Annotated in this window: 80 protein-coding genes, 1 tRNA gene and 1 pseudogene (2 of these 82 cut by a window edge); 6 read left to right on the top strand and 76 right to left on the bottom strand. The window is 39.2% G+C overall.

Translation table 11 applies throughout. The annotated features are described in order from the left end of the window. The 3 genes in view from dnaK to grpE are tightly spaced (at most 25 nt apart) and all read right to left on the bottom strand, a layout consistent with a single transcriptional unit that may run on beyond the window. Positions 1-621, bottom strand: partial view of a molecular chaperone DnaK gene (dnaK, locus tag AB1467_04200; GenBank protein ID MEW6295468.1) — the start only. It extends 1,260 nt beyond the left edge of the window; the window shows 621 of its 1,881 coding nt (coding positions 1-621); it begins with the start codon at positions 619-621; its stop codon lies off the left edge, out of view. A 25-nt stretch (positions 622-646) separates the two neighbouring features. Further along, complete coding sequence (locus AB1467_04195) at positions 647-1,009, bottom strand: hypothetical protein (protein MEW6295467.1); 363 nt, start codon at positions 1,007-1,009, stop codon at positions 647-649. Further along, complete coding sequence (gene grpE, locus AB1467_04190; GenBank protein ID MEW6295466.1) at positions 972-1,580, bottom strand: nucleotide exchange factor GrpE; 609 nt, start codon at positions 1,578-1,580, stop codon at positions 972-974. The genes AB1467_04195 and grpE overlap by 38 nt, the downstream gene beginning before the upstream one ends. Before the next feature lie 85 nt (positions 1,581-1,665). On the opposite strand from grpE, the gene AB1467_04185 reads away from it, so the two are divergent. The 4 genes from AB1467_04185 (at position 1,666) to AB1467_04170 (ending at position 3,326) form a co-directional block, all read left to right on the top strand. Beyond that, positions 1,666-2,124: a hypothetical protein gene (locus tag AB1467_04185; GenBank protein MEW6295465.1), complete on the top strand. Its 459-nt coding sequence runs from the start codon at positions 1,666-1,668 to the stop codon at positions 2,122-2,124. Positions 2,125-2,209: 85 nt separating this feature from the next. Further along, positions 2,210-2,383 carry a hypothetical protein gene (locus tag AB1467_04180; GenBank protein MEW6295464.1) on the top strand — a complete coding sequence of 58 codons (174 nt, stop codon included), beginning with the start codon at positions 2,210-2,212 and terminating at the stop codon, positions 2,381-2,383. Between the two features lie 42 nt (positions 2,384-2,425). Then, positions 2,426-3,028 (top strand): M50 family metallopeptidase, encoded by a 603-nt coding sequence (locus tag AB1467_04175; protein MEW6295463.1) that lies wholly within the window; start codon positions 2,426-2,428, stop codon positions 3,026-3,028. A 25-nt stretch (positions 3,029-3,053) separates the two neighbouring features. Continuing rightward, positions 3,054-3,326: a hypothetical protein gene (locus AB1467_04170; protein ID MEW6295462.1), complete on the top strand. Its 273-nt coding sequence runs from the start codon at positions 3,054-3,056 to the stop codon at positions 3,324-3,326. Between the two features lie 5 nt (positions 3,327-3,331). Here the strand turns inward: AB1467_04170 and AB1467_04165 are convergent, their stop codons facing one another. From AB1467_04165 to rpl7ae, 19 genes and pseudogenes are all read right to left on the bottom strand, one after another. Beyond that, positions 3,332-3,547 (bottom strand): zinc-ribbon domain-containing protein, encoded by a 216-nt coding sequence (locus AB1467_04165; protein MEW6295461.1) that lies wholly within the window; start codon positions 3,545-3,547, stop codon positions 3,332-3,334. 155 nt (positions 3,548-3,702) lie between these two features. After that, positions 3,703-3,855: a hypothetical protein gene (locus AB1467_04160; GenBank protein MEW6295460.1), complete on the bottom strand. Its 153-nt coding sequence runs from the start codon at positions 3,853-3,855 to the stop codon at positions 3,703-3,705. A gap of 144 nt (positions 3,856-3,999) precedes the next feature. Then, a complete protein-coding gene (locus AB1467_04155) occupies positions 4,000-4,977 on the bottom strand; it encodes a bifunctional N(6)-L-threonylcarbamoyladenine synthase/serine/threonine protein kinase (GenBank protein MEW6295459.1) in 978 nt (325 codons plus the stop codon). A 19-nt stretch (positions 4,978-4,996) separates the two neighbouring features. Next, entirely contained in the window at positions 4,997-6,067 is a 1,071-nt protein-coding gene (purM, locus tag AB1467_04150; protein ID MEW6295458.1) for a phosphoribosylformylglycinamidine cyclo-ligase, read from the bottom strand. Continuing rightward, positions 6,064-6,669 (bottom strand): L-threonylcarbamoyladenylate synthase, encoded by a 606-nt coding sequence (locus AB1467_04145; protein MEW6295457.1) that lies wholly within the window; start codon positions 6,667-6,669, stop codon positions 6,064-6,066. Before AB1467_04145 ends, purM begins: the two co-directional genes overlap by 4 nt. Before the next feature lie 11 nt (positions 6,670-6,680). Further along, positions 6,681-7,169 (bottom strand): CPBP family intramembrane glutamic endopeptidase, encoded by a 489-nt coding sequence (locus tag AB1467_04140; GenBank protein MEW6295456.1) that lies wholly within the window; start codon positions 7,167-7,169, stop codon positions 6,681-6,683. Between the two features lie 26 nt (positions 7,170-7,195). Further along, entirely contained in the window at positions 7,196-7,396 is a 201-nt protein-coding gene (locus AB1467_04135) for a 30S ribosomal protein S27ae (protein MEW6295455.1), read from the bottom strand. A 17-nt stretch (positions 7,397-7,413) separates the two neighbouring features. Further along, positions 7,414-7,779 carry a 30S ribosomal protein S24e gene (rps24e, locus tag AB1467_04130; GenBank protein ID MEW6295454.1) on the bottom strand — a complete coding sequence of 122 codons (366 nt, stop codon included), beginning with the start codon at positions 7,777-7,779 and terminating at the stop codon, positions 7,414-7,416. A gap of 20 nt (positions 7,780-7,799) precedes the next feature. Continuing rightward, positions 7,800-7,994 (bottom strand): transcription elongation factor subunit Spt4, encoded by a 195-nt coding sequence (spt4, locus tag AB1467_04125; GenBank protein ID MEW6295453.1) that lies wholly within the window; start codon positions 7,992-7,994, stop codon positions 7,800-7,802. Positions 7,995-8,018: 24 nt separating this feature from the next. Then, a complete protein-coding gene (locus AB1467_04120) occupies positions 8,019-8,642 on the bottom strand; it encodes a DNA-directed RNA polymerase (protein MEW6295452.1) in 624 nt (207 codons plus the stop codon). A gap of 24 nt (positions 8,643-8,666) precedes the next feature. After that, positions 8,667-9,059, bottom strand: coding sequence for a PIN domain-containing protein (locus AB1467_04115; GenBank protein MEW6295451.1), 393 nt, complete (start codon positions 9,057-9,059; stop codon positions 8,667-8,669). Next, on the bottom strand, positions 9,043-10,257 hold the full coding sequence (locus AB1467_04110) for a translation initiation factor IF-2 subunit gamma (GenBank protein MEW6295450.1): 1,215 nt from the start codon (positions 10,255-10,257) through the stop codon (positions 9,043-9,045). Before AB1467_04110 ends, AB1467_04115 begins: the two co-directional genes overlap by 17 nt. 6 nt (positions 10,258-10,263) lie before the next feature. Further along, positions 10,264-10,752, bottom strand: a complete 489-nt coding sequence (locus AB1467_04105) for a 30S ribosomal protein S6e (protein ID MEW6295449.1) — start codon at positions 10,750-10,752, stop codon at positions 10,264-10,266. Between the two features lie 34 nt (positions 10,753-10,786). Next, positions 10,787-12,526, bottom strand: a complete 1,740-nt coding sequence (infB, locus tag AB1467_04100) for a translation initiation factor IF-2 (protein ID MEW6295448.1) — start codon at positions 12,524-12,526, stop codon at positions 10,787-10,789. Positions 12,527-12,554: 28 nt separating this feature from the next. Further along, complete coding sequence (gene dut / locus AB1467_04095; protein ID MEW6295447.1) at positions 12,555-12,980, bottom strand: dUTP diphosphatase; 426 nt, start codon at positions 12,978-12,980, stop codon at positions 12,555-12,557. A 13-nt stretch (positions 12,981-12,993) separates the two neighbouring features. Then, complete coding sequence (locus AB1467_04090; protein MEW6295446.1) at positions 12,994-13,554, bottom strand: nucleoside-diphosphate kinase; 561 nt, start codon at positions 13,552-13,554, stop codon at positions 12,994-12,996. 68 nt (positions 13,555-13,622) lie between these two features. Continuing rightward, a pseudogene (locus tag AB1467_04085) lies at positions 13,623-13,796 on the bottom strand (50S ribosomal protein L24e). Between the two features lie 21 nt (positions 13,797-13,817). Then, on the bottom strand, positions 13,818-14,027 hold the full coding sequence (locus AB1467_04080) for a 30S ribosomal protein S28e (protein MEW6295445.1): 210 nt from the start codon (positions 14,025-14,027) through the stop codon (positions 13,818-13,820). Positions 14,028-14,044: 17 nt separating this feature from the next. Further along, positions 14,045-14,410, bottom strand: a complete 366-nt coding sequence (gene rpl7ae / locus AB1467_04075) for a 50S ribosomal protein L7Ae (GenBank protein ID MEW6295444.1) — start codon at positions 14,408-14,410, stop codon at positions 14,045-14,047. 138 nt (positions 14,411-14,548) lie between these two features. Between rpl7ae and AB1467_04070 the strand changes: the two genes are divergently transcribed. Further along, complete coding sequence (locus AB1467_04070; protein MEW6295443.1) at positions 14,549-15,232, top strand: hypothetical protein; 684 nt, start codon at positions 14,549-14,551, stop codon at positions 15,230-15,232. A 63-nt stretch (positions 15,233-15,295) separates the two neighbouring features. Here the strand turns inward: AB1467_04070 and AB1467_04065 are convergent, their stop codons facing one another. The 43 genes from AB1467_04065 to AB1467_03855 all read right to left on the bottom strand — a co-directional run bounded on the left by AB1467_04065 (position 15,296) and on the right by AB1467_03855 (position 41,230). Next, positions 15,296-15,667 (bottom strand): hypothetical protein, encoded by a 372-nt coding sequence (locus tag AB1467_04065; GenBank protein MEW6295442.1) that lies wholly within the window; start codon positions 15,665-15,667, stop codon positions 15,296-15,298. Between the two features lie 15 nt (positions 15,668-15,682). Then, positions 15,683-17,383, bottom strand: coding sequence for a glutamate--tRNA ligase (locus tag AB1467_04060; protein MEW6295441.1), 1,701 nt, complete (start codon positions 17,381-17,383; stop codon positions 15,683-15,685). A 92-nt stretch (positions 17,384-17,475) separates the two neighbouring features. Next, positions 17,476-18,273, bottom strand: a complete 798-nt coding sequence (locus tag AB1467_04055; protein MEW6295440.1) for an MEMO1 family protein — start codon at positions 18,271-18,273, stop codon at positions 17,476-17,478. Next, on the bottom strand, positions 18,270-19,073 hold the full coding sequence (gene rpsB / locus AB1467_04050) for a 30S ribosomal protein S2 (GenBank protein MEW6295439.1): 804 nt from the start codon (positions 19,071-19,073) through the stop codon (positions 18,270-18,272). The genes AB1467_04055 and rpsB overlap by 4 nt, the downstream gene beginning before the upstream one ends. Positions 19,074-19,091: 18 nt before the next feature. Beyond that, the gene (locus AB1467_04045; protein ID MEW6295438.1) at positions 19,092-19,286 is read right to left on the bottom strand and encodes a DNA-directed RNA polymerase subunit N; all 195 of its coding nucleotides are present in this window, start codon (positions 19,284-19,286) and stop codon (positions 19,092-19,094) included. 6 nt (positions 19,287-19,292) lie between these two features. Then, positions 19,293-19,775 carry a 30S ribosomal protein S9 gene (locus AB1467_04040; protein MEW6295437.1) on the bottom strand — a complete coding sequence of 161 codons (483 nt, stop codon included), beginning with the start codon at positions 19,773-19,775 and terminating at the stop codon, positions 19,293-19,295. Positions 19,776-19,780: 5 nt separating this feature from the next. Further along, a complete protein-coding gene (locus AB1467_04035; GenBank protein MEW6295436.1) occupies positions 19,781-20,209 on the bottom strand; it encodes a 50S ribosomal protein L13 in 429 nt (142 codons plus the stop codon). A 16-nt stretch (positions 20,210-20,225) separates the two neighbouring features. Beyond that, positions 20,226-20,591, bottom strand: a complete 366-nt coding sequence (locus tag AB1467_04030; GenBank protein MEW6295435.1) for a 50S ribosomal protein L18e — start codon at positions 20,589-20,591, stop codon at positions 20,226-20,228. Between the two features lie 86 nt (positions 20,592-20,677). Beyond that, positions 20,678-20,804 (bottom strand) — tRNA-Leu (locus AB1467_04025). Between the two features lie 3 nt (positions 20,805-20,807). Further along, positions 20,808-21,563, bottom strand: a complete 756-nt coding sequence (locus tag AB1467_04020; GenBank protein ID MEW6295434.1) for a DNA-directed RNA polymerase subunit D — start codon at positions 21,561-21,563, stop codon at positions 20,808-20,810. Between the two features lie 19 nt (positions 21,564-21,582). After that, positions 21,583-21,966, bottom strand: coding sequence for a 30S ribosomal protein S11 (gene rpsK, locus AB1467_04015; GenBank protein MEW6295433.1), 384 nt, complete (start codon positions 21,964-21,966; stop codon positions 21,583-21,585). After that, positions 21,963-22,640, bottom strand: a complete 678-nt coding sequence (locus AB1467_04010) for a 30S ribosomal protein S4 (GenBank protein ID MEW6295432.1) — start codon at positions 22,638-22,640, stop codon at positions 21,963-21,965. Before AB1467_04010 ends, rpsK begins: the two co-directional genes overlap by 4 nt. A gap of 6 nt (positions 22,641-22,646) precedes the next feature. Continuing rightward, positions 22,647-23,165 carry a 30S ribosomal protein S13 gene (gene rpsM, locus AB1467_04005; GenBank protein MEW6295431.1) on the bottom strand — a complete coding sequence of 173 codons (519 nt, stop codon included), beginning with the start codon at positions 23,163-23,165 and terminating at the stop codon, positions 22,647-22,649. A 26-nt stretch (positions 23,166-23,191) separates the two neighbouring features. Next, positions 23,192-23,422, bottom strand: coding sequence for a 50S ribosomal protein L14e (locus AB1467_04000; GenBank protein ID MEW6295430.1), 231 nt, complete (start codon positions 23,420-23,422; stop codon positions 23,192-23,194). A 6-nt stretch (positions 23,423-23,428) separates the two neighbouring features. Further along, a complete protein-coding gene (locus AB1467_03995; protein ID MEW6295429.1) occupies positions 23,429-23,938 on the bottom strand; it encodes a hypothetical protein in 510 nt (169 codons plus the stop codon). Between the two features lie 3 nt (positions 23,939-23,941). Beyond that, the gene (locus AB1467_03990) at positions 23,942-24,277 is read right to left on the bottom strand and encodes a 50S ribosomal protein L34e (GenBank protein ID MEW6295428.1); all 336 of its coding nucleotides are present in this window, start codon (positions 24,275-24,277) and stop codon (positions 23,942-23,944) included. Positions 24,278-24,288: 11 nt separating this feature from the next. Continuing rightward, positions 24,289-24,792, bottom strand: a complete 504-nt coding sequence (locus tag AB1467_03985; GenBank protein MEW6295427.1) for an EMC3/TMCO1 family protein — start codon at positions 24,790-24,792, stop codon at positions 24,289-24,291. 71 nt (positions 24,793-24,863) lie between these two features. Next, positions 24,864-26,297, bottom strand: coding sequence for a preprotein translocase subunit SecY (gene secY, locus AB1467_03980; GenBank protein ID MEW6295426.1), 1,434 nt, complete (start codon positions 26,295-26,297; stop codon positions 24,864-24,866). Beyond that, positions 26,294-26,707: an uL15m family ribosomal protein gene (locus tag AB1467_03975; GenBank protein ID MEW6295425.1), complete on the bottom strand. Its 414-nt coding sequence runs from the start codon at positions 26,705-26,707 to the stop codon at positions 26,294-26,296. Before AB1467_03975 ends, secY begins: the two co-directional genes overlap by 4 nt. Before the next feature lies 1 nt (position 26,708). Then, positions 26,709-27,170: a 50S ribosomal protein L30 gene (locus AB1467_03970; GenBank protein ID MEW6295424.1), complete on the bottom strand. Its 462-nt coding sequence runs from the start codon at positions 27,168-27,170 to the stop codon at positions 26,709-26,711. Between the two features lie 2 nt (positions 27,171-27,172). Beyond that, a complete protein-coding gene (locus AB1467_03965) occupies positions 27,173-27,907 on the bottom strand; it encodes a 30S ribosomal protein S5 (GenBank protein ID MEW6295423.1) in 735 nt (244 codons plus the stop codon). Further along, complete coding sequence (locus AB1467_03960) at positions 27,904-28,488, bottom strand: 50S ribosomal protein L18 (GenBank protein ID MEW6295422.1); 585 nt, start codon at positions 28,486-28,488, stop codon at positions 27,904-27,906. Before AB1467_03960 ends, AB1467_03965 begins: the two co-directional genes overlap by 4 nt. A 1-nt stretch (position 28,489) precedes the next feature. Beyond that, positions 28,490-28,936, bottom strand: a complete 447-nt coding sequence (locus AB1467_03955; GenBank protein MEW6295421.1) for a 50S ribosomal protein L19e — start codon at positions 28,934-28,936, stop codon at positions 28,490-28,492. Positions 28,937-28,950: 14 nt separating this feature from the next. Further along, positions 28,951-29,475: an eL32 family ribosomal protein gene (locus AB1467_03950; GenBank protein ID MEW6295420.1), complete on the bottom strand. Its 525-nt coding sequence runs from the start codon at positions 29,473-29,475 to the stop codon at positions 28,951-28,953. A gap of 8 nt (positions 29,476-29,483) precedes the next feature. Beyond that, positions 29,484-30,020: a 50S ribosomal protein L6 gene (locus AB1467_03945; GenBank protein ID MEW6295419.1), complete on the bottom strand. Its 537-nt coding sequence runs from the start codon at positions 30,018-30,020 to the stop codon at positions 29,484-29,486. A 10-nt stretch (positions 30,021-30,030) separates the two neighbouring features. Continuing rightward, entirely contained in the window at positions 30,031-30,423 is a 393-nt protein-coding gene (locus AB1467_03940) for a 30S ribosomal protein S8 (protein MEW6295418.1), read from the bottom strand. Positions 30,424-30,462: 39 nt separating this feature from the next. Then, positions 30,463-30,597, bottom strand: coding sequence for a 30S ribosomal protein S14 (locus tag AB1467_03935; protein MEW6295417.1), 135 nt, complete (start codon positions 30,595-30,597; stop codon positions 30,463-30,465). After that, complete coding sequence (locus AB1467_03930; GenBank protein ID MEW6295416.1) at positions 30,590-31,114, bottom strand: 50S ribosomal protein L5; 525 nt, start codon at positions 31,112-31,114, stop codon at positions 30,590-30,592. The genes AB1467_03935 and AB1467_03930 overlap by 8 nt, the downstream gene beginning before the upstream one ends. 13 nt (positions 31,115-31,127) lie before the next feature. Then, positions 31,128-31,838, bottom strand: a complete 711-nt coding sequence (locus tag AB1467_03925) for a 30S ribosomal protein S4e (protein ID MEW6295415.1) — start codon at positions 31,836-31,838, stop codon at positions 31,128-31,130. Further along, a complete protein-coding gene (gene rplX, locus AB1467_03920) occupies positions 31,838-32,212 on the bottom strand; it encodes a 50S ribosomal protein L24 (protein ID MEW6295414.1) in 375 nt (124 codons plus the stop codon). The genes AB1467_03925 and rplX overlap by 1 nt, the downstream gene beginning before the upstream one ends. A gap of 16 nt (positions 32,213-32,228) precedes the next feature. Beyond that, positions 32,229-32,627, bottom strand: a complete 399-nt coding sequence (locus AB1467_03915; protein ID MEW6295413.1) for a 50S ribosomal protein L14 — start codon at positions 32,625-32,627, stop codon at positions 32,229-32,231. Next, a complete protein-coding gene (locus AB1467_03910) occupies positions 32,628-32,933 on the bottom strand; it encodes a 30S ribosomal protein S17 (GenBank protein MEW6295412.1) in 306 nt (101 codons plus the stop codon). 5 nt (positions 32,934-32,938) lie between these two features. Next, on the bottom strand, positions 32,939-33,226 hold the full coding sequence (locus AB1467_03905; GenBank protein MEW6295411.1) for a ribonuclease P protein subunit: 288 nt from the start codon (positions 33,224-33,226) through the stop codon (positions 32,939-32,941). After that, positions 33,219-33,521 carry a stress response translation initiation inhibitor YciH gene (yciH, locus tag AB1467_03900; protein MEW6295410.1) on the bottom strand — a complete coding sequence of 101 codons (303 nt, stop codon included), beginning with the start codon at positions 33,519-33,521 and terminating at the stop codon, positions 33,219-33,221. The genes AB1467_03905 and yciH overlap by 8 nt, the downstream gene beginning before the upstream one ends. Further along, positions 33,518-33,763, bottom strand: a complete 246-nt coding sequence (gene rpmC / locus AB1467_03895) for a 50S ribosomal protein L29 (protein ID MEW6295409.1) — start codon at positions 33,761-33,763, stop codon at positions 33,518-33,520. The genes yciH and rpmC overlap by 4 nt, the downstream gene beginning before the upstream one ends. A gap of 10 nt (positions 33,764-33,773) precedes the next feature. Next, entirely contained in the window at positions 33,774-34,595 is an 822-nt protein-coding gene (locus tag AB1467_03890; protein MEW6295408.1) for a 30S ribosomal protein S3, read from the bottom strand. A gap of 59 nt (positions 34,596-34,654) precedes the next feature. Continuing rightward, complete coding sequence (locus tag AB1467_03885) at positions 34,655-35,125, bottom strand: 50S ribosomal protein L22 (protein ID MEW6295407.1); 471 nt, start codon at positions 35,123-35,125, stop codon at positions 34,655-34,657. 12 nt (positions 35,126-35,137) lie between these two features. Then, entirely contained in the window at positions 35,138-35,539 is a 402-nt protein-coding gene (locus AB1467_03880; protein ID MEW6295406.1) for a 30S ribosomal protein S19, read from the bottom strand. 24 nt (positions 35,540-35,563) lie between these two features. Continuing rightward, positions 35,564-36,289, bottom strand: a complete 726-nt coding sequence (locus AB1467_03875; GenBank protein ID MEW6295405.1) for a 50S ribosomal protein L2 — start codon at positions 36,287-36,289, stop codon at positions 35,564-35,566. A gap of 17 nt (positions 36,290-36,306) precedes the next feature. Beyond that, positions 36,307-36,579: a 50S ribosomal protein L23 gene (locus AB1467_03870; protein MEW6295404.1), complete on the bottom strand. Its 273-nt coding sequence runs from the start codon at positions 36,577-36,579 to the stop codon at positions 36,307-36,309. Continuing rightward, positions 36,576-37,397 (bottom strand): 50S ribosomal protein L4, encoded by an 822-nt coding sequence (gene rpl4p / locus AB1467_03865; protein MEW6295403.1) that lies wholly within the window; start codon positions 37,395-37,397, stop codon positions 36,576-36,578. The genes AB1467_03870 and rpl4p overlap by 4 nt, the downstream gene beginning before the upstream one ends. Next, on the bottom strand, positions 37,394-38,392 hold the full coding sequence (rpl3p, locus tag AB1467_03860; protein MEW6295402.1) for a 50S ribosomal protein L3: 999 nt from the start codon (positions 38,390-38,392) through the stop codon (positions 37,394-37,396). Before rpl3p ends, rpl4p begins: the two co-directional genes overlap by 4 nt. A 210-nt stretch (positions 38,393-38,602) precedes the next feature. After that, entirely contained in the window at positions 38,603-41,230 is a 2,628-nt protein-coding gene (locus tag AB1467_03855; protein MEW6295401.1) for a hypothetical protein, read from the bottom strand. 131 nt (positions 41,231-41,361) lie between these two features. Here AB1467_03855 and AB1467_03850 point away from each other — a divergent pair, with 131 nt between their 5' ends. After that, the gene (locus AB1467_03850; protein MEW6295400.1) at positions 41,362-42,717 is read left to right on the top strand and encodes a hypothetical protein; all 1,356 of its coding nucleotides are present in this window, start codon (positions 41,362-41,364) and stop codon (positions 42,715-42,717) included. Between the two features lie 2 nt (positions 42,718-42,719). Here AB1467_03850 and AB1467_03845 read toward each other — a convergent pair whose 3' ends face one another. From AB1467_03845 to AB1467_03795, 11 genes are all read right to left on the bottom strand, one after another. Further along, positions 42,720-44,555 (bottom strand): RtcB family protein, encoded by a 1,836-nt coding sequence (locus AB1467_03845; protein MEW6295399.1) that lies wholly within the window; start codon positions 44,553-44,555, stop codon positions 42,720-42,722. A gap of 50 nt (positions 44,556-44,605) precedes the next feature. After that, positions 44,606-45,031 carry an archease gene (locus AB1467_03840; protein ID MEW6295398.1) on the bottom strand — a complete coding sequence of 142 codons (426 nt, stop codon included), beginning with the start codon at positions 45,029-45,031 and terminating at the stop codon, positions 44,606-44,608. A gap of 66 nt (positions 45,032-45,097) precedes the next feature. Beyond that, the gene (locus tag AB1467_03835; GenBank protein MEW6295397.1) at positions 45,098-45,667 is read right to left on the bottom strand and encodes a hypothetical protein; all 570 of its coding nucleotides are present in this window, start codon (positions 45,665-45,667) and stop codon (positions 45,098-45,100) included. 6 nt (positions 45,668-45,673) lie between these two features. After that, positions 45,674-45,907 (bottom strand): hypothetical protein, encoded by a 234-nt coding sequence (locus AB1467_03830; protein MEW6295396.1) that lies wholly within the window; start codon positions 45,905-45,907, stop codon positions 45,674-45,676. A gap of 35 nt (positions 45,908-45,942) precedes the next feature. After that, positions 45,943-46,251, bottom strand: a complete 309-nt coding sequence (gene rpsJ, locus AB1467_03825; GenBank protein MEW6295395.1) for a 30S ribosomal protein S10 — start codon at positions 46,249-46,251, stop codon at positions 45,943-45,945. Positions 46,252-46,333: 82 nt separating this feature from the next. Next, on the bottom strand, positions 46,334-47,605 hold the full coding sequence (gene tuf, locus AB1467_03820) for a translation elongation factor EF-1 subunit alpha (GenBank protein MEW6295394.1): 1,272 nt from the start codon (positions 47,603-47,605) through the stop codon (positions 46,334-46,336). A 93-nt stretch (positions 47,606-47,698) separates the two neighbouring features. Next, positions 47,699-49,891, bottom strand: a complete 2,193-nt coding sequence (locus AB1467_03815; protein MEW6295393.1) for an elongation factor EF-2 — start codon at positions 49,889-49,891, stop codon at positions 47,699-47,701. Positions 49,892-49,896: 5 nt separating this feature from the next. Beyond that, a complete protein-coding gene (locus AB1467_03810) occupies positions 49,897-50,514 on the bottom strand; it encodes a 30S ribosomal protein S7 (GenBank protein ID MEW6295392.1) in 618 nt (205 codons plus the stop codon). Positions 50,515-50,516: 2 nt separating this feature from the next. Next, entirely contained in the window at positions 50,517-50,948 is a 432-nt protein-coding gene (locus AB1467_03805; protein ID MEW6295391.1) for a 30S ribosomal protein S12, read from the bottom strand. A gap of 12 nt (positions 50,949-50,960) precedes the next feature. Continuing rightward, positions 50,961-51,374 (bottom strand): NusA-like transcription termination signal-binding factor, encoded by a 414-nt coding sequence (locus AB1467_03800; protein ID MEW6295390.1) that lies wholly within the window; start codon positions 51,372-51,374, stop codon positions 50,961-50,963. Between the two features lie 22 nt (positions 51,375-51,396). Beyond that, positions 51,397-51,628, bottom strand: partial view of a 50S ribosomal protein L30e gene (locus AB1467_03795; GenBank protein ID MEW6295389.1) — the 3' portion only. Its footprint extends 110 nt past the window's final position; the window shows 232 of its 342 coding nt (coding positions 111-342); its start codon lies off the right edge, out of view — the gene reads right to left on this strand; it ends in the stop codon at positions 51,397-51,399.

Genomic DNA, 51,628 nt, shown 5'->3' with positions numbered 1-51,628 from the left:
TCCGCCTAACTGGGTGTCTCCTGAAGTGCTTTTTACCTCAAACACTCCATTGCCAAATTCCATTATTGTCACGTCTAATGTGCCCCCGCCTAAATCGAATACAAGGATTTTCTGTTCTTTCACTTGCTTGTCTAATCCATATGCAAGAGAAGCTGCCGTAGGCTCATTAATTATTCTCACTACCTCCAATCCTGCAATTGATCCGGCGTCTTTTGTGGCCTGCCTCTGGTTGTCGTCAAAGTATGCAGGGCAGGTTATTACAGCTTTTTTTATTGGCTCTCCTAAAAATGCTTCTGCGTCCCTCTTTATTTTCTGGAGCAGGAAAGCAGAAATCTGTTGTGGGGTATATTCTTTCCCGAAAATCTTGTACTTGAAGTCAGTTCCCATTTTCCTTTTGGCTGCAGTGATTGTGCCTTCGGGATTGCTTATAGCCTGCCTTCTTGCAGGCTCTCCTACAAGCATTTGCCCGTCTTTAGTGAAAGCAACATAAGAGGGAAACGCTTTTCCGTAGGCTGTTGTTCCTTCAGCGCTTGGAATTATCACGGGTCTTCCAGCCTCTAATACTGCTGCCGCAGAGTTCGATGTGCCTAAGTCTATCCCTACGATCTTTTCTTTTGCCATTTTTTAATCACCTCTTCAAGCTCTTCTAGTGCGCATAACTCAAGGGCTCTTCCTCTTTTGGTTTCTGCGCCTGCATCTGCCCTTGCTGCTGGCTTTGCTGATGTGCCTGCTGTTGGGCGTTCTTCTGTGCCCCGAACATGAATGCAATCTTGAATTTCTCTATTTCTGCAAGGACATCATTTATTGTTATTCCTTTTATTGAGAGGGCAGTGTCAGTCCTGTTCTCTTGGGGGTTAATGCTTATTGCAATCACAAAGCCCTTGTTCTTGTTTATTTCATTGATTCTTTCATCAATGTTTGTCATGTCGATATTTTTCTGCTCAGGCTTTTTTTCCTTTGAAGCCTCCTTTTTAGGTTTTACTATTTTTGCTTTCTTCTTTGCTTCCATTTTGCTTTCCTCCTTCAACAATTTTTTCTTTTTCAATTTCTTTTTCCTCTTTTAATTTATTGATTTTGACCTTTGAATGCCTTAACACCTTTTCCCACAGCATATATCCCTTCTGCAATTCCTCTATTATTTTGTGGTTCTCTTTTTCCTTGTCCTCACAGCATATCATTGCTTCATGGTATAAAGGATCAAATTTTTCTTCTTTGCTCTTGATTTCTTTGAGACCCTCTTTCTCTAAGGTCTCCATTAACTGCTTTCTTATTAATTCAATTCCTTTGATGAAATCCTCTTTTTTTGTATTGCCTGTTTCCTTAAAGTGTTTTACTGCTGCATCAATTGAGTCAATTACTGGAAGGATTTTTGCTATGAGGCCTGCATTGCTGTATTCCATGAATTCTTTCTTCTCTTTCTCAATCCTTTTCTTGAAGTTCTCGAATTCAGCCTGAAGCCTTTGAAGGCTTTCAGTGTATTCCTGCAATTTGGCTTTTGTTTCCAGTAATTCTTTCTCTAATCCCTCTTTTTTGCTCTTTTTTTCCTCTCTGCCTTTCTGTTCCTGCTCTTTTCCAAACAAAGTTATCCCCGATTAAAAATCTTGGTTAATGATTAAACTTTTTAGTCAAAATCTTTTTAAACCTTTTCCCCCATTATTTTTTCTTATGCAGAAGAAGAAAGTTCAGGTCATAGAACAGCGCCCGAGGTTTAAGCTTGTCTTGAGGCAGATTGAAGGGCCTTTTTCTGAAGACTTCAATGAAGAATTTGATTGGTTGCTTAGGAGCTTTGGCTTTTTTGGGCCTGTGAAAGGCCAGAAAAGCGCTGCCTCTGTGTTCAGAGAGATTGTTAAGGCTTCTTCAGGTATTATCCCTTCTTTTGGGGGGATTACTGCTGTAGAGCTCGTTAAAAGGCTTAGGATGAGCCGAGGCTCTGTAATAAACCACTTAAATAACCTCCTTCTCTCAGGCCTTATTGTTAAAGAAGGTCGTTTTTACAGGTCTAGAAATCCCTCTCTCTTTAGGACCCTGCGCTGGATCGAGCAGGACATCTGCCGCATGTTCAGGGAAATGGAAGAAATCGCCCGCGAGATAGACGAGGAATTGGGTGTAAGGGAAAAGGAATAACTGCTTTCCTTTCGCTACCCTTTAAATACTTTTTTTCCCAGAATTTAATTTGTTGGATTGTTGTTACTGTTAAGAGGTAATTTTTATGGGGGAGAAAAGCAAAGGCTTCGGCTTGTGGCTTGTGGTTTTCGGAATAATAATTTTATTCATTTCAATGAATTTGATGCAGTGGGATTTCTGGTATAATGCTGAATTCTGGAAGTTTGCTGTGCCTGTGGTGCTCATAAGCTGGGGCGCTGTATACTTGTTCGGCAAGTAATTTGAGTTAACTTTTTATTCTTCTTTCGGCTTATTCTATTTCATGCCTAAGATTTCTTTTCATTGGGTCTTCTTCCCAGGGATGATTTTCCATGAGTTAAGCCATTATACTGCATGCCTTTTTTTGGGGGTTAAGGTAAGGAAAGTGAAATTGTTTGGGGTTGAAGAAGCTTTTGTGGTGCACGATAAGCCTAATGCATGGAAGGCAGTAATAATTGCCTTGGCACCTTTTATTTTAGGAAGCTTTTTTGCCTTGATTTTTATTGCATTTGGCTTCTCTTTGCTTGCAGTGCTCAATCCCTTCGGCCTGATTTTCGTGTGGTTTGCCTTGGCTTTAGTATTCTATTCTTTTCCTTCCCTGCATGACTCGAAGAATGCCTTTGATTCTGTTGCAGAATTTTATTCAAAGAATATTTTTAAGGGCAATTTGTTCAAGAGGCTTTTCTGGCTCATTACCCTGCCTTTTGTTTTCATTCCATTAATCTTGGTTTTGGGGATAATGCTGGCGTTCAATTATTCTTCCAAGCTCAGGCTGCTCTGGATAGTTTTGATCCTGGTTTTTTCCTTGTATCCGCCTTACTCCGAGAGATTCCTTTCTTATATTAATGATTTGGTTTCAATGATAGGAAGATTTTTATTAGGGTGAATTCAATTAATTTAGGGCAGTCTGCATGAAAGAAAAAATAACGGCGAGATTGAAAGAGGCTAAAGAGGACCCGAGGCTTGTTGTGATTACTGCAATTGAGCTCCTGTTCTCTTTCATTATAATGCTTTCAATTTATTTTTACCTTGACCCGAAACGCAATATTCCAGGGATGCCTGAAATTCCTTTCCCCCTCAATTTGATTGCTTTCGTTGTAATGCTTGCCCTGCTGATTTACATTTATACCATGACAATTCTCTACAGGCAGGAGAGAGAAGATAAGAAAAAGACTAAGAAATAAAATTATTATTCTGTTCCCTGGTATTCTTCGCCGAATTCTTCTTCGCCCAGGTCCTCTTCAGGAAGGGCTTCTTCAAATGATTTTATTACTGTGATCTTTTTTCCTTTCTTTACAACCGAAAGCTCTGTGCCGCACTCAGGGCATTCCACTGTGTCGCCTTCTTCATATATCTCTGGTTCTAATTCGAATTTTTTCCCGCAGTGAGTGCAGCTTACATTCATTTTTCTTTCCTCTGCAAAACTTTCCCATCAATAATTATGCTCGAAACACAAAATTTTTTAATAATATCCCTTCCCGCCTGAATTAGAATAAAAAAAATAGAAAAAAGAACTCCAAAAATTAGAGTTCCTAAAAAAAACCAGTTGCCTTTCAGAATTTACTTTCCTGAAAGTTTCTTTCTCTTCACGTAAACCCAAAGCTTTTTTGTCATCTCGCTTGGAGCAAGATTGCCTGAACCAAAGACTGATTCCATTGAGTCCTTGCATCCCTTAAAGCTGATGTGATATCCACCAAATGCTTTCTTTGCCATTTAATATTCCTCCTTACAATTCAATTAAAAAAACACGATAATATAGAATTGCTATTAAGATTTAATAGGGTCACATATAAAAAGCTTTGTGCTTTTCTCGAGGTAAAAAGTCTAAATTTGCCTCGTAGAATTCAATTACAGCCTTCAGCGCCAGTTCACCTTTACTTGATCTGTCCTCTCTTTAGGCCTTATGTAGCTTTCCCGCACTTTCATTTTGTTGCCTGCCTTGAATTCAATCAGGCCCTGCCATGCAATCATTGCTGCATTGTCTGTGGCCAGTTCTCTGGGGCAGACAAAAAATTCTGCTTTTCTAGCACTGCACATTTTCTGCATCATTTCCTGCAATGCCTTTGAAGCTGCAACCCCCCCAGTAAGCATTAATTGCTTTTTTTCTGTGTGGGCCAAAGCCCTTTCTGCTACCTCTGAGAGCATTGCAAAGGCATTATGCATTAAACTGAAAGCCAATTCCTCTTTTTTTTCTCTTCCAATTTTTTGTGCTGCAGCAGTAAGCAGGCCTGAAAAAACCAAATCCATTCCCTTCACAGAATAAGGCAGTTCAACCAATTCTTTTGCCTTGAAATACATTTCATCTATTATTGGCCCGGCAGGAAAACCCAATCCCAATTCCCTTCCGGAAGCATCAAGCAGGTTTCCAATTCCAATGTCTAATGTTTCGCCGTAAATCCTGTAATAGCCTGACTCATAGCCTGTAATCTGGGTATTTGCCCCAGAAGCATAAACAATTATCGGGTCTTTGCATTTGCATTTCTCTCTCCCAATTTCAATGTGCGCAATGCAATGGTTGACCCCAAGCAAAGGGAGGTTATGTATAAGTGCGAGTGTTCTTGCTGTTACTGCCCCAACCCTTAAGCATGGCCCTAGCCCTGGACCGCGGGAGAAAGCAATTAAATCCAATTCATTGAATTCTATTCCTGCCTTCTGCATTGCTGCTGTGACTAGCTCAGGTGCATTCCTGTAGTGTGCATCTGCTGCCTCTCTTGGATGGATTCCTGCATCTTTTGATGTATAACTCTTTTTTTCGTTTGCAAGCACATTGCATTTTTTGTCCACTATCCCCACTGAGTATGTATGTGCTGTGCTTTCAATTCCTAGAGCAAGCATTTATTCTCTCACTTTCTTTTTACTTTAATTCTACTTTCTTTCCCTTGAGCTTTACTTCAATCCTTCCTTTCCTGCCAGTGATTTTCCCAATTTTTTCAGCATTGATTTTTTCTCTTTCAAGCAGTTTGATTAATTGCTCTCCTTTCTCTTTTGCTGTGATTAATGCAAATCCCCAACCCATATTGAATGTCTTGAGCATTTCTTCTTCTGTAATTTTTCTTCCAATCCCTTTCGCGCTGTTTTGAATGAAAAGGAATATTGGTTTTACTTTATTCAACTCAAATTCAAACCCTATTTTCGGGTTGAAGGGAAAGAATTTGTTGAACTTCAAGTAAGCGTCCCCCGTGATATGTGCTGCCCCCTTTACTTCGCTTTTTTGCATTGCCTTGAGAACGGGCTTCACATAAATTTTTGTTGGTTTGAGAACTTCATCCAATACCTTTGCTTTCAATTCTTCACTGTAATACGCTTTTTCATAGCAGCCGTTCCATTCCTTGAACAATACTTTTCTCACCAAACTTATTCCATTGCTGTGCACTCCATTGCTCTCCAGCCCAATTATTAGGTCGCCCTTCTCCAGATTGTTTCCGTAAATTATTTTCTCTTTTTCCGCAATTCCAATGCAAGCAAAATTTATATGATAGGGATTTTCGCTGACTCCTTTTATGAGTTCTGGAACGTCTGCTGTTTCTCCTCCAATCACAGGGCATTCTGCTTCCAGGGCCCCAGCATTTATCCCTTTAATTATTTCCTGCAGGAGCAATGGCTCTGATTTCTTTATATCTATTGCATTCACCATGCTCTCAGGTTTTGCCCCACACCTTATTACATCATTCACCACCATTGCAACCCCGTCAATTCCAATTGTATCGTGCCTTCCAGCCAGTTGCGCAAGCAGGACTTTTGTTCCTATTCCATCAGAGCAGAAAGTGTAATATAAATCTGTTCCCTTAAGAGGGAAGAGTGTATTGAAGGGCGTTCTAATTGAATCCTTGGGCTGAATTCTCTGCAGGAGGGAGAAGTCTTTTGCCTTATCCCTTTCTTTCCTGTCCACCCCTGCCTGCGCGTAAGATAATTCCTTCAATTTCATTTTTTTGCCTTTAAAACTTTAATTATTTTTCTCTCTTTTATTTTTCCTTCCCTTAAAGCCTTTCCTGCTTTTATGTCGTATACTGTTGAGGGCTTTCTTTTTGGCAATGGCCCGGCGTCTATTATAATATCTACTTTGCCGGAAAATTCTTTTATTGCTTTTCTTGCAGAGTAAGCCTCTTTCTCCCCTGATTTGTTGCATGAAGTGCTTATTAATCCTTCATTCAGCCCTTTTGCCAGGGCAAAGGCTATTTTGTTGCCTGGAATCCTAAAACAGATAGTGCTTCCTTTGCTTCCCTTTTTTTCTACAATTAAATTAAGTGGGCCTGGCATGAATCTGCCGGCAAGCTTTTCTGCTTCTCTTGTTATTACCGCAATTTTTCCTGCATTTTTCATGGCTGCAAAAAGTATTGGGAAAGGCTTTCCTTTTTTTCTTCCTTTGATTGAATAAATCCTTTCTATTGCTTTTTTTGACTTAATGCTGCAGCCTATGCCATAGCATGTTTCTGTGGGGTAAATTATTGTTGACCCTTTCCTTAATTTTTCAATTATTTTTTTCAGGGCTCTTTTATTCAATTCTTTTGCTTTAATTATTTCAGCCATTCTCTCACTTTTCAAAAGAAAAATGTGAACAGATTGTATGCAATGTGTGCTATGATGTTAGGGTAAAGAGTATTATTTTTCTTGAAGTAGTGTGCCAGCACAAGCCCTAATAGGAAGGCACCTATTACTTCTGCAACCGAGAAATAGAATACATGCACTGCAGCAAAGGCAATGCTTGAGCCCATAACCCCTATTTGTTTTACTAGGAAGCCTCTAAAGAACCATTCCTCTGCTGTCACCCTCACTATGAACAGGTAAGCCAGGAGTATTGGTGCTGTGACTGAAATCTTTTGGGTGACTTTTGCCATGTCATTCAATGAAAGTATTGTCAGGGCGACATTAATCATGATTGAAATAATTATGAGGAGCAGCAGCAGTTCTGTTGTTTTGAGTGCGAAATCTTTTTTCCCGAAAAAGTTGAGGGAGAGCTCTTTTTTTATGTTTAATTTTTTTTTTCTTTTAATGTAAAGTATTGGGAATCCTATCAAGAATGCGTCCAACACCATGTTTGAGAGAAGTTCAAATATTATTTTTTTTCACCTTGCCTCTTCCATTCTGTGTAAGAGCATTTCCCGCAGTGATACCTGTCCTTGTGTTCTGCCATGAAGACGCCTGAACCGCATTTAGGGCAGAAGAGTTTCTTTCTTTTCAGGCCTTCTTCTTTTTCTTCATAGAATTCTGATTTCTTTTGTTTTTTCTTTTTCTTTTCTTTTTTTTCTGCGGCCATTCTTTCTTTCACCTTTTTTATTTCTTTTTTGTTTTTCCTTTTTCAAGCTTTTTCTTTTCTTTTTCTGCCTTTTTGTTTTCCCTTATTTTTTTCAGTTTTTCCTTTTCCTTGCCGAAGTTTTTTGCCAGGACGTAAGGGAGCTCCACCTTCTTTAATTGCTCTTTTGTTTCGTAGGAGTGTGCTTTTCCCTTTGCTTTTTGTGCGCCGAACTCCTGTTTTACTGTCACTATTGCAATTAATTCGCTGTCTTTTCCTGTTTTTGCTGCTATTTTTTCCCTTAGTTCTTGTATCTTTGGGGTTGCCTTAAAGGCTTCTGATTCGAATTCTATTTCTGTTCTTTTTAGCAATGGATTGTTTTGTTCTTTAATTATTTTTACTTCCATTCTTTTTCACCTTTGAGTTTTCATCTGCTTAACCTTAAAGCATGCTTTCCTATTGTTTGTATTCCCATTTTTTTTGCTATCTCTGATTTTTCTGGGTCTATTATTATTACGTATCCTCTCCAGAATGTTGTGAATGCAGTGCTTCCGCAGTTAGGGCACTTTTCCCCTTCTTCTATTACTTTCCTGCATTCACGGCAGGCTTTTCCTTTATTCATTTTTCCACCTTTTTCTGTTCAATTTTATTTCTTTTCGCTTTTTTTTGCTGCAGGCTTTTTTTCTTCTTTTTTTCTTCTCTTTTCTTCTCTTTCTTTTTTGTCTTTTCTTTTCAGGTCTGCTGCAAGCCATTCCTCTTTCCCTAGCCCCAGCTGTCTCATTGTGAGGCCTATCTTTGAGTTTGGAATGCTTCCTTTGAGGCTTACTGTTGCTATCCTTGCTGTAACCTCGTCTTCCACAACCAATTTCTTTCCTGTTTCTTTTCCTATGAATGCAGGGGCTTTGGCGTCGTAATTTATGTAGTCGTTCATTACCTGGCTTACATGGATGAGCCCTTCAATTGGCCCTGTTCTCAGGAAGGCGCCGAATTCTGTTATTTCTGTTATTGTTCCTTCTACTACCTCTTGTATTTCAGGCTTGTAGACTAATGCATTGAATTCTGTTTCGTAGTATGCTGCCCCGTCTCCTGGAATGACTTTTCCGTCGCCTGTCTTGAGCACTTCAATTATTGAGATTATTACTCCTATGCTTTCGTCAACTAACCCTTCATAGTCTTCCCTGAGAATTTTAAGGACTGCATTGTCCAGTTTTCCCCCAAATTCTTTTGGTGGGACCCTTACAGTGTCTTTGAGTGTTATCATGGCGTACATTTTTCTTTTCACCTTTTTTTATTTTTATTGGATTTCAATTAAGGTTTTCTTTCTTAAAAATAAATTTTTGCCTCCAAGCATTCTTATTTCTTTCTTTAGCATTGAATCGTTTGTTGCTATAATAAATCCTTTCATGCTTAATTCAATTAATTCTTTATCTGCATTTTCCTTTTTTCCTTTTAATACCCTGATTTTCTTCTTTTTTATTAGTTCTAATGCAATCCTGCATTTTTTTGCTGTGCTTTTGTCTCTTTCCTTCAATCTTTCTATTTCTTTTATTACTGCTTCAGGCGCAATTATTTCTGCTCTTGCCCCAAATTCTTTCCTGATTTCCTCTACCAAATCCTTCCTTAATTCGCTTACTGAGAGAAGGAAGTTTGTGTCCAAGGCAATTTTTGTTTTACTTGATGATTCCAATTGCTGTTAGCCTCCATCTCATGTTTTCTTTTTTGCTTAATGCCACTTTTTGGTCTTTTTCTGCCATTACCCCTGATTTTAGCGTCAATTCAATTTCATCTTTTTTAATTGAAGTTATTACACCTAAAGTTGCTGCTGTGCCAATGCTTGCAACAATTGTTTCGTTCAATTTCAGTTCATTTTCCTTTAATTTTATCTGCCTTTTGAAGTATTCTATCTTCAATTTCAGTTTTCTTGTTGCTTCAGGAAGGCTGTCTATTGCGCCTATTACCTGGCCTTTCATTTGGTCGTTTTTTGTGAGCGAAGGGTCAAGAAGGGTCTTTATTGCTATCAGGCCTCCTGGTGACGCCTCTCTTATTATGCCGTCACTTATGCTTATCTGCACAACCTTTGCCTTTAATTTTTTTTCTTCAAACCCAGGGCTTAATTCTATTTCGCCCCCTTCTTTTACTGTGCCTTGTATTATTGTGCCTCCAAGCACTCCTCCTTGAATTTTTTCAGGCTTTGCGCCAGGCTTGTTTATGTCAAAAGACCTTGCAACATACATTTTCAATGGCTTTTTTTTGTCGAATTTTGGTGTTGGAATATTTTTCTCTATTGCTTCTATTAACAAGTCAATGTTTGTGCCGAAGTGCGCTGCAGTCGGAATTATTGGGGCGTTTTCATAGCCGTACTCTTTCAGGAATTCTTTTATTTGGTTGTAGTTTTCTAATGCTGCCTGCCTGTCCACTAAGTCAATCTTATTTTGCGCTACCACAATATTTTTTATTTCTGCTATCTGCAATGCCATCAGGTGTTCTACTGTTCTCGGCTGAGGGCAGGGCTCGTTTGCCGCTATAACCAATATTGCGCCGTGCATTAGTGCTGCGCCCGAAAGCATTGTGGTCATTAATGTTTCGTGTCCTGGAGCGTCAACAAAGCTTACTTTCCTTAATTCTAATGCTTTTCCTTTGCAGTTGGGGCAGTTTTCTTTTGTTGTGAATGCTTCTGCTCCCTTGCATTTAGTGCACTTGTAGAAGGTTGTGTCCGCATAGCCTAATCTTATTGAAATTCCTCTCTTTATTTCCTCTGAATGGGTGTCAGTCCATTTCCCGCTTAACGCGTAAGTAATTGACGTTTTGCCGTGGTCTACATGGCCAATAAGCCCTATGTTTACCTCTGCCTGTTTTGCCTCTGCCTTTTTTTCTTCTTTTTTCATTCAATATTACCTTTTTACTTTTCCTTTTACTTTCTTTGCTTCTTCTGCTAATCCCTCTTTTCCTACTGTTTCAAGTGACTCCTTTATCATTTGCTCTTTAACTGACTCTTTTTTCTCTTCAACCTTTGGTTCTTTTCCAAGGATTTCGCTTAAGGGCTTGCTTCCATATGTTGTTACTGTCAAATTCACTTGCTCTATTTCGCTGCTTATGATGTTTCCTCTAACGCTTTTCCTTGTTCTTTCTCCTTTTCTTTTTGGCCTGAAGCCTGTTGTTTTTCCAGTGAATATCTTTTTTCTTATGCTTCCCTGGATGCTCTGGTTCATTGGAAAGCCTTGTTTGTCTGAGCCGCCTTTTATTTTTGCTGTGTATCCTTCCAGTCCTACTGAATCCAGTTTTATTTCCTCCCCTATTTTCTTGTTCAAGAATAATGCAGGAGACTCAATTTTTTTGCTGTAAGCTTTTCCTGTTTTAGGATCACTTAACACCAATTGCATTTTTTATTCCTCCGCTTTTTTTTAAAAAATATTATTATTCTTTTTTTGGGTGATACTTCCTTATTTCTTCTATCAGTTTTTTTTCTTCTTCGCCCAAGGAGCCATACTCTTCAAGCCTTTTCATGTGGGATTCAGGTATTGAGGTTAAGAGTTCGTCTTTTTCTTTTATTGTTCTCCCCACAACTGCGCCATCAATTGATATTGCTACCTCGCTTCCCTTTTCTGCTTCTTTCCTGTTTTCTCCCTGCATCTGGATTGCGTCTACCTTTCCTATGTTTTTTCCTTTCCTCATCAATTTTACTCCTGTCACAAGCTTTCCTTCGAGCACTTTCACTCCCACTATTGCAGGCTTTGAGTTCCTAAACACAAAGCTTGGCAGTATCTTTATTTTTGCTGGAAGCATTATTCCTTCTAATGCTTTCCTTTTTTCTTTTTCTTGTTGTTCTTTAATCCATTTTTCGTATTCTTCAATTAATTTGTATACGATGTTTTCCTTGAATATTTTTACCCCTCTTTTTTCTGCTTCTGCTTCTGCTTCAGGGTTGATCTTTGTGTTGAATGCTATTATGACGCATTTATTTTCATCTTTTTCTTTCATGCATTCCATTTCAATTATGTCTTTTCTTGTTACTTCCCCCACGCTTGCCTTCCTTACCTTGAGGTCGTGCTTTTCGAGCAGCTTGATTATTGCTTCTAATGAACCTAAGGCGTCTGTTTTGAGTATTGGTCCTGTATCATCTGATTCTATTTCAATGCTTTTAATTTCTTTCTGGACTTCTTCTAAGTCTGTATCTTTTTCTATTACTCTAAGAGGGGCTCCTGCTATTGCTTCCTCTAAATTGGGGGCTGCAATCTTCAGGCCTGCTGCTGCGTGCACTTCTTTCACTGAATCGAATTTTTCTTGCGGGCTCCTGATTTCATCCAAGGGCTTTGGCAATAGCAGGGCCCTTATCTTTGTTTTTATTGCCCCGTTTTTTCCTCCCACTGCAATCTCTTGGCCTGTCCTTATTGTTCCATCGTATAAAATTACGTCAATTGTTTTTCCCAGGCCTTTTTCGTCTTTTACTTCGAGTATTGTTCCTTTTCCTGGGCCTGTAACATGAATGCTTAATTTCTTCTCCAAATATTTCTGGCTCAGGCCTGCAAGGAACATGAGTATTTCTGGAATTCCTTCGCCTGTCTTGTTGCATAATGGCACTATTGGAATTTCTTTTGTGAGTTCTTTCACTCTGTCAAACCTTTCTGAGTTGAATCCTTTGCTGTGCAGCTGCCCTACTATTCCATACAATTTTTGGTCTAATTCCTCTTTTGCTTCTTCGCTCTGCTCTTTCAGGTTTGCTGTGAATGTGCCTTCCTTGCTGTTCCAGTGCTGGAGCTTGTCTATTTTTGTCAGGCCTGCAATGAACGGTACCTTGTATGCCTTCAGGATTTCTATTGCTTCTGCTGTCTGCTGTTCAATCCCTTTTTGTATGTCTATAATTAATACTGCAAGGTCTGCGATTGAGCCTCCTCTTTTCCTTAGATTTGTGAATGCCTCGTGGCCTGGAGTGTCAATGAATAAAAGGCCTGGGATTGTCAGGCTGAAATGATATTTTTTCAATAAGTCCTGGGATAATTCTTTTATTATTTCAATTGGCACCTCTGTTGCCCCAATGTGCTGTGTTATTGCCCCTGCCTCTTGCGCTGCAATTGTTGTGCCTCTAATTCTATCCAAAAATGAGGTTTTTCCTGAGTCAACGTGCCCCAATACTGCAATTATGGGCTTCCTTATCATCTTTTTTCACCAATCAATTATTCAAAAACTAATGGTTTCCAGTGCTCCCAAAACCTTTTTCTCCCCTTCTTGTTTCCTCTAATGATTCTGTTTCAATTACCTTCACTGTCTGCACTGGCTGTATGAGCATTTGTGCTATCCTTGAATTTTTTTCTACAATGAATTCTGCTTTCCCTAAATTTATTAGCACAACACAGATTTCTCCCCTGTAGCCTGAATCAATCACTCCTGCCAGAACATGAATGCCATTCTTTGCTGCCAGGCCGCTCCTGTCCCACACCAACCCGACATGCTCTCTTGGTATTGCCACTTTAATTCCTGTCTTCACAAGCTTTTTCTCCAACGGCTTCAATACAAATTCTTCTGCTGACCTTAAATCCAATGCTGCGTCCCCTTCGTGGGCGTAATCTGGCAATTCAATTCCCTTATCCAGCCTCTGAACCTTCAATTCCATTTTATTCACCTTTTTAATGGATTATCTCCCAGTCTTTCCTTTTGTAGTTATATAATTCCTCTTTCTTGAACCACAACTTCAGCTCATTCTCCGCTTCCTCTTTGTTTCCTGAAGCGTGAACAATGTTTCTTATGGCCCTCTGTCTTTCGTCAGCAAGTTCGTATGAATCAACGCTGTAGTCTCCCCTAACTGTCCCAATCTCTGCCTGCCTTGCCTCTGCGTGGCCTACAATTTTTCTTCCGATTTCAATTGCATGATATCCTTCGAATGTCATTACAATTACAGGCCCTTCTGTAAGGTAATCCTTCAAATATTTCTGCACTCTTTCTGCTATCTGCCTGTCTGTTTCTGTTATCACAATCCCTTTCTCTTGCGCTGCCTTCCTGGTGTTTGCTGCAAGCTTTTTAATCCATGCGTCGGTCAACGTGTATTGTACTTCTGCCTGCTCTTTTGTAGGCTGCAACATCTTCATTCCCGCAATCTTGAGGCCTGTCTGCTCAAACCTTCTGATTATTTCCCCTGCAAGACCTCTCTGGATTCCATCATGTTTTACGATTATTACAGTCCTCTCCATTTTTTTCACCTTTTCTTTTTTTTCTTTGCTTTAGGAGCTTCCTCTTTCTTTTTCTCGTGCTTGCTTAATTGCTTTTGTTTCCTGAATTCTTTTGTCCATTTGGTTTTCAATGGATTCCTCTTCAGTTTCAGCAAATTTTTTTCGCATTTGTTTGAACAGAAATAATGCATTGTGCCTTCTTTTTTTACTACAATTTTTCCCGTTCCTTTAATTACCTCTCTTCCGCAAAAAGAGCATTTCAATTAAACCACCTTTTTTTTTCTTTATGCCTTTATTTCTTTTGCTTCCCTTTCAGTGTTCAGCAATATTATGATATCCCCTTTCCTTATGCTGCCCTTGACATTCCTTCTCTTGACCCTTCCTTTTTCTGGGCCGTCCAGTATCTTGCACAGCACTTGGATTATTTCCCCGTGCACTCCAGTCCTTTGAAGTACTTCAACTACTTCAGCTGGAGTTCCTCTTTCTTCTGCCATCTCTTTTCACCTTACCTTTATTTCTTCAATTCACTTACCTTCTTCACTATTTCGTCCAATTCCTTTTTTGCGCTGCCCTCGTCTGTTATTGCAATTGACGCTGTCCCTACCTCAATCCCTGCTTTTTCGCCTAACTCCTTTTTTGTGCTTATATAAGAATAAGGAATCTTTTTTTCTTCGCACAATAAAGGCAAGTGCATTACTATTTCTTTAGGGTTAACGTCTTCTGCTATAAGGACAAGCTTTGCCTGGCTTCTCTCTATGGCTTTTGTTGTTTCATTAATTCCAATCCTTATCTTTCCTGTCTTCTTGGCTTTCTCCAGTAAGTCTAGTTGCCTCTCTTTCAGTTCTTTGCCTACGCTGAACCTTATGAATTCAGTCATTTCCAATCAACCTCCTTGCAGTTTTTTCCTTCAAAAACTGCTCATCGTCATAGGCTTAAATTCAAAAAAAGCTTTACATAATTCTGCCACGAAAAGTTTTTATATAAGTATGAAGCTTATTGTTATTGTGAGGAATTCATGAAAGGCAAAAGACCTATTCCCAGAAAGGCTCCTTCTTTGATGAGAAGTTTTGGTTTGATGGCCAGGGGTGCTCCTACGCCTTCTGCTGTTATTGAAGCTGAACGCCTTTTAAGGGGCGGCGCAAGAATTTCAAAGGACGGAAGGCTTGTTCTTTCAAAAAAACAACTCGAATATATTGAGGCTAAAAACAAGCCAAAACCACCAAAGGCAAAAAGAGAATTCAGGCTTGAAAGAAAGATTTTGTCTAAAGGCAGGCGAGAATTAATTGAAAGAATAAAAGTGTATGGGTATTTATTAAAATCAAGGCGAACTAAAGCATTAATTTATTCAATTGAAAGAAAAGGACTCGGAAGCGAATTCACCAAGTTGTTAAAGCTAGTTAAAAAAGAAGAATTAACCAAATTAATTTCTATAAAAAATACCGGAAAACCATTTTTAGATTTATTGAAAACTGCTGGTGGTGAAAGGGCCGGCAGATTTGTGAATGTTGTTGGTGTTGGAAGGGCTGGCGAATTTGTGTTTAATGTTGGTGGTGAAAGGGCTGGCAACTTTGTGAATGTTGTTGGTGTTGGAAGGGCTGGCAAAGCTTTGGAAAAATATGGTGTTAGAGTAATTGTCGATAAACTAGCCAAAGATTTTGATGACACTGTTAAAAAAATCAAAAAAACCGGCAAAATTTAGTGCATTATGAGGGACTAGTTTTCCTCAAAAAAGGTTTAAAAAAGGAATTGTTCTCTTGGAGTTTCACATCATTTTGTCTGACTGTTCGAGGATGTCTTCTATTTCTTTTTCGCTGAAGCCTGACGCGTGGAGTGTTCTGGTGCAGTCTTCTATTGTTGTCCCCTGCCTTCTCTGTCTTGTAATAATTTTTGCTGCTTCTGGTAGTTTTTTTTCTTTGTCTTTTGCTTTTGATATTCCGGCCAGTTCCTTGCTGTAATAGTTTTTTGTTTCGCTTTTCTTTTCTGTTTTTTTCTGCACGTAATTCCAGTGCTCTCTCTCAAGCCTTCTTAATTCGTTTTCTGCTTTGTTTCTCATTCTAGGAATCCAGTAGAACAGTATTATGAGAATTGCTGCCCCTATTATGATTGCAGCTGCTGCAACTATTGTTGTTTTCATTTTTCTCCTCCTTTTTCATTCGTGGCAGAACCATAGATTAAGTTGGTGCATGTCTTTTGAGTCAATTATGGCGTAACCAAACTTCTCCAACTGCACGTAAGACCCTGTTTCCTTTAATGAAGCCTCATAATCAATTATTCCATACAATTTTTCTGCGTCAGGCATTAAGACTGATGCTCCCACTTCCTCTAAAACCCAGGAAATAATTGGGTTGTTCTCCAGTTTTCCTGTTCCCACAAATTCAGCGAAAACCCTTTCTTCACTTAATTCAACTATTTTGGCGTTCACTGCGTGCCTCAATCTTACGACCTGGCCTTCCTTTATTCCCTCTAATTCTTTTTTTGGAACATAGAATGTTTGCGTGCCTTCATTCAATTCATAAGCCCTTGCCCCTCTCTCTGGGAAGTCTGGGTGAATTACTTTCTCTACTTTCATTTTGGGCACGAACTGAACATCGAATTTAATGGGGTCATTAATGAAGGTGAATCTCTCTGCTTCCCTGTCGATCAGTTTCTTGTTCATTGCAATTAATGCCTTCATTGAAATGGTTGCGTCAGAGCTTTTTATTCCAATGTCTTCAAGGGCTTCAATTATTACCTCTGCCCTGAAGCCCCTCCTCCTTAAAGCCCTTATTGTTCCAAGCCTTGGGTCATCGTAGCCCTGATACAGTCCTTCTTCTATTCCTTTGTTTATTGCTGACTTGCTTAGTATTACTCCCTCTAATTTAATTCTTCCAATCAATGAAACATGAGGGTAAACCCACCCTAAATAATCATAAAGGAACTTCTGCTTTACTGCGTTCTGCGCGTGCTCCTGCCCTCTTATAATGTAAGTCACATTTAATTCGTGGTCGTCTATTGCTGAAGCAAAATTATATGAAGGCCAGACATGGACTGGAACTTTTATTCTCGGGTGCTCTGGTTCATCCACAATTTTTGCCATCCACCAGTCCCTTACTGAAGGGTCATCTGAATTCAAGTCTGTTTTCAGCCTTAATACTGCCTTTCCTTCCTTGTACTCGTGCTTCTGCATTTTATCGTATCTCTCCAATTGCACTTCTTCCGGGAGCTCCCTGCAAGGGCACCATTTTTTGGCATCAATGCATTTCTTCCATTCTTCTTTCTGGCACGTGCACACATAAGCTTTTCCCATTAAAACTAGTTTCCTCATATACCTAAAATATATTTCAAGCCTGTCAGAGGCAAAGTATGTTGTGTCAGTCTTTATGCCTAACCATTCCAAGTCCTCCAAAAATATTTGTTCTGCATTCTCTATTGATTTCTTTACTTTAGGGTCTGTGTCGTCAAACCTGAGAATGAACTTTCCCCCATATTTTTTGGTGTAGGCATAGCTCATGTATGCTGCCCTTGCATTGCCTATGTGGAATGGCGCATTGGGGTTTGGGGCAAACCTTGTAACAATTTTTCCTTCTTGAGCCCAGTCCAGTTCTTTCAGTCCTTCCCTTTGCTCCTGAGGCTTTAGTTCATAGCTGCCTTCAAACCTCTTGTATTCTCTTTCTATTCCCTCTCTTTTCATTGAATTTACTTTTTCGACTATTTCGTTGACTTCCTTTATTTCCTTGCTTAAATTTTTTGAGAAATCCTTGTCTAGTGCAATAAGCTTTCCTATTACTGCCTTGAGGTCTGCCTTGAATTCGTGCTCGAATGCATTCTTTACTGCATACTTGTACGCCAAGTCCTTCATTACCTGCTCCATTTTCTTCAACCCAAAGACTTTTCTGCCACTAATAGAATTAGCTGTCTTCTAATTAAAAGATTTACTTTTTTTAAGGCAGAAAATTAGGATTGTCAGAATTTTATTGCTGCATAACCTACAACTGAGGCCTTGTCTTTTGAGGTTTCAGCTGAAGTTGTGTAATGAAGGAGTTCTGCCTTTTTAATTCCCTTGAGTTTTGCGTACTGCATTACTGCTTCTATTGCCCTGAAGCCGCAGATGCTCATCCTTTCTTCAACCAGTTTATTGAATTCCTCTATGTTCAATTCCAGAATTTTTTTTATTGCCTTCATGTCCTTTTCCCTTGCTGTCTCTTCAGGCAGGTAATGGTTGAAGTCGCTTGAGGCAACTAATGCAATCTTTTTCTTTGATTCTTTCTCTATTTCGTACAAGGCTTTCCCTAATTTTTTTGCTCCACCAAAATCTGTCATTAAAGTTATGGGCACAATCTTGAAGTTTTTTTGTGTTAATTGAAGGAAGGGAAGCTGCACTTCAAGGGAATGCTCCTGCAGGTGTGCTATTTCGTCCAATTCTGCTTCGCCTATTTTTTCTATGATTTTTTTTGCTGTTTCAGAGTCAATCCCTATCTTCCCTAAGGGAGTCTCCCATTCTCCTTCAGGGTAAACTGAAATTTCCCCTCCAAAACCTGTGTGGTTTGGGCCGATTAAAATATAAGAGTCAGCTTCTGAAAGCGCAGAATAAGAGTATGCTGCTGTTCCACCTGAATAAAAGTAGCCTGCGTGGGGTGCTATTACACTATTTGATTTTTTTTCAGTTTTTTTTGCCTGCAAAAAAAATTTGTTGATTCCTTCTTCTATTTCTTTTCTTGTGCGTGGGTAGAATGAGCCTGCGACAATTGCTTCTCTTGTCATCTTCTTCCTCTTCTTTTTTCTCCCGGCCTTTTTTCCCTTCCCCTTATTATCTTTCTTCCTCCTCTTTCTTCCCTTCTCTCGCCTGTCCTTCCATAAATTTTCTTTCTTCTCTCAAGGGGTCTTCTCTCCATTCTTTTCTGCTCTATGTCTTCTTCTCTCATTTCTGTTATCTTGAATTCGAAGTCTTCTATTTTTTTCTTGAATTCTTCGTCGCTTTTTATTTCCCCTCTTTCCTTGAGGAGTTCCCTTGCGAGAAGCCAGTAAACTAATGCAAGGCTTTTCCTTCCCTTGTTGTTTACCGGAATTATCAAATCAATATTTTTTGTTTCGTTGTTTGTGCTGCACAAAGCTATTATTGGGGCTCTGAGCGAGGAGGCTTCCTCTATTGCCTGCGCGTCTGCATCAGGCTCTGTTGCAATCAGTAATCCTGCTTCCACGAATTCTTTTCCTCCCGGGTTAGTGAAGGTGCCTGGAACAAATCTTGCTGTCAGTGCTTTTGCCCCTATCGCGTCAGCGAATTCGTTTATTGGTGTTTTCCCATACAATTTCCTTGATACTACAATGATTTTTTCTTTGGGGAATGACGCAGCTAATTTTGCTGCTGCCCTGATTCTTTCATCCAATGTCTGTATGTCCATTACAAAGAGACCGTCAGGCCTTCTCTTGAATATGTATCTCTTCATGTAGAAGGACTTGAATTTTGTTCCTATATGCACTCCTGCCTTCAGGTATTTGTCCACAGGAACCAGTGTCTTTTCTTCTGGTGCCTTTGAAATTTCAGTTTTTTTTTCTTCTGCCATTAATCCACCTTTTAATCGTTAATAATTGTATTTCATTATTTCGTCTATTTTGTCCACTTGGGTTAAGAGCATTCTCCTGCAGCAGTATCTTTCAATTCCTAATTCGTCCAATACTTTTGCTGCTTCCTCTCCTTTTTGCATCCTCTTCTTGAATTCTTCATAGAATTCTCCTATTACTTTTCCGCACGAAAAACATCTCACAGGAACAATCATGATAATTCACCTCTTTGATTTCTGTTTTTTTCTCCTTGCTTTTGAGCCCAAGGGCTTTTTTGCTTCCACCCTTCTGGGGTCGTCAACTAAAAGAAGTTTGTCGTAATTAAAAAATTTGTGTTTTAGTTTGTCGTCATTATAGTATTCAACAAGCGATTTTGCAAGAGTGCTTCTTGCGGCTATTGCCTGGCTCATGAAGCCCGAGCCTTTAACTTGAACTTCAATGTCTACTCCTTTAATTAATTCTTCTCCTGCCATGTTCAAGGGTTCCATAATTAATTCTCTCACATACTTTGGTTCAAAGATTTCAATTGGCCTTTTGTTTATTGTTATTTTTCCTTTCCCTGTCTTTATTGTGGCTCTGGCTACAGCATTCTTCTTTTTTGATTTTGTTATTATGCCGTATTTCCTGCTTTTTTTTGTTTTCTTCTTTTTTGTCTTCTCTTTTGCTTCTGCTCCTTGCGCTTCTTCTATCTTTTCTTCTTCCATTTATCTCACCATTTTGCTCCAAGCTCTCTGCTTAATTCCTCCAGAGTCAAATAATTCATTTTCCCTTTGTTTTTTGTTTCTTCCAGTACAACAATTTCTTTTCTTTTGAATTCTTCTGGCATTCCAATGAATGTCTTAAAGCCTTTCAGTGCCCTTTCCCCTTTTTCTTTTCTTCTGGGAAGCATTCCCTTTACTGCCCTCTTGAATATTGCTTCTGGTTTTGAGGGGAATTTCGGGCTCCTTGTAGGGTTACCTTTGTGTGATGCGTCAATCCTTTTCCTGTACTGTTCAAGTATGTATGGCTTATTCCCTGTCATTACTGCTTTTTCTGCGTTCACCACAAAAATCTTTTCTCCGTTAAGCAGTCTTACAGCTAATTTTGAGGCCATTCTCCCCAAAATGCAGTCTTTTGCATCTATTACTGTTCCCTTCATTTTTTTTCACTTAATTTTACTTAAGTATAATTATTTTTTTTGCTTCAATTTTTTTGTCCAGCAATTCATTCAGGCTTAATGCATTTCCTTTCATTGAATTAATTTTTTCTTTTGCTTTTCCTGAAAACTCAAGCGCTGCAATTTCAACTCTTTGCGTGAGCTGGCCTTCGCTTAAAATCTTTCCTGGGACAACAAGCACTTTGTCCTTGAATTTTTTTGCCATTTTTTCTATCTTCCACACATTTGTTGTTGCCATGTTCCTGCGCGGCTTGGCTATTCTTTCAGCTAAGTCCTTCCATAATTTTTCCTTTCTTTTGTTTGATTCTTTTGCGAGCCTTGAAATTATTTTTTTTACTTCAATTCTTGTCTGTTTTGATTTCATTTAAATTTTCTCCTAAAATTTAAATATGTTTCAAGCTTTGCTTGAAAAATCATTTTTTTTCACTCAATTAATCCTTTTGGCTCTCATGCGGGGGGGAGGATTCGAACCCCCGAAGGCACTAAGCCACAGGATTTCTTCTGTTTTAATAAAAATCTTGAATTTTTTTCCTTTTCAACTTAAGTCCTGCCCCGTAGGCCGCTTGGGTACCCCCGCACTTTATGCCTTGCTTAACTCCTTTTTGAATTCCCCTGCCTTTTCCTGCAGTATTTCTACTGCCTGTTCTAGCATTTCTTCAGGCGCCAGGCTTCCGAATGACTCAATATTCAGTACAAAGGAATCCTTGCTGTAATTTATTTTCAATTTTCCCCTTGATTCCTGCACGCACTGGCTGCATAAATCGCATTTCTCCGGTTCATTCAAAACAATTTTTTTGCCTTTTACTTCAATTAATTCTTTAGGGCAATCCTTTGTAAGCTCTTTTAATTCTTCTGGCGTTATTGACTCTTCTGATGCTTCAATTGATGGCACTGGATTGAATGATATTACTCCAGGGCTCCATTTTGAGTGGGTGCTTCCCTTTCCCGTCACTGCCTCTAACTCCAGTTTGATTTTCTGGTTTTTGTTCAGTTTTGTTATTGGCACTTTCTTGTCTACTATTTCTATTTCTGGCTCAGTGCTTTTAATGTCTTTTGAGTACACAGTGCATGGGCCTTCCTTCTCCAAGGTTAGAATTACTTTCTCTTCTTTATCGTAATACTTTGGTTCAGAGCTTAATGGAAGCATTGCAATCCTGTGTGCCAGCATTTCATCAAACATTACCCCTGTATTCTCGTAAACATTCACTGTTTTTATTGCAAAGGTTCTGACTTCTGCCTGGATTGTTCTCCTCAGGGAATTCATGAAGGTTGTATTAACTCCTTTAACCATAAATTTTGCTTTATTTCCTTTTCCTTCAATTTTTTCTATCTCCAATAAAACCACCTTTTTTTGTTTATTGCTTTTTTCCCCTGTATCTCTTTTTCTTTCTGCAGCCGTTGTGGGGGATTGGCGTTACATTTTCAATGCTCCCTATCCTGAGGCCGCTTCTTGTCAAGGACCTTATTGCTGCTTCTGCTCCTTGCCCCGGGGTCCTTGTCTTTATGCCTCCTGGAGCCCTGATCTTTACATCAACATATGTTACCCCTTTCTCTTTTGCTTTTTCTGCCACTATTTCTGCTACCTTCATTGCCGCATAAGGGCTTCCTTCCTTGTGCTGTGATTTCGTTACAATGCCTCCTGAACATTTTGCTATTGTCTCCTGCCCTGTAATGTCTGTAAGCAGGATAATTGTATTATTATGTGAGGCAAATATGTGCACTATGCCTTTTTTGCTCATTCTTTTTCACCTTTCTCTTTCTCTTCTTTTTCCTTTGTAGGTTTCTTCTTTTTTGGTTTCTTTGTTTTTTCATCTTTTTTTTCTTTTGTTTTTTCTGCTTCCCGTACTTCTTCTCCTGCAGGGATTACCTCTTCTTTTGGAACTTCTTCCTCAAACTCTTTTTTTATTTCTATTTTCTTTTCTTTTGGCTTGAGCTGCATTTCTTTCTTGTAGTATTTTATGCTTCCTTCTTCTTTTGGGGTTACAATGTATGAGGGAACAGTAACCTTTTTTCCATTTATTGAAATGTGCCCGTGGGTTATAAACTGCCTTGCCTGTTTTGCTGTGTTTGCAAGGCCTTTCCTCCATACAAGTGTCTGAAGCCTTCTTTCAAATAATTCCTTTGTATTTAATACAAGCACGTCATCCAATATTGCTCCTTCTTTAAGCATTCCAATTCTTTTCAGGCTTTCGATCAATTCTTTTTCTTTTTTTATTCTTTCCTCTAATTTTAGTGTAAGGAGCTTTCTTGCTGTCTGCCTTTTCTTTCTGAGGAAGGTTTCGGCTTTCCTTATTTCCTTCTTGTTTTTTAGCCCGTATAATTCTACTATCTTGCCTTCTTTTTCTATTGCTGCACTGTCCCACGGCTTTTTGGGCATGAAATATTTTTTTCTTATTCTTTTGGGGTCTCCCATAGAAGGTCACTTCTTTTTTTCTTCCTTTTTTTCTGCTGCCGGTGCAGCCTTCATTTTTAATGCAATCTCTTTCTTTATTACCCCTATTACTCCGCCTTTTCCTCTGTGGGTTGATTTTGTTTTTTGTCCTCTCACTGTAAGGCCCCAGCCAAGCCTTAAGCCCCTGTAGCTTTTTATTTTGCTCAGCCTTTGCAGGTCTTTTCTCAAGCTGAAGTCAAGTTCCCCCATTATTTTATGGGAGTCTTCTCCTGTCTCAAAGTCTTTTCTTCTGTTAAGGCACCATGAAGGCACTCCATGCTTTCCCGGGTTGAGTATTATATCTTCAAGCTTTCTGTCCATTTCTTCTGGGATTTCCCCTAATTTTGTATTAGCACCAATTTTTGCTTCTTCTATGAATTTCTGGGCAAGAATTCTTCCAGTCCTCTGGCTTATGCCTTTCAATCCCATTAATGCCCTTGCTATTGCCACTTTTCCGTTCAAGTCTTTGTTTGCAATTCTTACAATCAATCTAATTTCTTTTTCCATTTTATCTCACATTTTTCGGTTTTTTTTCACACCTTAATTTTCTTTAATTCTTTTATTATTTCCCCTTGTGCCGTTTCTTTTCCTACCTCAATTTTTTTGTCTAATGGGATCAAGTGCATTATATTGCATTTCCTTTTCCTTACCTTTTCTCCTTGCACTACAGCGAAATTTTTTTCTATTGAAAGTATCACGCATTTGTTTCCTGTTTCTCGGCCTTTCTTTTTTATGCATACCCTGCCTACTTCTATTGCCGCCATTTTTTTTCACTTCTTCATTTTCTCAATGAATTTATTTATTACTGCTATTGCCCCTTCTTTTCCCAGTCTGTCCATGTTCAATACAAGGTCATGGCCTTCCAATTCAAATACATTTATTCCATAATTGTTAAGCATCTGCCTTGCAAAGTCTTTTTCCAGGAGTTCAATTCTTTCAAGGGCCTCGCTTAGGGGGATTTTCTCTTTTTCTGAAAGGGTTTTGGCTCTTGACTTCTTTGATGAATTCAGGAATATTTTTATGTCTGCGTTTCCTGCAAGCCAGCTTCCTGTTATATGGTCGATTACAACATCACCTTTTTTTGATTCCTGCATTATTATGTTCTTGAATTTTTCCGGGTGCTCTTCTTCTTTTATTTTTTCTTTCTGTGAATTCAATTCCACTGCAATCCTTGTCTTTATTTCGTCGCTTGAAATACACCTCAGGCCGGACTGCAGGGCAAGCATTTTGCTTATCTCCCTGCTTTCGGTTCCCGGAAGCGCTGCAATTGTTATAATCATAAATTATTTAATCCTCTTCATCATTGTTTCAACATAAGGTTTGAGGTTCAAGTCTACTTCTCCTGCTTTTTTTTCTTTCTCTTTCACTGCTTCTTCCACTATGGCTGTCCTGCACTCGCTGCATAGAACGCCTCCAAAGATTACTTGGGGCCTTCTCTGGCTTTTGCTTAATTTCCTTATCTCATTCGGGCTCTTTCCGTGGGGCACCCCGTGCAGTATTTTCCCGCAGAGCGCGCAGGAGTGCTTTGAATGCTTTTTTTCCTTATAGCTTGCTTTTGTTTTCCCTGAGGGAATCCTCTTGAACACCTTCTTTTTGTACCTGTCTTTTCTTTGAACCATTTTCTCTCACTCTATTTTTGTTCTGCCTGCACTCTTTCCTCTTTTTTGTTTTGCTCTTCTTCTTTTCTTTTGTCCATTGCTTTTACTATTGCGTTGAGTATTATTCCTGAAATTATTCCTACCCCTATGTACCATGCCAGGTATGATGGCACAACCCAGGAAGTAAAGGGTATTGTAACGTTCCCTATTATTGTTTTTGTTCCACTGTACAGAAAGGTTATAGCGTAAAGTATTGGCAGGAACACAACCATTGAAACCATCATGTATTTCATGCTTCCTTTCATCATTTCAGTTGATGCTTCAAGAATTTCCATTTGGATTCTTGCCATTTCTTTTTTTGATTTTTTATCTGAATTTTTGCTTAGCTCTTTTATTCTCTTCTGTTTTTCCTTCATTTCGTCCTGTTGTTTCTTCATTTTTTTTCTGTCCGTGAGTTTTCCCTGCAGGAAGACAGAGATGCCTGTAACAATTATTGCGAGAACCGCAATGTCCACTGTTGGGCTGATCAATGCCATTTCAATTGCACCTCAAAAAAAGAATTAAAACTCATACATATTTTCCTTGCATCATTCTTTTAAAACCTTTTTTAGCCCCCAAACAGCTTCTTCATTAACGGGTTGCTTTCAAGTAATTGCTGTTTGGCTAATTCTTCGTAAAGCCTGTAGACAATTCCTACTGTAAGCAAGATTCCTGTTCCTGAGCCTAGGGCGTTTCCCAAGTCCGCAAATCCTGCCAGCAGGCCTACAAACGCCGAACCCAAAATCGTAATTGTGGGAATGTATCTATCAAGAATTCCCCTGATTATTCTTGGGTCTCTTCTGAAGCCTGGAATGTACATTCCGCTTTTGTCTAATTGTTCTGATATTGCTTCTGGTCCTTGGCCTCCCATTTCAATCCAGAACCTTCCGAACACAACGCACACTATGACCAAAATAATCAAGTAAATTATTGCGTGGATTATTTGCGCGCCCATTGAAAGCGCTGTAATATTATTCCATTGAGCTATGAATTCAAGTTTAATGAAATAATTTGCCATTTGCCCGAATACCTCTGGGCCTATGCCCCTGTAAAACAACTCCAGGAAAAGCCCGTGCGGAATTGTGGTGAAGCTTGCCAGCGCCTTCATTATTTCTGGAATTACAGGGAAAGTCATCTTGCTTGTGAGCTCTGCCCAGAGCCTTATGTTTGCAAACAAGGCTACTGCAAGGATTACAGGAATGTTTGAAACATACAAGAGCTTTACAGGAAACCTTCCCCCTGTGCCTTTCCTTCCCATTGTAATTGGAATATTTATATGCATTCCTTCAGCGAATGTTACAATAAGGAATATAACCAAAGTGAAAAGAATTGGAATCAATGCAATTAATCCTGCGGCCAGTTGGCCTTCTCCTATAGCCCTTCCTGCAACGAAGATTACCCCTTCAACTGGGCCCTTTGGTGTTGTTAAAGGAATTGCCACAGCCCTCCATAGAATTTCCTGGCAGACTCCTCCAGCAATGAATAACCCAATTCCTGAGCCTATGCCATACTTTGATACTACTTCATCCAAGTAAAGCAGTATAATTGACCCTAATGCCACCTGCATTATCACTGGGGCAAGCATTCCAGGGCTTGGAGCAAGCATGCCTGACATGGCATAAACTGCTGCCTCAAAGAAGCACAAAACTATTGCAAACAATTTCTGCATTCCAGTGAATCTTGCTTTGTCTTTTGGATTGCTTAAGTCAATTTTAATTATTTTTCCCCCTACAAGCAATTGAAGGATTATTGAAGCCAGAACAATTGGACCAATTCCAACTGTAATTAAAGTGCCTATATTGCTTGCAAGAATTATCTGTAACTGACCCAGCCTGTTGCTTGTGTCCGAAACCCCAATTATGCTTATATTTCCCATTATAAAAAACAAGAGAAGAGCTATTGCACTCCACATCAATTTCTTCCTAAGCGGAGGCTGAACCTCAGGAGCCTTTACTTCAGGCAGTCTTGTGTAAATTGGTTCAAGGGCATCAAGCAGGCTCATTCTATTTTTCCTCCTTTTGATTCAATCTTCTGCTTCGCTTTCCTGCTTGCCTTGATTCCTTTAAGTTCAAGGACAAATTCTGTTTTTCCCCTGCCTAAAATTTTGCTGAATAAAACATTTTTTGCATCAATTATTATTTTTTTTTCTTCCCCTATAATCTTTTTCTCTGCAAGCAGCCCTGGAATTAATTCATTCAATTCATCCAGATTTACTGCCTTCTCCCTTTCTTTTGGTTTCATCCTTATTTTTGTGCCGAATGAATCGTAATACTTTGAGAACTTGTGCTTGTGGCTTCCTGCCCTTCCGCAGCCTCCCCTTGAGCCTGAACCCCTCCTGTTCTTTGTGTTTCCCTGGCCGAAGGTTCTGCCTCCCCTGAGCCTCAATTTCTTTTTCCTTTTTCTTACAGTCATGTCATATCATCCTTAGTATTAATTCGTTTATTTTTTCTCTTCTGTTTCCCAGTGCTCCTCCCAATGCAAAAGTCTTTTTGATTCCTTTCCTTTCAAATCCTTTTCTTGGAGGCCTAAGCCTGAATACTTCCTTTATTCCAGCTTTTCTTAAGGTTGCCCTTCCTTCAATTAACGCTTTTGAAAGCTCTTTTATTGAATTGAATCCGGTCTTCTTCAAAAATTCTTTATCTAATTTCCTGTCTCCTTTCAGTTTTCCCCTTTTTTCCAGCAATTTCTCAAAGGTGATTTCATTTATCTGCCCAAAGGTAACAAAGCTCTGCACTTTCTTTATCATTCCCTCAATCTCTTTTTTTTCAGGGAAGAGGACTAGATGGTTCACTCTTGTGAGCTTGAGCATTTTCATTGTATCTAGGAACTCTCTTCCGGCCCTGATGCTCCCTCTTACCCTTATTACTGCAAGCATTTTTATTCTTCTCCTTTTACTTCAATTTCTTCTTTTCTTTTTCTTTTGTCTATTCTTTGTGTTGTTTCTTCTGATAGCTTCATTTCAGTTGTTTTTGACAGGGCATCGATTGCAGCCCTAATAAAATTTAATTTTGTTCCAGTGCTTCCCTTGCTTGCAGACCAAATGTCCTTGATTCCAATGAATTCAAACACGTCCTTTATGTTGCTTCCAACAACAAGCCCTGTTCCTTTCGGGGCAGGCATTAATATTACTCTTACCGAGGCTGCCTTTCCCTCTACCTTGAAAGGAATTGAATGATGGGTTCCACAAGTGCACTCCCAGCTCCCGCACCCTTTCCTGACTTTAACTAAATTCAATTTCGCCCTGTTTGTGGCCTTTCTTATTGCGGGCATTTTTTCCTTGTCTTTTGCTATGCCTACTCCGATGAATTCTTCTCCATCCCCTACAAGAACTGAGGCCCTGAAAGAAAATACTCTTCCTGCGCTCCTCACTTTTGCTGTCTTGTTGAATTCAACCAATTTTTCCTTTAATTCAGGGATGAGGTAATCAATTATTTGCGGTTCAATTACTGGAAGGCCTGAGTCAAGCAGCTGCTGGAATGATGTTATCTCTTCATTCCTTACCTTTTTTCCTGCTTCAGTCCTTGGTATCCAGTCCATTTCTTCCCTTTGAACTTTTTCTATTCTGCCAGAGTCTTCTCTCCTCCTCTTTCCTTTTGCTGTCTTATCTCTCATTTCTTTTCACCGCTTTTCATTATCTTGTTTTTTGCTTCCTCAAAGTATTCAACTATCTTTTTAGGGTCAATTTTTTCTTTTACGTAAGAAGAAAACTTTTCCTTGAATTCTTCTTCTTTCAGTGAAGTAAAATATTTCTGTTTGTCTTCGCCTTTTATCCTGTTTTCTGATGGCAGTGCTTTTGCTTCGTGTGGTACATGCATTCCCGAGTCAATTGCTCCCTTTAATGCAGCGAAAACCCCTGAGCCATGCACTGGTGTAACCATTCCAATGTCTAAAATTGCTTCCTTCACCTTGTTTCTGGCTTTCACTCCAATAAGCAGGCCTGTAAGATATGCTGATTGAATGTTCCCCCCGTGCAGTTTCCAGCCGTACTTCCTCAATTCTTTTGAGCTGGCGCTTTCTATTGTTTTATCCCCATTTTTTTCGTACCTGATTAATTGAACTGAATAATTGTTGTTTGACCTTCTTATTACCAAGCGGGGCTTTCTTGATTTAAGCAATTCCAGCCTTTTCTTATAATCTGTCCTGCCCTCCTTCCTCCTCCTGAATTTTACTTCGAATGTAGCCTTGTGCGCCATTTTATTTTCCCTTCTTTTTTTCTTTCACTGCCAGTTCAATGTATTTTTTTCCCTTGAAATAATTGCCTTTAATCATTTTATACAATTTTCTGTAATCCTTTGGGCTGACTGTTCCCTTGCTTTTGAGTTCTTTCAATTTTTTTCTTTGGGCCCTTACCCTTTTAATCCAGCCAGTTTTTTCTTTGACCCTGGCTTTCCTGCTTCCAGTCCTTTTCCCGAAGCCTCTCTTTCTTCCTTTCCTCTTTTTTTCTTTGAGGGCCCTTGCCCCTGCCTTTGAGTGCATCTGCTCTTTTCTTTCCTTTATGAGGCCTTGCCTTATCAGTTCCCTTACATCGTCTTTTGTCATTGCCTCTTTTATTTTGTCTCCTGAGTCAGGCTCAAACCATATCTTGTTTTTCCCTGTCTTCAGTATTTGCGAACTCATCCTCCTTATCTTGTTTAACTGCATTATTTCACCAAATTTTAATTTAAAATATATAAATTCATTTCTTTTGCTTTCTTTCTTATCTCTTTCCTTTTTTTCCTGCCTACTGCTGCTGCAATCCTTATTGCTTCTCCCTCTTTAACTGAATTTAATTCATTTGAATTTTTTACCATTCTTTCCCTAAAGCCGCTTGGATGAAGGCCTCTTATTTCTCCTGCTGTCCTGTAACCGCTTTTTGGTAATGCCCCGTCTTCCTTTTTTCTTTTAATGTCAATTCCTCTTGGGTGTCTCCATTTATCCCATTTCTTCTTGCTTGGTCTTCTCAGCCATTTTTTGCCCCATCTTCCCCTGAAGGTCGGCTTCCATTTCTTTTTTATTTCTTCCCTCAATTCAAGTATTTTGTCATTCACTTTTGCTCTTCTTTTTGCCTTTGGCTTAACCTGCTTTTGCTCTTCCTTTTTTTCTTTGGCAGCCTCTTTTGTTTCAGTCTTCTTTTCTTCTTTCTTTAATTCTTTTTTGGCTTCAACCGGCTTTTTCTCTTTTTTCTTCTCTTTTTCTGCCATTTTTTTATTCACCTTGCATTCTTGCTTACAATGAATATTCCGTCCTGGAAAATTCTCCTGTCTTTTTCTCTTATCCTTGTGGCATTCTCTAAATTTGCTGCTGTCTGGCCTGCGTGCTCTTTGTTTTTTCCTGTTACAATTATTTCCTTTCCCTTGATTTCAACCTTTGTGTTTCCGATTATCTGAGCTTTCCTAGGCCTTTTCTCTCCAGTGAAATTGTTTATTTCCACAAGGTTTCCCTTCACTGAAACATTTATCGGGAAATGGCTGTAAACTATTGCCAGCCTGTATTCGTATCCTTTTGTGAGGCCTTCAACCATGTTTTCTATGTTGGCTTTTATGCTATTCATTAATGCCTTCGCCCTCCGCGAATATTTTTCTGTGCTTAGAATAACAGAATTGTTTTTTTTGCTGAATTTTATTTCCTTTGCCTTGAATTCCTTGTTCACTGAATCCTTGCCGTCTGATAAGGTTAACCTGCCTCCCTCTACCTCAATCTTGAACCCTTCTGGAATTTCAATTATTAATTCCTGTTTTTTCTTCAATTCCTTTCACCTAATAAACATAAGCCAGCAGTCTTCCGCCTAACCCCTTATTTTTTGCTTCCTGGTGTGGCAGAACACCTTTTGGTGTTGAGACAACCAGTATCCCTATCTCCCTTGAAGGAAGGTATCTTTTCTCATATTTCTCGTACCCGTCTTTTTTTACTGCGTACCTTGGCTTTATTGCCTTGCATTCATTTATTTTTCCTGCAAGTCTTATTCTGTACATTCCTTCTCTTCCGTCTTCCACTCTTTCAAAGTCAAGTATGTATTCCTTTGATTTCATAAGCTTTAATATTTCCCCCAATATCTTTGAGGCAGGCCTTACAGTGCATTCTTTTTTTGCTGCGCCCTCGTTATTTTTTATGTTTGTGAGTGCGTCAGCAAGCGGGTCTACAACGCTCATTTTTTTTTCACTTCCTTGTCTCCTTCTTTCTCCTTTTTTTTAATTATATTTCCTGAACCCTAATTTTTCGGCGTAATCCTTGAAGCATCTCCTGCATATATTCAGTCCGTACTTTCTTATCATTCCAGGATTATTGCCGCATATCTTGCACACGGCCTTTCTTTTGTCAACCAATTACCTCAACTCCAAACTTTTTTTTCATGAATTCAATTGCTTCTTCTCTTGTTATTGAATGTGATTTTGATATTTTTGCCTGCCTTAATTTCCTTTTTTTTACTCTGAATCCTTTTCTTTCAAGCGTTACAAGCACGTCAAAGCCTTTTACTCCGAGTTTTGGGTCGTATTTCACTCCAGGCAGGTCAATGTATTCTTTTATTCCAAATCCTAAATTCCCTCTTGAATCAAAATTCTTTTTGTTCAGCTGGTTGTCTTTTGCTCCAAGCGCTGTCTTGAGGAATTCTATTGCTTTCTGTTTTCTGAGGGTGACTTTTGCTCCTATTGGAAGGCCTTCTCTTATGCCCCACAAGGGCTGCCTTACCTTGCATAGTGTCTGGATTGTCTTCCTGCCTGTAATCTTCTCTAATATCTCCTGTCCTTTCCTTAATTCTTCCCCTGTCTGGCCTACGCCCATGTTTACTGTCACTTTCTCCACCTTTATTTCCCTCATGGAGTTTTCTTTTTTTTCTTTCATTTTCTCACTTTAATTATATTTCTGCTTTCTTTTCCCCTACCACAAAAACATTTTCTGCCTTTGTTCGGAATTCCTTTTCTTTTCCCTCAATTAATATTATTTTTTCCCTTCTTTGTGTCCCCTCAATTATTTCTTTTATGGTGCCTGTTGTTCCAACATGCTTTCCTCCTGCCATAAATGCTGTATTTCCTTTCTTTAATTCAATCCTTTCAATTATTTTTTGTTCTGGCAGCTCAATCTTCAGGCTGTCTCCTTTCCTGTATTCTGGTTTCTTGTCAATAAAGCTTCTCCCGTCATTTGTGCCGTACTGTGTAAGCCCTTTTTTTAAGGCTTTTTTGCTTGTTATCTTGCATAACTTGAAGTTTTTTTCTTTTGGGTTTATTTCTTTCAGCTGGATTCTTCCCTTGCCGTCCAATACTACCCGGTAATTTTTCTTTGCTTCTTCAATTGAAATTACATCAAACAGCCCTACAGGAAATTTTAATTCCTTTCTTTCAATTAAGTCCACTTTCACTTTTCCCGCGTTGAGTATTCTTTTTGCCTCACGTGCATTGCTTGCAATTCCCAAGGCATCCCTTAAAATTAACCCTAATGGTATTGAATCCTTTCCTTTATGGGGTCCAGGCATTGGCTTTAGTGTGAAAACTTTTTCTTTTCTTTTCAGTGACCTTATCTTGCCTGAAGAAATCCTTTTCTCTGTCCTTGCACCGCCTTTCCCTGCCATTAGCTCTCACCTGCTTTTTTTCCTTTACTTAAAAATTTTGTTCTCCTTTCATCTTTTCTCTCCAATTCAATAAGCATGAGATTGGATGCCTTCAATGGAATGAATGTTTCTGTCCCATCAGACTTCTTTCTCGTAATTTTTTCAATGAACACCAACCCTTTCTTGTGGTTTACTTTTGTGATTTTGCCTTCTTTTTTCTTGAATTTTCCTTTCATTATTTTTGCCTTGTCCCCGGCCCTTACTTGCAGGGCCCTTTTCTTTAGCTCCTTTCTTAATTCCTTGCTTAAATGGGCGTTCAGCCCGCTCTTCTTTTTGTGCAAGGGCGTACCCATTAATTCTTTTCTCTGCTTTGAGGGCTTTCTGCTTTCACTCATAATCTTTCTTTCACCTTTAGACTACTGCAGAGGCAATCCCTGCTATTTTAGGCCATCTTTCTGCTGCCTCTTTTGCAACAACCCCTTTTATTTCTGAGCCTTTTGGGGCTCCTTTGTCATCCACGAGCACTACAGCATTGTCTTCGAATTTTATTCTTGTGCCGTCATTCCTCTTGTATTCTTTTGCAACCCTGATTATGATTGCCCTTTCAACTTTTTTTCTTATTTCTGGTTTTCCTTTTTTCACTACAACATTCACCATGTCCCCTATCCCTGCTTTAGGGTGCATTTTCTTTCTTCCTTTGAATCCGAATACTGTAATTATCTGCACAATTTTTGCTCCACTGTTGTCTGCACATAAGCACATTGATTTCTGTGACAGGCACCTTACCGGTGATGCGTTTACTGCTTTCATTTAAATTTCTTCCCTCTTTTCAATTCCTATTACAACAAAGCCTTTTGTTTTGCTGATCTTTCTTGTTTCCCCTATCTTGACAATATCTCCTTCCCTTGCATTTATGCAGAGCGGGTTATGAGCTTTAATCTTTGACCTTACTTTCTTGTATCTCTCATATTTTGGAACCTTATGCATTATTGTTCTTTCAACTGTAACAGTATTTTTTGCTTTGGAGCTCACTACCTTTCCTGTAAATATGTTCCCTCTCACCTTTAAGCTTCCGTGCAATGCGCATTTTTTGTCAGTGCATTCAACCTCAACCATTTTTTTCACCTAAACATTTTTTTTATTCTGTCTTCAGGCCTTGCAATTAACTCTTTTCCGTTTACTGCAATTTTTTCTCCTTGAATTTCGAATTCAATTAAAACCTCTTTTTTTGGCACGATTTTTTCTTTCCCCTGGCTTTCTATCACAAAAGTGTTTTTTGTTTCTTTTACTATGACTCCGTTCACTCCAATTTTTTTCGGGTCGCTTGAATTTATTATATTTATTTTAAGGCCGTTCAATTCATGCCCTAGAATATTCTTCCTGTTTATTGAATAAAATTTTTCATACATCCAATAATTCCTCTTTGTAGCCCTGCTGCATTAATATTTCTTTTATGTGTTTCTTGTGGTCGCCTTGGAGTTCTATTTCTGTGCCTTTCACTGTCCCTCCGCAGGCAAGCTTTCTTTTCAGTATTTTTTCAAGTTCTTTTGCTCTCCCCTGGTTTTCTATTCCTGAGATTGTTGTCACAACTTTTCCGAACCTTCTTTTCATGACCCTTGCTTTTATTCTCTGCCCTTCTTTTTCTATTTCGCTGCAGACGCAAAGATTTTTTGGCAGGCCGCAAATCTGGCATACCTCATTCATTTAGTTTTTTTCACCTCTTTTTTCGTTTTTGTTTTCTTCTCTTTTTCTTTCTGGATTTGTTTTTCTTTTATTACTGTAAGAATTCTTGCTATTGTTCTCCTTAGGTTCCTTATCTTTCCAGGGTTCTCTGCCTTTGTCCCTGAGCTTATTGAGCCCTTCTCTTTTGCGAGTTCTGCTTTCACTTCAAGCATTTTAGCTTCCAGTTCTTCTGTCGTGAAGCCCCTCATTTCCTTTACCTTCAGCAGAGCCATTTCATTCTACCTCTTTTTCTTCTTCTTTTTTTTCTTCCTCTAATTCTGCTTCCTTTAATTTCTCTTTCTCCTTTTCTTCCTTTGATTCTTCGTGTTGTCTTTTCTTTTTTTCTTTTGTGGCATCCTTTTTCTCTGCTTTTTCTTCAAACACTTCTTCCTTGACCTCAGGTTCTGCTGCCACTACCTCTTTTTCTTCTTCTTTTATTTCTTTTTCTTTGGTTTCTTCTTTTTCTTCTTCTATTTTTATTTTGTCTGTGAATATTGTGCCGGGCTTTACTATTTTTACTTTTACTCCTATAATCCCGAATTTTGCCCTTGCCGGGGCAGCACCATAATCAACGTATCTTGCTTGTTCTCCGACCTTCTTCATGTATCCCTCGTATATTCTTACTTTTCTTTTTCTTTGTCCTTTTCCTGAAAGGGCGCCTGCGAGCAGTATTTCAACTCCTGGTGCTCCTGCCCTGCTTATGTCTTTGACTGTCTTGTATGCTACGCTTCTCCAGCTGAAGCCTCTTCCTATTAATTCTGCTATCCTGTCTGCCATTGCCTGTGCGTCCAGTTCAGGCACTGTTATTTCTTTTATTTCTATTTGCGGGTTGTCTATCTTGAATTTTTCTTCTATGTCTTTTGTTAATTTCCTTATATTGGTTCCGCCTTTCCCTATTGCCAGGCCTGGGTTGGTGACGCTTATGATTATTCTTGTTACTAGGGGGGTTTTCATTGTTTCAAGCCTTGTGAATCCTGCTTTCTCTAATTCTTTTTTGAGGTATTTCTCCAGCTCCACTTTCTTTAGCCCTTGTTGTATGAAGATTCTTTCAATCATTTAAATTTTCTCCCCAAATTTAAATATGTTTCAAATTTTCTTTTGAAATTTGAAATCATTTATGATGCCTCTGCCACAATTATTTCTATGTGTGTTGCCTTCCTTTTCCTTCTCTTTCCAGAGATGTGTCCCTTTGGCTGGTATCCAATCCTTCCAAGGCCTTGTGATGCGAAAACGTGTTTTATAATTAAATTTTCTGTGTTCAGTCCTTTGTAGTCTGCATTTGCTCTCACGCTGTTCAGTAAATCAAGGAAGATTTGTGCTGTCCTTTTAGGATATCTTCCTGTTTTAGTGAATGAAATGCTCTTTCCTTTCCTGTGCCCCATTTTTTTCACGTATTTCCTCAATGGAATGAATTCTTTTTTTGTTATTATGTTTCCCAAGAATTCTGCTGCCCTTTTGAGTTTCATTCCTTTTAATTCCCTTCCCAATTCTGTTGAATACTTCAGGGATGCCCGTGCATTCTTTGCTGTTGCTTTTGCTATCTTTGCTTCGTTTCCAATCCTGTAATTGTATTCTTTTTTTGTCATTTTTTTTTCACTTTATTTTCTTGCTGTTATTGCAGTGCTTGATTTTGTTGCGCCTATCCCTGCTTTTCCGTGAACTAACCTTTTTCTTGTGAGAGCCAATTCGCCTAGGTAATGGCCCAGCATTTCCTGTTCTATTTCCCTTACCTCGAATTCTTTTCCCTTGTAGATTGCAAAAAGCAATCCAACCATCTTTGGTATAATTACTGTGTCCCTCAAGTGCGTTCTGATTGGTTTAGGCTTTTTTCCCTGCTCTAATTCCCTTCTTGCCTTCTCAATTTTTTTCTCCAGGGTCTTGTTGAAGCCTCTAATCAAGGTTCTCCTAGCCCTGGAATTAACGAGTCTTGCGAATTCCTCATTGCTCAATTTCATTAATTCGCTTAATGTTTTTCCCCTGAAAGTAAATTCTTTTGCCATTCAATTTTCACCGTTCTTTAATTATTAATTCTTTTTCACTCTTCCAGTTCTCTTTGATGCTATTGCCCCTACCTTTCTTCCTGGGGGGGCATGCCTTGAAGTGCTTTTGCTGTGCCCTGGATGGTGTTGGCCTCCTCCAAATGGATGGCTCACTGGGTTCATTGCAACCCCTCTTGTTCCAGGATAAGGCTTTCCTAAGGAGCGCATTAAATGATATCTTGCCCCTGCTTTAATGAAGGGCTTTTCTCCTCTTCCGCCGCCTGCAGCGCATCCTATTGTCGCCCTTGACTCTAAATTTATTGCTTGGGTTTTCCCTGAGGGCATTTTAATGAATGCAGTGTCCTTGTCTTTTGTGAGGATTATTGCATAAGAGCCTGCTGTCCTTATGAGTTTGCCTCCGTCTCCTGGCTGCAATTCAATGTTGAATACAGGGCATCCTTCAGGCAGATACTTTAATGGAAGAATGTTTCCAATTGCTATTTCCGCTTTTCTTCCTAACTGGATTGTCTGGCCTTTGCTTATGCCTTCTGCTGCAATTAAAACCTTTTTCTGGTTGTTCTCGAAAACTGCTTCTGCGAGCAAAGCGCTTTTTCCTGGGTCCTTGATTATTCCGGTAATTAATGCCCTCAGGACATCAGCCTTCTGGATGTCATCATAAGAAATATAGCTTAATTCATATGTTCCTTTCTTTGTCGCCCTGTACTTGGGTGTTCCCTTCCCTCTCTTCTGTACCTTCAGCCTTCTTCCCATTCAATTCACCAATTTTTTTAGAGCACTCCCAGTTTTATTGCTACATCGCTTGCCTTGAATTCCTTGTTCAATTTCACTATTGCTTTCTTTCTTCCCTTCAAGTCCCTTAGGACATTCACTTTGTCCACTTTTACTTTGTAAATTGATTCAATTGCATTCTTTACGTCTTTTTTTCCTGCCTTCTGGTTTACAATAAAGCATAACTTGTTTTCTGCTTCAATCATGTTCACTGCCTTTTCGCTTATTAGGGCGTGAATTAATACTTCGTGCGCTTTAAGTGCTTCGCTCATTTCTGATTCCTTTCCCCTAATTCCTTTATTGCGCTTTCAGTCCATAAAGTAAGCCTTCCGGCCTGTGCTCCTGGAGCAAGAAGCTCTGCATTCAAGTTCCTTGCTTGAATTATATCTATGCCTTCAATATTCCTTGCCGCCTTGAAAACATAATTTTCTTTTCTCTTGCTTCCAGTTACAATCAAAATGCTTTTTGCTTTCTTGTATCTCCTACCTCTCTTCTTTCCTTTTCCTGCCCTGACATTCTTCCTGTTCTTTGCCCTTTTCACGTCTTCAATTAAAAACAATTTTTTTAGTACTGAAATTACCTCTTTTGTCTTCTTTAATTCCTCGAATTTTTCTTCTATCACCAAAGGCAGTTTTGTGCCTTCCTTCACTTTATGGCCCCTCTTTTTCACTAAATCAATTCTTGCTGTAGCTGCAATAGCTGAATCCAATGCCTTTCTTTTCTCTTTCCTGTTTATTTTTTCAATAAGAATTTTTTTTGCTTTAGGCGGGTGAGCCCTAGGTCCTTTCACTACGCCTGGAATTCCTCTTACGTCACCGTACAATAATTCTCTCCTGTGCTTTGTCCTCGGCTTTCTTGCCTTATCAACATTGATTGTTCTCCTGAATGGAGGAAGGCCTCTCATTCCAATGTATGTTGCTGTGGTTTGCCTTCCTGCTTTAGGCATTGCGCCTTTGGCCTGCATTCCAGCGCTCTGGATTGAAATTACAGCCCTTTTAATCAAGTTCGGGTGATACTCTTCTCCAAATACTGGGGGGAGGTCTATTTCCTTCATCTTTTTGCCTTCAATTGAATAAACCTCTGCCTTCATTCTCTCTCACTCTTTTTTGTTGCAACAAAGCTTATTTCTGTGATATTGAATGCTCCTTCGTTTGCTTTCCTTATTGGTTCCCTTAATGCAATGCATCTCTTTATTGCCCCCGGCACTGACCCAGACAATGCAATAAAGTCATTTTTTATAACGCCATAATGAGCAAACCCTTCTTTCGGGTTTATATCAAGATTTTTTTCCATTAAAACAATTCTTTTGTTGTATTCTGTCCTTGTGCTGTAACCCATCTGCCCTGGCCTTGCAACAGCCCTCATTATAGTGCTCGGATTCCACGGCCCAAGGCTTCCAACAATTCTCCTCTTTTTTGCTTTAGGCCTGAACTGCTTGACGCCAAACCTTTTAATTACGCCCTGAAAGCCTTTTCCTTTTGTTACAGCCTTGACGTCAATGAACTGGTTGGGCTTGAACACTTCCTCCAACTTAATTTCGTTCCCAAATTTTTCTTTTGCGTAATTGAATTGTTCTGCAACGCTCCCACTCAATCTTATTTCGCTTGCCTCAGGCTTCTTCTTTCCTATTCCAGTAAGATAAGGTTGCGTGTGAACTAAAAGTACAACAAAACTTGCCCTTTCAAGCATTTTCTCCAGTTCTTTTATTTCGTGCTTTTTCTTTTTCCTTGAAATTGATTTAACTCTCTTTCTCAAATGCTTGTCTATTTTATCGCTTAATGCTTCACCTAAAACCTTTTCTCCGTTCACGGTGTGCCTGTAAACCCTCACTCCAAATACTTTCAGTGGAGGGCACTCAATTACTGTTGTAGGAACAATTATGTTGCTCCCGAAGGCATGGCTTTCCTTTTTTGCGTTCTTTGCAATCAAGTGGGTCATTCCTGCCTTGTAGCCCAAAAAATTGAGTGGCTTTGATTTCTCTGTTTTTATTTCAGGGAAAGTGCTGAAGCTAGGTGTTTCCCTTTCAGCTCTCTTTCTTGGATAATAGCCCTTGCTTCCGGAGTGAGGCTTGTGTATTCTTGTCATTTTTTATATTACACCGTTCTATGGAGGAAAATTTCGAACTTGCTTGAAATAGCATTTATGCTTTCAACAGGGTCACTGCAGAAAACACAGTCTACTATTACAAAGTAGTAATAATAATCTCTTAGGAAAGGTTTAAAATAGTTTCAATTTCCTAATCAAAAATTAAAAAAAAGAAATAAAAAAAGAATAAAGGAAAAAGTGAATTAAAATTCACCTTTTCAGCACTATGAACAAGAGCAGTAGGACTATTATCAGAATTCCAACGCCCAAGAGGTTCTGTGATAATGCAGTGAATGCTGTTCCAATAATGTTTGATTTGGGCTTGAATGAAACATTCTCTGACAATTCTTTTCCTGAATCAAGCTTTAATGTAATTGAGCTTAACTGCTCTTGCGTTAAGTCCTTGTTTGGTGTTACTTTCAGGGGATAGGTTTCCTGGCTTTCTGCTGCAACTGAAACTTTCTTGCTTCCCTCAACCTTCCATTCCTTTGGGGTGCCCAAACTAATTGTTCCTTTTATTGTGCTGCCTGAATTGTTTTTCACTGTAATGTAGAGCTCATAAATATTGCCTGTATCCGGAATCAGTGCCTTTGCTTCAATTGTTACTTCTCCTTCTTCCTCTTCGTCTTGCTCTTCATCTTCTTCTATTAAGGTGATTTTTGTGGTTTTTGAGGGAATATTGCACCCAGAAATATTTATCTCATAAACCAAGAATGTGTCTTCATTGCCTGAAAATTCAACTTCAATTGTTTTTGTTCCGTAATCATTCGCTGTAATGCTGAATTTTGAAGGGCTTACTTTGAGGCCTGAGCCGTACATTTTGATTTCAGCGCTCTTGTTCAAGGGATTGTCATAGCTTATGCTTAAGCTTCCGCTCCCATTGATTGCCCTTTCTGCCGGGACAGTCAGCTTAAAGTCAGAGCATTCCTTTGTAATTTCTTTTCCTTTAATTGTAACATTGAATGATGCAATTCCAATGTCATTGTAAGAGCATTGTTTTCCGCCAGTGAAATGCCCTTTGACTTTCAGGTATGCTGTTCCAGTCTTTTCTTCAGCTGAATCATAGGCGTGGATTTTCACTTGAATGTCCGCGCTGCCTCCGAATGCTGTTGCCTTGTCATCCAGGCTTACTGCGCTTGACTCAAAGCCTGAATCATAATCGTATGCCTGCACTGCATCAATGTAAAAGTTCTGCGAGGAATTGTTTACTAAAGAAAATTCTTCTACCACACTTTCCCCTGCTTTCAGTGTAATTGACTGTGTTTCAATGTCCAAGCTACTGCAGTTAGGCGAAGGCTTTGGGACATTCAATACCCTTACAGTGAACTGTTTTTCTCCAATGTCGCTGTAAGTGCATGTCCTGCCTGAAGAGTAATGGCCTTTTACTTTTATGTAGGCAGTATTGCTCTGGTCTGAGTCAACAGAATTTGAATTGACTTTCACTTTGATGTATCCTGAATTGTTTGAATTCACGTAATCGCTGTAGTCTGCAACCTCTAAATTGAAGGCGCTTGCATAATCATATGCCTGAACGTCATCTAAGTAGAATTTTTCGCTTGAATTATTGTATACGTAAAAGTTTTCTGCCTTCGTTGAGTTTTCATTCAATTCAATTGTTTTTGTGCTTATGCTTATGTCGTCGCAGAATCCTTCTTCAATTCCATTCACATGCACAGTGAATGACTGGATTCCAATATCGCTGTAAGAACAATAGTCTCCATTAACAAATTCTCCGTTGATTTTAATGTATGCTGTCCCGCTCCTGTCAATTGTTGTGTCTTCTGCTGTTATCTTTGTTTCAAGTATGCCGCTTGAATTTGCATTAATATATGAATCGTAATCCTCTTTGCTCACACTAAAGTAGGAGCTGTTGTCGTAAACATCAATTGAAGTAATGCTGAAGTCTTCCCCTGAATTGTTTTGGATAGAGAAGTTTTCGTATGCTGTCTTTCCTGCACCCAGGTAAACGCTTCTTGTGCTCACTTTAATGTCGCTGCAGTAAGTTGTAGGGCTTACATCATTAACGTACACAGTGAATGTTTCTTCCCCTATCTCAGAGTAAGAGCAGCTTTCATCATTAGCATAATACCCGCTTATCCTTATTCGTGCTGTGCCGCTCTGGTCTGAGCTCACTTTGCCGGCTGTAATCTTTAATTGTATTGAGGCATTTCCGTTTGCTGGAATGCTTAAATCATAATCGTATTCTGTTACAGTGAATATGCCTGGCCTGTCAGAGAATGCATCTATTGAATCAATATAGAACCTGTCGCTTGAGTCATTTGATACAGTGAAATTCTGGTATTTTGTTGTTTCCTCATCCAGATCTACAGAATAGGTGTTCACTTTTATGTCGCTGCAGTAATTGGTGAGAGAAACATTAACGAATGCATTGTCGTAGTCGCTCCAGTAACCGTAATCATATCTTGCATAAACCCTGATTTCATATTGATAATAATAAGAGTCTGCAGTGAAGGCATTGTTCCAGTAAAAGTCCCTTGATTCATTGATGTAAATGTACTGGCTTATTGTGCCTGCAGTGCCAATGTAATCCCAATTGCTTCCGTCATAACCGTAAATTTCTGCTTTTGCTTCAACCCTTACATAAGGGTAAGGGATTGGTTCAACATTATAATATTCGTAATAGCCCAAGAAGACGCTTGCTTTTATGTCAACAGAATCGCCGTCAATTGCGTTTACTGTATTGCTCCACGTATTGTCTGAGTCGCTTTTAACTTCAACAAAATTCACTGAAGCAGTAAACGGCTGTGCGCTGGCCTGAGAAAACAAAAAAATTGCGCTAAACAATACCATTAAACTTAACAATAATTTTTTCTTCATTTGCCCCCACCTTGTCACTACAAAGTAGTGATTTTATGTATACTAATTTGTCTGCCAGAGAATTTAAATATATTGCGTTTTCCTTAGCTTTAAAGCAAAAAATAAAAGGCCTTCTTTCCCTTCTAAATTTGATGAAGGTTAAATTAACCATTTTGCTGCTGCTTGCGCTAATTATTCTTCTTTTGCTGTACTCTTTTTTGCCTTCAATTCCTTTAAAAGGAAAATTAAGCCTACAGTGCAATGCAGCAGTGGGCATGGAATCAGGCCTTATAGAAATTTCAATTAAAGCCCAGAATATTGAAGGGCACTCAATAAAATTCTTTGCCCAGCAGTATTCAGATTGGATGAATGTAGGGGATTTAATTGTAAAAGATGCAATTGGAAAGGAATTGGATGTAAACCAGAATTCAGTTACAGTAATAGGCGATGACTTCGAGCACCAAATATACAGCTATGAAATTGACTTGAGCAGTGCAGTCCAGCCCTTAACCATTTCTTATTCTGTGCAGCCCGGAACTTACGGAAGGCATGGACACAGAGGATACTTAGATAAAAATTTCGGTCTTGTGAGCGCAGGCCAGTTATTCCTTTTGCCTAAAACAAAGCAGGACGCAGAAATCAGAATTTCATTTAATGTGCCGGGAGATTGGCAGGTCATTACTCCATGGCAGAAGAAGGAAGGATTTTATGCCCCTGAACTCCTTTCCGCCTCAATTGAAGACTCAATGAATAATACTGTGATTGCTTTTGGTCAATTCACCCAAAAAAGCAGGATAATAAATGACTTTAACGTTACAGTCTTTTCTTTCTCTAGGTGGCCTGAAGAGCACAAGCAATTGATTTCAGAGAATGCCTTCAAGCTTTTTTCTTATCAATCCAGTTTATTTGGAGCAAAACATGAAAGCAGTTTTTTTGCAGTATTTGCCCCTTTTGCAGAAGACGGAGGCAAAATTTTTGGTGCTTTATGGAGCAATGGATTAGGCTTTGAAATGCCTTATTCAACCGAAAGGAACTGGGAGCTTTACTCTCACAGAATTCATCATGTCTTTAATTCTTATGAGCCTTTCGGAATGAAAGAGGAAGGGAAAAGCAGGTGGTTCACTGAAGCAACTGCATCCTATTATGAAATTAAGTCTTTAAGCTCTTTGGGCTTTTATGACTTCAATGCCGGCATGAAAGAATTGTACCAGCAATTTAAAGCAGAGCAGTCTTTGTTTTCGGGTTCAATTCTTTCAGAGGACTACAATAAGCATTACTCTGAATTGGAGTTCCTGCATTACAGGAAGGCCCCAATTGTGGCCTTTCTCTTGAATAAAGAGATCAACCTTGATGAATTCATGAAATTTCTTTACAAAAAATACGGCGGCACAGGCAACTCCTTCAATGTAAAAAAAGAATTAGGGGAATTTTCAGGCAAAAGCTTTGATGAATTCTTCTCTAAATACGTTGACGGAAAAGAAGAAATAAAAATAAAAGAATTCGAATGAAACTATCCTTTTACTACGCCTAATGGAGTCATTCTTGCAACTTTTTCTGCTATGCCGCTTAATTCAAGTGAAAGAACTACTTCATCCACGTCCTTGTAGGCGTAAGGTGCTTCTTCTGCTAAGGTTCCTAAAGAGGCTGCTTTCACTATTTTTCCTTGCTGCAGTAATTCTTTTTGTATTTCACTTCCCTTCTTTTTTGCTATTGCTGCATTCCTGCTCATCACCCTGCCTGCGCCGTGGGCCACGCTCCCGAATGTTTCCTCTAGCCCTTTCTGTGTCCCTATTACAACCCAGGAGGCTGTGCCCATTGAGCCTGGAATTATTGCCGGGTGCCCTGTCTCGGAATAAATTTTAGGGTTCTCTTTTCTTCCTGTAGGGAAAGCCCTTGTTGCTCCTTTCCTGTGCACCAGCAATTTTTTCTTTTTCCCCTCAATTCCCTCAATTTTATGTTCTTCAATTTTTGCGATGTTATGGGCTACATCGTAAAGCAGCTCCATTTCCATTTCTTCTGGGCTCCTTCCAATGATTTTGCTGAATCCCTGCCTTGTCCAGTGCATTATCATCTGCCTGTTCGCGAAAGCATAATTTACTGCGCAGTACATTGCGCCCAAGTAATCCTGGCCTTCCTTTGAGGTTACTGGAGCGCAGCACAACTGCCTGTCAGGCACTTTAATATTGTACTTGTTCATTGCTGAAACCATTAAATCCAAGTAATCCGAGGCAATTTGATGGCCTAAGCCCCTGCTGCCAGAGTGAGCCATTAACACTATCTGGCCTTTCTTGAGCCCGAATTTTTCTGCTGTTTTCTCATCAAATATTTCTTGTACCAATTGTATTTCAAGGAAATGATTTCCTGAGCCTAAAGACCCTAATTGTGGAAGGCCCCTTGAAATGGCTTTCTCTGAAACCTTGCTTGAGTCAGCCAATTCAATGCACCCTTCTTCCTCCATTGCCTGCAAGTCTTTCTTCCAGCCAAAGCCTTCCCTTACAGCCCATTCTGCTCCCTCCTGCATTACCTCATTCAATTGATTCCTGTTTGCCTTGAACTGCCCTTTGCTTCCAAGGCCGCTTGGCACTTCCTCGAACAACCTGTTCACTAATTCATTCATTTTAGGCTTTACATCCTTTAACTCCAAATTAGTTTTAATAAGCCTTACACCGCAATTTGATACAACAAAATTGTTTGCAATGAAATTGTGTGTTTCCTGAATATTGAAATCAAAAACTGTTTCTTGGTTTTTTGGTTTTATGCTTTCAATTTTATCTGCAATAAATTTATTATCTTCAAAGATTATTACTTTTTCTCCAATCTTTATTTTTTCAATTTCTTTCATTCTATTAAGCGTTAAAAAAGGATGTTCTCTTGTAGCACAAATGGAATTTCCTAATTCTGTTGTAACCTTAAATAATTTTTTGTTTTTAAATTTCATGAAAAAAGAAGGAAAAACAAGTAGTGCTTTTTTATTATTTATTGTTGTTATTCTGTAATTTTGCTTTTCAAATTTTTTTATTTTTTTGAATCCATCTTCACTTAAAATTTTTGTTTTGCCTTTGATGCAGTTGATGTCGTAGCCTACACCGCCAGGGCTCACCACGCCTGTTTCATAATCAATTCCTGCTACTCCTCCAATACAAAATCCATATCCTTTGTGGGCATCAGGCTGGGCAATAGAATATTTTTGTATGCCCGGTAGATAAGCTACATTTTTTATTTGAGTTATTGCATCGCTTTCTATTGCTTTAACTATTTTTTCTGTCCCGTAGATTCTGGCCGGAACAAGCATTCCTCCTTCTTTTGGAATTTCCCATATTCCCTCAGCTATTTTCTTGTATTCCATTCAAATCACTTAATACAATTTAATACAATTATAGAACAAAGATTTTTTCTTTATATGTCTAACAGCACTCTCGCCTTCCATTTGCCTTCTTCTTTTCTGGCCTGGAAGTCGTGCCATGTTACAGCCTTTATTTCGCTTTTTATTTCGTGCTTTTCTGGGTTTATTGGCTCGCCTTTCAATTCAACTTCAAGCACGCCTTCCTCCAAGCTGAATTTCTTCACCAAAAACTTCTTGAAGAACATCAATTTTACTTCCATTGTGAGAAGAAGTTCTCCCAGAAACTTATGGAGAAGTTCCTCAAAGTCTTTTGCTGTTACCTTTAATTCAATTGACTCTCTGGGTTCAACCTTCTCCAATGAGTACATTGCATTGCATAAGGCTTCAGCGCTGTTCGCAATCAATTCTTCCTGCGTCTGCCCATAAGCCTCAAACAGTATGTCTGAAGTATGCTCCAGGTAAGAGTATTTTGGGCTCATCATAAAATTAGAGGTAATGTATCTAAAAATTTTTTGGGTAAAAAGAAGAGTTAGTATTATTTCTTGTCATTTTGTTTTGAATAGGCTGAATTGGATTGGTTCTATTGGTTTTCCTTCTTGGAGGCAGAATATTTCCAGTATCATAGGCCCTTTGAAGCCCGGATCAAATATTATTGATGGAATCTGATAGCTAATTCCGTTTGTGCTTGAGTGAATGTAGCCTCCAATGTTTTGTGGCAATTTTATTGGTTCTGTTTCTAATATCAATATTTTTCCGGCTTTGCTTATTGGCTTTCTTTTTATTCTTTTTGAAACCATGTCCAAAAATTTTCTTTTTCTGCCTTTTAAAACATCCATTTTTCCTAAAACTTTTTTTACCGGCCAAGGAAAAACCCTTTGGATTTTAGGTGGCATTATTTCAATTATTCCGTTTTCATTTATTATAAAATTTTTTCCGAGCTTTATGCTTCCTCTTTTTATTTCCCCCAATATTTCTTTCTTTCTTATGTGTTCTACCATTGTCGGAAAAAAAAGTCTTAGTAATGGCCTGCCTGATTTCAATTTAATTGGAATTTCACCCAAATGAAGCAAAGAAACTTTTTCTGGGGTAATACTTTCTCTTATGACTTCTGGCATGTTGCTTTATTTAAAGCCAATTGAAAGCCCAAGCTTTGCAGCAGCACTTCTTAGCGAAACTATAGGCATTTCTAGACCGGGAAATTTGTATCTTTGATTCAATTCTATTTCAGCGTATTCCCCTTTTCTCATAACGTATTTTTCTTTTATTTGTCGCGCTCCTGGAATGTGCGGGTTAACTATTATTCTGTTTATGGTAAGATCTCTTGTAATAGGGTTTCTTGTTCTTTTAATTTGCATTGCAATAAAGAATTAGTTTTACCTATTATAATAATTTATTCTTTTAATTCGATTTCCACGTGGACGTTTTCTGGGATTTCTACTCTCATTACCCTTCTTAATGTTCTCTCGTCTGCCTCTATGTCTATCATTCTTTTGTGTAATCGTATTTCCCATTTCTCGTAGCTTTCTGTGCCCCCTGCGCTCATGCCTTTTCGTGTTGGCACAACAAGCTTTTTTGTGGGCAGAGGGATTGCTCCAGAATGCTTTACGCCTGTCTTTTTGACTATGTCTAGTATTTTCTCGCAGATGTCATTCAAGGTATTGTAGTCAGGGCTTGACAGCTTGATTCTTGCTTTCTGCATTCTGTGCTCCTCTTTTAAAATCAAAAGAGAATTTTTTTTTAATAAAAAAATTTTAAAAAAATAAAAAAATCAGGGGATTAATTTACTTCCTTGGCGTAATGCTTACTATCATTCCTGCCGCTACAGTTTGTCCCATGTCCCTGATTGCGAACCTTCCTAATTGAGGGAACTTCTTGTATTCTTCTGCTGAAACAGGCTTTGTTGGAACTATCTTCACTATTGCTGCGTCCCCTGTCTTAAGGAATTTAGGGTTCTCTTCTTTTACTGCGCCTGTCTTTGGGTCTAATTTCTTTTGCAGTTCTGTTATCTGCATTGACATTTGCGCTGTATGCAAGTGGAATACTGGAGTGTAGTTTACAGGGATTGCTGTAGGATGATTCAATACAACAATTTGCGCTATGAAGTCTTTTACTACAGTTGGAGGGTCTTTGGTGTGCCCTGCAACATCCCCTCTTGCTACATCTGTCTTTGCTATGCCTCTCACATTGAATCCAATGTTGTCTCCTGGGACTGCTTGGGGCAATTGCTCGTGGTGCATTTCAATTGATTTTACTTCTCCTTGTTTTCCAACAGGCTCAATTATTATTGTTTCCCCTGGTTTTAGTATTCCTGTCTCAATTCTTCCAACTGGGACTGTTCCTACACCTTTAATGTTGTATACGTCCTGTATTGGCAGTCTTAAAGGTTTTCCTGTCGGAGGCTCTGGGGCAATCAATTCGTCCAATGCTTCAACTATTGTTGGTCCTTTATACCATGAAAGCTTGTCTGACTTTTTTGCTACGTTGTCTCCGAGCCAGGCGCTGACTGGAATGAATTTAACGTTCTCTAACTTGAATCCTACGCCTGTAAGGAGCTTTGTCAGGTCTTCTTTTAATTTATTGAATATTTTTTCGTCGTAATTGACTTCGTCCATCTTGTTTGCTGCCACGATCAATTGCTTTAATCCCATCACTTGAGCAAGGAATGCGTGCTCTTTTGTTTGAGGCTGAATGCCTTCTTTTGCGCTTACAACGAGTACTGCTGCATCTGCCTGGCTTGTGCCTGTAATCATGTTCTTCACGAAGTCTTTGTGGCCTGGCGCGTCAATTATGGTATAATCATTCTTTTTTCCTTGGAATTTCTTGTATGAGACATCAATTGTAAGGCCTCTTTCCCTTTCCTCTTTTAAATTATCCATTACGTAAGCAAAGGCAAATGTTCCTTTTCCCCTTGATTCTGCCTCCTGCTTTAATTTCCTGTAGTCTTGCTCGCTCAATGCCCCAGTGTCATAGAGCAGTCTGCCAACTAAGGTTGATTTGCCGTGATCAACGTGGCCAATGAAAACCAAATTCACGTGTGGCTTTACTGCAGCCATTTTTAATACCTCCAAATAAAACTATTTAGAATAATTATAATTCTACCAATATCTTTTAAACCAAAACAATTAAAAATGCTTTTTATTTTGCCTTTATTCCAAAAAGTATTGGGCGCTTTTTGGTTCTGGCTCAAGGCCTTTTCTTTTCCTTATCTCTGAGGTTGTTGTCCTCTGCAGTTCTCTTGGCAGCCTCTCGTATCCTGCGTATTCTGCTGTCCATACTGCCCTGCCCTGCGTTGCGCCCCTTATTGCAGCACTGAATCCAATTAATTCTTTTACTGGGGCTTTTCCTACAATTATTGTCTGGTCTCCTTCCTGCCTCATTTCTGTTATTTGAATTCTTCTTGAGCCCAATTCTTTTGACACTGCCCCTATGTAGTCTTGGGGGACTAAAATTGAGAGAATCTGTTTTGGCTCAAGCAGTAAAGCATCAGCTGAGAGGATGCACGCGTAAATTCCTCTTGTGATTGCAGGCAGCACTTGCGCTGGGCCCCTGTGGATTGCGTCCTCGTGAAGAGAAGCATCCTCCATTATTACTTTTATTCCCTGCACTTTTTCTTTTGCTAAAGGCCCTTCGTCTATTGCGTCATTAAAGCCCTGTATTACCAATTCTTTTATTTCGAATAATGCCTCTATGCCTCTTGTGGCATTAATTAGAATACTATGGTTGTGCACTGCCCAAATTCTTTTGGCTTCCTCCCTGTCAAAGCCAATGTTCACCAGTTTAGGCACTATGTCCTTGTCTTTATCTCTTATTTTTCCTTCAATTTTTGATTCAATTAAATTTGTTAGCACTTCTTCTGGGATTGGCTCTACCCTCAGCTTGAATTTGTTGTGCTTGTTTGGGGTTTTTGTTTCTAGTGTAGGAGAGTCTTTTGTTATTGCCTCATGGTATACTACAATAGGGTTTCCTACAGTAATTGGAAGCTTATGGTCTACTTCAATCCTGTACTGTGTTACTTCCAGGTGAAGTTCGCCCATCCCACTCAATAAATGCTCTCCGGTCTCCTGGTTTATTGTTGCCCTAACATTAGGGTCTTCTTTTGTGATCTGTTTTATTACTTCAATTAATTTTGGAAGATCCTTTGTCTGCTTTGCTTCGACTGAAACAGTCATTACTGGTTCTGCAGTGCTCATGAATGACTCGAATTCCTTTATTTCTTTTGTTGAAATTGTTTCTCCTGCATAAACTTCCTTTAATCCAACTATTGCCGCAATATTTCCTGCAGGCACTTCTGCTACAGGCACTCTTTCAGGGCCCATGTACAGGCAGACTTGTTGTATTGGCACTTCCTTTTGTGACCCAATAAGCCTTACTGTTACACCCCTTCTTATTTTTCCTGAATAAATCCTTCCTGTTGCAACGTCTCCAGCGTGAGGGTCTACTGTTACATCTGTAATCATCATTGCAAGAGGCCCTTCAGGGTCACAGGAAAGCATTGCCTTTGCTTCTTCGCTTTCTATTTCTCCTCCCCAGATTTTTGGAATCCTGTATTTCTGCGCTGTAAGAGGGTTTGGCAGATGGTTTATAACCATTTCAAGTATTGCTTCGAATAAAGGAGACTTTTTTGCAAGGCTTTTCTGATCCTGGTTCTTGCAGTAATCATATACGTCTTTGAAGGAAACGCCTGTTGTCTTCATGTGCGGGATAGACACAGCCCAATTATAGTATGCTGAGCCGAATACAACTGAGCCATTGTCCACTTTTACTTTCCATTCCTCCTTGAATTTTTCAGGGACATTCTTTTCAATTAATTTGTTGACTTGAATTATTGTTTTCACGAATCTTTCCTGCATTTGTTCTGCAGTGAGCTGTAATTCGTTCACCAGCCTGTCAACCTTGTTTATGAAAAGGACAGGCTTTACGTTTTCTTTGAGGGCCTGCCTTATTACTGTTTCTGTCTGGGGCATTACGCCTTCAACTGAGTCCACAACCAGGATCACCCCGTCCACTGCCCTCATTGCCCTTATTACTTCTCCCCCAAAGTCAATGTGACCCGGGGTGTCAATTATGTTGATCAAGAATTCTTTTTCTTTGTATTCGTGCACAATTGAAACGTTAGCTGCATTTATTGTTATTCCTCTTGCCTGCTCTAATTCATAGAAGTCCATGAACAATTGTTTTCCTGCTAATTCCTGGCTTATCATTCCTGAAGCAGCAATAAGGTTGTCCGTCATTGTTGTCTTGCCGTGATCTATGTGGGCAACTACCCCAATGTTTCTTATGTTCTCTCGGTTCTTCATGTAGTGCTCTGCTTTCTTTGCTACTTCCTCTCTTTTTGTCATTCCTTTCACCTTGAACTAACTGCAATTCTCTCTATTTCGTCTTTTCTTTTCAGTGAATAGCTCGCAGGATCGTTTTTTGCTGTGAGAATTAGTTCTTTTGCGAGGGCTTCCCGTGCGCTTATCTTTTTGCTGAAGGATAAAGCAAATGCTGCCAGTGCAATGTTTTTCAGGCTTTCATCAATTCTTTTTAAAGGGGATACATCCACTGAGAGGGTGTAGGCAACCCCCCCTTTCTGTATTCTTGTAATGTCTTCCCTTGGGGCTGCATTTTCTATTGCTCTTATAAGTACTTGAATAGGGTTTTCTTTTGTTTCTTGTTCCACTATGTCAAATGCTTCTTCAACTATTTTGAGTGCAAGGATTTTTTTGCCGCATACCCCCCTCCCCCTAATGTATTTCCCGCTCAGTTTCCTTTTTCCTTGGCCTGAGCGCATTACCTTGTTCACGAGCCTTTCAACCAGATTCATTTTTCCTTTTGAGAACCTTTTCCTTGTGCTTCTCCCGAAAGTGTGGGGCACATGCTTTGGCTTTAAATCCAAGTATTTCTGCAGGCTTATGTCCCTTATTTTTACGTCTTCACTCCCCCATTTACCGAAAAACAAAACTTTTTCTGTCATAAACATCTTTATCTCTTTACTTTTTCCTTCCTTCCTGTCCTGAGCATTTCGAGGGACTGGTTGTTTACCTTTATTACCTTGAATTTCACTCCCCATAAGTCTCCTTTTGCTCCGTGCTTTCTTCCGCCCAGGCCTTCAATTATTACTTCATCGTGCTCGTCAATGTATTTTATTGCCCCGTCATATGGCGCGAGGGCTGTAACCTGTTTCCCGTTTTTAATAAGCTGGACTCTAACGCATTTCCTAATTCCTGAGTTTGGCTGTCTTGCTTCTACCCCCCTTTTTTCCAGTACTATTCCTCTGGCCTGTGGTGAACCCTCCATTATGCTTTTGTCTCCTCTCATTTTTTCGAGCAATCTTTCCTTTTCCTTTCTTTTTTTCTTTCTCCATTTCTTTCTTTTTTTTTCCAGCTGTTTTGCTGCGAATTCTCCTGTAGCCATTTTTCTTCACTTTTACTTGATTTTTATTTCGCTTATGCCGTAATTTCTCTCCATTAATTCCTTTATTTTTTTGAGTTTGTTTGTTTCTGAGAATATTTTTCTCTTGTTTTCTGAGTCAAGGTTTATCTGTATTATTTTTTTTCCGTCTAATTGCTTTACTTCAGCTGAATTTATTTTGATTTTGTTAAGCGAGTTCTGCACGAAGTTCCTTGGGTCTTTTGTGTAGCCGTAAACCTCAATGTTTTTCTTTAATTTTTCTCTTAATTTGTTTATTGTTTCCCCTTTCCTCCCGATCACTGTTCCTAATTCAATGTCTTTCACAAGGAATGTAATTGAATTGCCGTGCACTATGCAGTCTTTTGCTGTGACTCCTGAAAATGCCTGCAGTGCGTTCATAAGCAGAATTTCTTGGTTTGATATTTTCATTTTTTTTCCCTTGCTTTTCCTGTCATTCTTTTTCGCTGTCTTTCTTTTTTGCTTTTGTCTTTCCTGTTACTGAAAGAATTTTTGATTTTCCTGCATTTGTTATTGTCATCACTGATACAGGGTACGGTTTTCCGCAGACTGCGCCCAGCTCGAGTGATGTTCCCTTGAATTCATAAAAAGGAATTTCGGATATTTTGGCCAAGCCAGTTAATTTTTCTTTAAGCAACCTGCTTATGTTTTGGCTTAATATAATT

It is taken from the genome of Candidatus Diapherotrites archaeon, assembly GCA_040755695.1.
GTDB lineage: Archaea > Iainarchaeota > Iainarchaeia > Iainarchaeales > 1-14-0-10-31-34 > JBFMAK01.
Note: the sequence above shows the minus strand (reverse complement) of the source record. Positions and strands in the feature narration are given on the sequence as shown.

Coding starts and splice junctions, on each gene's coding strand:
- AB1467_04195 (MEW6295467.1), bottom strand. CDS start 1,009: ATGGAAGCAAAGAAGAAAGCAAAAATAGTAAAACCTAAAAAGGAGGCT.
- AB1467_04185 (MEW6295465.1), top strand. CDS start 1,666: ATGCAGAAGAAGAAAGTTCAGGTCATAGAACAGCGCCCGAGGTTTAAG.
- AB1467_04180 (MEW6295464.1), top strand. CDS start 2,210: ATGGGGGAGAAAAGCAAAGGCTTCGGCTTGTGGCTTGTGGTTTTCGGA.
- AB1467_04175 (MEW6295463.1), top strand. CDS start 2,426: ATGCCTAAGATTTCTTTTCATTGGGTCTTCTTCCCAGGGATGATTTTC.
- AB1467_04170 (MEW6295462.1), top strand. CDS start 3,054: ATGAAAGAAAAAATAACGGCGAGATTGAAAGAGGCTAAAGAGGACCCG.
- AB1467_04165 (MEW6295461.1), bottom strand. CDS start 3,547: ATGAATGTAAGCTGCACTCACTGCGGGAAAAAATTCGAATTAGAACCA.
- AB1467_04160 (MEW6295460.1), bottom strand. CDS start 3,855: ATGGCAAAGAAAGCATTTGGTGGATATCACATCAGCTTTAAGGGATGC.
- AB1467_04155 (MEW6295459.1), bottom strand. CDS start 4,977: ATGCTTGCTCTAGGAATTGAAAGCACAGCACATACATACTCAGTGGGG.
- purM (MEW6295458.1), bottom strand. CDS start 6,067: ATGAAATTGAAGGAATTATCTTACGCGCAGGCAGGGGTGGACAGGAAA.
- AB1467_04145 (MEW6295457.1), bottom strand. CDS start 6,669: ATGGCTGAAATAATTAAAGCAAAAGAATTGAATAAAAGAGCCCTGAAA.
- AB1467_04135 (MEW6295455.1), bottom strand. CDS start 7,396: ATGGCCGCAGAAAAAAAAGAAAAGAAAAAGAAAAAACAAAAGAAATCA.
- rps24e (MEW6295454.1), bottom strand. CDS start 7,779: ATGGAAGTAAAAATAATTAAAGAACAAAACAATCCATTGCTAAAAAGA.
- spt4 (MEW6295453.1), bottom strand. CDS start 7,994: ATGAATAAAGGAAAAGCCTGCCGTGAATGCAGGAAAGTAATAGAAGAA.
- AB1467_04120 (MEW6295452.1), bottom strand. CDS start 8,642: ATGTACGCCATGATAACACTCAAAGACACTGTAAGGGTCCCACCAAAA.
- AB1467_04110 (MEW6295450.1), bottom strand. CDS start 10,257: ATGAAAAAAGAAGAAAAAAAGGCAGAGGCAAAACAGGCAGAGGTAAAC.
- AB1467_04105 (MEW6295449.1), bottom strand. CDS start 10,752: ATGCAATTGGTGTTAAGTGATCCTAAAACAGGAAAAGCTTACAGCAAA.
- infB (MEW6295448.1), bottom strand. CDS start 12,526: ATGATAAGGAAGCCCATAATTGCAGTATTGGGGCACGTTGACTCAGGA.
- dut (MEW6295447.1), bottom strand. CDS start 12,980: ATGGAATTGAAGGTTCAGAGGCTGGATAAGGGAATTGAATTGCCAGAT.
- AB1467_04090 (MEW6295446.1), bottom strand. CDS start 13,554: ATGGAGAGGACTGTAATAATCGTAAAACATGATGGAATCCAGAGAGGT.
- AB1467_04080 (MEW6295445.1), bottom strand. CDS start 14,027: ATGGCAGAAGAAAGAGGAACTCCAGCTGAAGTAGTTGAAGTACTTCAA.
- rpl7ae (MEW6295444.1), bottom strand. CDS start 14,410: ATGACTGAATTCATAAGGTTCAGCGTAGGCAAAGAACTGAAAGAGAGG.
- AB1467_04070 (MEW6295443.1), top strand. CDS start 14,549: ATGAAAGGCAAAAGACCTATTCCCAGAAAGGCTCCTTCTTTGATGAGA.
- AB1467_04065 (MEW6295442.1), bottom strand. CDS start 15,667: ATGAAAACAACAATAGTTGCAGCAGCTGCAATCATAATAGGGGCAGCA.
- AB1467_04060 (MEW6295441.1), bottom strand. CDS start 17,383: ATGGAGCAGGTAATGAAGGACTTGGCGTACAAGTATGCAGTAAAGAAT.
- AB1467_04055 (MEW6295440.1), bottom strand. CDS start 18,273: ATGACAAGAGAAGCAATTGTCGCAGGCTCATTCTACCCACGCACAAGA.
- rpsB (MEW6295439.1), bottom strand. CDS start 19,073: ATGGCAGAAGAAAAAAAAACTGAAATTTCAAAGGCACCAGAAGAAAAG.
- AB1467_04045 (MEW6295438.1), bottom strand. CDS start 19,286: ATGATTGTTCCTGTGAGATGTTTTTCGTGCGGAAAAGTAATAGGAGAA.
- AB1467_04040 (MEW6295437.1), bottom strand. CDS start 19,775: ATGGAAGAAGAAAAGATAGAAGAAGCGCAAGGAGCAGAAGCAAAAGAG.
- AB1467_04035 (MEW6295436.1), bottom strand. CDS start 20,209: ATGAAGGGAACAGTAATAGATGCAAAAGACTGCATTTTGGGGAGAATG.
- AB1467_04030 (MEW6295435.1), bottom strand. CDS start 20,591: ATGAAATCAAAACAGACAAGAATTGAAGTAAAAAAAATAATTTCAAGG.
- rpsK (MEW6295433.1), bottom strand. CDS start 21,966: ATGAGCAAAAAAGGCATAGTGCACATATTTGCCTCACATAATAATACA.
- AB1467_04010 (MEW6295432.1), bottom strand. CDS start 22,640: ATGGGAGACCCCAAAAGAATAAGAAAAAAATATTTCATGCCCAAAAAG.
- rpsM (MEW6295431.1), bottom strand. CDS start 23,165: ATGGAAAAAGAAATTAGATTGATTGTAAGAATTGCAAACAAAGACTTG.
- AB1467_04000 (MEW6295430.1), bottom strand. CDS start 23,422: ATGGCGGCAATAGAAGTAGGCAGGGTATGCATAAAAAAGAAAGGCCGA.
- AB1467_03995 (MEW6295429.1), bottom strand. CDS start 23,938: ATGATTATAACAATTGCAGCGCTTCCGGGAACCGAAAGCAGGGAGATA.
- AB1467_03990 (MEW6295428.1), bottom strand. CDS start 24,277: ATGGTTCAAAGAAAAGACAGGTACAAAAAGAAGGTGTTCAAGAGGATT.
- AB1467_03985 (MEW6295427.1), bottom strand. CDS start 24,792: ATGGCATTGATCAGCCCAACAGTGGACATTGCGGTTCTCGCAATAATT.
- secY (MEW6295426.1), bottom strand. CDS start 26,297: ATGAGCCTGCTTGATGCCCTTGAACCAATTTACACAAGACTGCCTGAA.
- AB1467_03975 (MEW6295425.1), bottom strand. CDS start 26,707: ATGACTGTAAGAAAAAGGAAAAAGAAATTGAGGCTCAGGGGAGGCAGA.
- AB1467_03970 (MEW6295424.1), bottom strand. CDS start 27,170: ATGCTTGCAGTAATAAGGGTAAGAGGGAGCATCAGGGCCGGAAGAGAG.
- AB1467_03965 (MEW6295423.1), bottom strand. CDS start 27,907: ATGAGAGATAAGACAGCAAAAGGAAAGAGGAGGAGAGAAGACTCTGGC.
- AB1467_03960 (MEW6295422.1), bottom strand. CDS start 28,488: ATGGCGCACAAGGCTACATTCGAAGTAAAATTCAGGAGGAGGAAGGAG.
- AB1467_03955 (MEW6295421.1), bottom strand. CDS start 28,936: ATGCAGTTAAACAAGATAAGGAGGATGAGTTCGCAAATACTGAAGACA.
- AB1467_03950 (MEW6295420.1), bottom strand. CDS start 29,475: ATGGCAGAAAAAGAGAAGAAAAAAGAGAAAAAGCCGGTTGAAGCCAAA.
- AB1467_03940 (MEW6295418.1), bottom strand. CDS start 30,423: ATGAGCGTTGTAGACCCGCTTGCTGACGCACTCACAAACATAAAAAAT.
- AB1467_03930 (MEW6295416.1), bottom strand. CDS start 31,114: ATGAAAGAAAAAAAAGAAAACTCCATGAGGGAAATAAAGGTGGAGAAA.
- AB1467_03925 (MEW6295415.1), bottom strand. CDS start 31,838: ATGGCAGGGAAAGGCGGTGCAAGGACAGAGAAAAGGATTTCTTCAGGC.
- rplX (MEW6295414.1), bottom strand. CDS start 32,212: ATGAGTGAAAGCAGAAAGCCCTCAAAGCAGAGAAAAGAATTAATGGGT.
- AB1467_03915 (MEW6295413.1), bottom strand. CDS start 32,627: ATGAAAGCAGTAAACGCATCACCGGTAAGGTGCCTGTCACAGAAATCA.
- AB1467_03910 (MEW6295412.1), bottom strand. CDS start 32,933: ATGGTTGAGGTTGAATGCACTGACAAAAAATGCGCATTGCACGGAAGC.
- AB1467_03905 (MEW6295411.1), bottom strand. CDS start 33,226: ATGTATGAAAAATTTTATTCAATAAACAGGAAGAATATTCTAGGGCAT.
- yciH (MEW6295410.1), bottom strand. CDS start 33,521: ATGAATGAGGTATGCCAGATTTGCGGCCTGCCAAAAAATCTTTGCGTC.
- AB1467_03890 (MEW6295408.1), bottom strand. CDS start 34,595: ATGATTGAAAGAATCTTCATACAACAAGGGCTAAAGAAAGTGGAGCTG.
- AB1467_03885 (MEW6295407.1), bottom strand. CDS start 35,125: ATGACAAAAAAAGAATACAATTACAGGATTGGAAACGAAGCAAAGATA.
- AB1467_03880 (MEW6295406.1), bottom strand. CDS start 35,539: ATGGCAAAAGAATTTACTTTCAGGGGAAAAACATTAAGCGAATTAATG.
- AB1467_03875 (MEW6295405.1), bottom strand. CDS start 36,289: ATGGGAAGAAGGCTGAAGGTACAGAAGAGAGGGAAGGGAACACCCAAG.
- AB1467_03870 (MEW6295404.1), bottom strand. CDS start 36,579: ATGAGCGAAGCACTTAAAGCGCACGAAGTATTAATTCACGCCCTAATA.
- rpl4p (MEW6295403.1), bottom strand. CDS start 37,397: ATGAAGGCAGAGGTTTATTCAATTGAAGGCAAAAAGATGAAGGAAATA.
- rpl3p (MEW6295402.1), bottom strand. CDS start 38,392: ATGACAAGAATACACAAGCCTCACTCCGGAAGCAAGGGCTATTATCCA.
- AB1467_03855 (MEW6295401.1), bottom strand. CDS start 41,230: ATGAAGAAAAAATTATTGTTAAGTTTAATGGTATTGTTTAGCGCAATT.
- AB1467_03850 (MEW6295400.1), top strand. CDS start 41,362: ATGAAGGTTAAATTAACCATTTTGCTGCTGCTTGCGCTAATTATTCTT.
- AB1467_03845 (MEW6295399.1), bottom strand. CDS start 44,555: ATGGAATACAAGAAAATAGCTGAGGGAATATGGGAAATTCCAAAAGAA.
- AB1467_03840 (MEW6295398.1), bottom strand. CDS start 45,031: ATGAGCCCAAAATACTCTTACCTGGAGCATACTTCAGACATACTGTTT.
- AB1467_03835 (MEW6295397.1), bottom strand. CDS start 45,667: ATGCCAGAAGTCATAAGAGAAAGTATTACCCCAGAAAAAGTTTCTTTG.
- AB1467_03830 (MEW6295396.1), bottom strand. CDS start 45,907: ATGCAAATTAAAAGAACAAGAAACCCTATTACAAGAGATCTTACCATA.
- rpsJ (MEW6295395.1), bottom strand. CDS start 46,251: ATGCAGAAAGCAAGAATCAAGCTGTCAAGCCCTGACTACAATACCTTG.
- tuf (MEW6295394.1), bottom strand. CDS start 47,605: ATGGCTGCAGTAAAGCCACACGTGAATTTGGTTTTCATTGGCCACGTT.
- AB1467_03815 (MEW6295393.1), bottom strand. CDS start 49,891: ATGACAAAAAGAGAGGAAGTAGCAAAGAAAGCAGAGCACTACATGAAG.
- AB1467_03810 (MEW6295392.1), bottom strand. CDS start 50,514: ATGTTTATGACAGAAAAAGTTTTGTTTTTCGGTAAATGGGGGAGTGAA.
- AB1467_03805 (MEW6295391.1), bottom strand. CDS start 50,948: ATGGCTACAGGAGAATTCGCAGCAAAACAGCTGGAAAAAAAAAGAAAG.
- AB1467_03800 (MEW6295390.1), bottom strand. CDS start 51,374: ATGAAAATATCAAACCAAGAAATTCTGCTTATGAACGCACTGCAGGCA.